Below are 45,071 nucleotides of genomic sequence, written 5' to 3'. Positions count from 1 at the left end.
GTATGCAACCAGGCCATCTCCGCTCGGCAGCCAATCGGTAAGGGGCATCGTCGGAAACGAAAGAAATAGACTGCGAGGTTGAGCTCTCATGCAGTTCTTTCTTCCAGGTTGAGAGATATTGGCGAGCTATCGCGCACGCGTGCTCCTATCTTTGTGAGGAAGGCGCGCATGCGCATCTGAAATACGTCTACGCCAAAACCTTTGGCATGGCTGCGGATAATTTGTTCGGACCATTTGATTGTTTCGCAGCGCTCGATTGCAGCGGCTAGATCTTCCGGCTCCTGCCTATCAAAGAACACGCCGGTGACATCCTCAATGATTGTTTCCATCGCGCCACCGGCGCGGTATGCAATCGTGGGTCGACCGGCGGCGGCGATCTCGAGGGGAGCCATGCCGAAGTCCTCTTCGCCAGGGAAAAGAAGCGCCCGGCAACGCGCGGCATGATACTGAACATCGCGATCCGAGAGCCGGCCGAGAATGCTGACCGTGGGTCCGGCCAGCGCAGTGAGACGGGCGCGGTCGGGGCCGTCGCCAATCACCAGGAGTCGCCGTCGAAGCAGATTGCACGCCTGGATGGCCAGATCAATACGCTTGTAAGAAACGAGTCGTGCGAGGACCAGATAATAGTCTGATTGTTCGTCGGAAATGGCGAAGCGGTTGAGGTCGATCGGCGGATGTATTACCTCAGCATGCCGACCGTAGGCGCGAGAGATTCTGGCGGCGACGGCGCGCGAATTAGCAATAAAATGGTCAGGCTGCCTGGACGCTCCCATGTCCCAGGCGCGTAATCCGTGGATCAGACTGCGCAGTAACAGCCGCTGTCCGGAACTAAAGGATTCGCGCTCCGAATAGCTATCGAAACTCCAGACCCAACGCATCGGTGTGTGGCAATAACAGACATGCAGCGCATCGCGGCTGGTGCATACTCCCTTAACGTAGCCGGAGGAACTCGAGATCACCAGGTCATACTGAGACAGGTCGAGCGAACGAACAGCCAAGGGATAAAGAAGAAAATAGAACCGGTAGAACTGCTGAATGCCGGGAAGATGCTGCATCCAGGATGTAATTACCGGGACATCCGCGAGACCGTGTGGCATACAGTTGGGTAGAGCTACCGTCGAGTGAAGCACGGCTTGCGGCAGCATACGAACGATTTCCTCAGCAACCTTCTCCGCGCCGCCCAACTGGGTAAAGTAATCATGTACTACTGCAATACGCATCATGCCTCCTGCAATATCACGCCGCACCAGAACGCTTTAATACCGCGGGTACGGTCCGGGCAAGGATCTTAAAATCAAGGGAAAGAGACCATTCATCCAGGTAAGTAAAATCAAGCGCCATCCATTGCTCAAAGCTCAGAGCACTTCGTCCCGAAACCTGCCATATTCCCGTGATTCCAGGCCGTACACTGAAGCGGCGCATCAATTGTGTTTCTGTGAAGAGCGATACATCTCGTACGCTCATGGGGCGAGGTCCGACCAGCGACATATCGCCGCTTAAAACGTTCCACAGTTGTGGCAGTTCATCCAGCGATGTACGCCGAATAAATCGGCCTATCGACGTAATTCGAGGATCATTTGTGATCTTGAAAATAGGACCGCCCGCCTCATTCTGGCTCTCTAACGAAGCCATTAGTTCCGGTGCGTTAGACACCATACTGCGGAATTTGCACATCGGAAACAGGCGCCTTCGGTATCCGTACCGGTCTTGAACAAACAAAATCGGTCCCGGACTCGTAAGTTTGATAGCGACAGCGATAACAGCACAAATAGGTAAAGTGAATGCGATGCAGATGATTGCAATCACAACATCGAGTGAGCGCTTCAAGGCTTCAGCGGCAATAAGCTTTTCGTCTTTAGGCACTAGCTCAACGAAGAGGGGCGTGCGTGCGCGTAATCCACGACTAAAGTTGAGACCATAGGTGTCATTCAGGGTCACAACTCGCACTCCGGCGGCTTCCGCTATAGCGACGGCCCGCTGCGCCAAGTCATAACAGGAGCGCATGGGAACGGCGATGATTAGCTCGTCAATCACATTGCGCAATAAGTAGTCTGAAAGTCGATCTACGTCACAGACATAACGCGTCGCAATCTCAGATGAAAACGAGCGAGGATCGCGATTATCTACAAATCCGACCAACTGTTTCGTTCGGTGATACTGCACACGCAATTCTTTCCAGGCTTTTATCGCGCGACGGCCACTGCCTAAGATCAGAATCTTTTCCGGTTCGCGTCTTTTCGAGCGCAATCCAGGATTAGAGATCAGCAACCGTACTAGCTGGTAGATAAAGGCAGACACAAAGAAAGCGGGAAGCATCGTAGCTACCGGATCTGCAGATCGACGAAACAGAAGATAAAGAGCCAGCAGCAACGTCATCACACCACTGCACGCTGCGGCACGAAGCGCGGGGCGGATCCATTCAGTAAAGGTGTTCTGAAATAAGCCAAAAGCTTCCGAACATTCCGCCCAACAGACGGCAAAAACAATTGCGAAGAGAGCGTTGAGAAGAGTAATACGCATTGCGAGGAATTCTGCGAAGGTTCCAGGAGGCATGTACAGCTGATTAGCCCACACGACCGCAGAAACGGCTAATGTCAACGCGGCGAGGCTGTCGAGAACAGTAATTAGCGTACGTGGCTTTTGTCGGCTCAAAAGTGTCTCTCCTGCATCCATCCGAGCGTTGCTCACAGAAGCTGCACGCACGAATGAACTTACCTGTTCAATTGTTGTCTCATGTCCTGTTCGTCATCAGGACGTTGGTCGATCGAGGTATAACGGCGACTCGGTAGTTTATGCGTGAGAGTAAGTGACCGGATATGTCTTCAACATTGTTTGCTCGACATCCGTTCGACCTTGCGCATTAGCTCTGGCGAACTGCAAGTTCGCACTAGTAGATTGTGCTCGTCCATTGCTTCCTCGTTGCAGCCGGATCTATAGCGTGCCTCATGACCCTAGCTGTAAAAGTAACCTTGGTGTATGCAATCTGCTTTATAGCGTTATCAGAATAGCGTCGCCGAGCATTGTGAAGAGCAGTTGTATTAGAGACAACGCATTGTGCAGATCATCGTGACCGTACACATTACGTTTTTATGGTTGTCTCGAGTCTGCGGTGCGAACGCATCGTTACCGGACATTTGGTAATTGACTATGACCATAGCACAGGTTTTCTTGTGCGCAACAATAAAAATAGACAAAGCAACCCCACAGAATCATCTACTCACTAATGCTGCGTAACCACGACGCAGATTTGTAAGACGCGTTGTTTTCACCCAGGTCGTTAGCCTCGAACGGGTTAGCCGGCATCGATACTTCATTATTCGACTAGCTATTGCGACGAATAAAAATATCTTATGAGGCTGTTAGCGAGGCAACATCCGATGTTCAGCATCCAGATATGCCTGGCTTTTCACAAGAATGCAACTTAATAGAACGCGGAGTGTGATACCTAAAAGCGAAAGTAAAGCACGTTACCGTGTTGATTACAGTATTCAAAGAGTGAATCGATATGTGCTGAATTAAGAACTATTAATTTATATCGCGGCTAAAAGTGATCAATAAATCTTGACGCGTAATATTTGTATGCTACTCTAACCCTGAATACAGCACCTGACCTTTGGTGCATGAGCGGACCTCACCCCAGAGTTACTGCCCACTGAGGACGCGTTCAAGTATTACTGACCCAAGCTTATGTGCCGTGTTATGTCGGCCTAGCGATCGTATCCTCTAGTGTTCGTGGCTCGCATACCGCGACCGAGGATCAATTTATTCCGGGAAGCGTTTCATAGCCTGGAAGATGGGAACAATACATAGGTATCTCTTGAAGGGGCACCCTAGATGAGTATTTCCAACGGACTTAATCACCCGAACGCTGTGGTGCTATATCGAATAAAGAAACACCGAAAGCTATTCTTCGTCGCTTTCACGATTACGTTTGTGTTAATCGCCGCAGTAGTGATGTTGCTTCCTCCGAAATATGAATCGGAGATGAAGCTGCTCGTGAACACTGGCCGGCAGGACCTGATTATCAGCCCGAGCGAGGATAAGAATGGGACGCAATATCAGGAGCTTGCTGAAATTCGAATCAATTCGGAGATCGAATTATTAAAGAGTCGAGATGTGTTGCAACAGGTCGTGCTTAGATCTGGCTTACTGAAGACGTCTGGCAAATCTGCTGGACAAAATCAGGAACTAGATGTTGATAGAGCTGTTCACGGTCTTGCGCATCGTCTCGATATCGAAGCGGTGAAGAAGTCGGAGATCATCTCTGTCTCGTACCGGGCAAAAAGTCCTGCGCAAGCAAATACGATTCTGAAGAATCTTGCTGAAGTGTACCTGGGGGAACACTTGAAAGCACATGCAACGCCCGGATCATTGAAATTTTTTGATGAGCAGGCGAATGTATACGCAAATCGGTTGGCGCAATCTGAAGAGCAACTGCGCATCTTCCGTCAAAATCATTCTGCACTCGCGGATCCGGACGAAAAAGATCCCCTCGCGCAGAGGACGATAGAGGCTCAAGCGTCGCTAGATGATACCGAGGCGCAAGAGTCCGAGTACAAGAAGCGCGTTCAAGCAGCCGAATCTGTATTAACGGGAATGAATCAGCGGGTGACCTCGGAGATAAGAACGAGTCCGCAATCAGGGCTTATCGCTCAGCTCAGCGCCATGCTCGCCGAACTAGAGAATCGTCGTACCGAGATGATTACAAAATTTCGGCCGGACGACCGATTTGTGGTTGAGTTGGATAAAGAGATAGCAGATACAAAGAATACGCTCAATAGCGTCACCGAGCACTCTAGCATCGAACAGGTTAGCGACCTCAACCAGATACATGAAGACGCAGAAAAAAATCTGGTCGTTTCCAAGGTTACACTGGCCGGGCTTGAGGCCAGGCGGTCACAAATGATGACATTTGTGCAGGGGTACAAGGACCAGATGTCCAAACTCGCTGCATCCGCAACTGAAAATGAGCAACTGGTTCGTACCGTGAAAGAGGACGAGGACAACTATCTTCTTTATTCCAAGAGACGTGAAGAGGCTCGTATTGCTGAGTCGTTAGATCAAAAGCGGATCACAGATGTTTCTCTTATAGAAACACCTACCTTCCAGTTGGAGCCTGTGTCCCCGGTGGTGCCCCTCGATTTGACTATCGGATTATTGTTTTCCCTTATGGTGGCCTACCTCTGCGTTCGCGTTCGAGAGCATCTCAACTCGCCGCGGCCCGTCGACCATAACGTTAATTCGACTTCCGCAATGGCGGCGTAGACGGGGAGGTCGTGAATGGAGACAAAGATGATCAAGAAATTGTGTTTGTTTATGTTGATTGCTAGCCAGCTTTATGTTGCGCGGACGCAGCTACTGACAAGGGATCAGCCTTATCGGATTCAGCCAAGTGATCAACTGCAACTGAGCTATCGCTATACACCGGAGTATGACGAATCGTTAACCATACAACCGGATGGGGTGACAACCGTTAAACTGGTTGGCTCGGTCAAAATTGGCGGCCTGACGCTTGAGGAGGCTCGCACCAGTATCTTGGCGCAGCTAAATACGCGGCTGAATCAACCGGAGATTTCACTTACACTCAGCAACTTTGTGAAGCCCAGCTATACAGTTGTTGGGCAGGTAAGTTCGCCCGGAAAATTTGAGATGCACGGGACGATTAGTGCCATTGACGCAATCGCGATGGCAGGAGGATTCAAAGATAGCGCAAAACATTCTCAGGTGATCCTCTTTCGCAGAGCTGACGGAGATACTGCCAGCACACGCATTTTGAATATCAAGAAGCTGATGAATCCGAAGCATCCGGAACTCGACGAAGACGTAATGCTCAAGCCCGGCGATCTTTTGGTGGTTCCAAAAAATACAGTTAGCAAGATTTCTGATTACGTTCACTGGGTCAGTGTTGGCACGTATTTTCCACTCTATTAATGGGTGTTTTACGACAGATGGCTCAGACGGCGCTTTGAATCGAGGAGATGGTCTTGCACCCGTTACCTGATTCGGAGAAAGCACTGCCTCCAGGTGCCGCTCTGTGTCTTGCAGAAGGCAGCTGAAGCAACATAGCCAGCGCCGCAGTCAATCTATAAACAACGTTGTCGAGGCGGGACTAAGCATAATGCGAACCTTGTTTTACAACCACACGGGAATTGTCAGCGGAGCAGAGAAGATGCTTCTTTTGTCTCTAGCCAATTTGCCACGTGGGTCTTTTGAGTTGATATTGGTTTGCCCAGCGGAAGGTACGCTGCGGAATGACGCCGCGGATTTAGGAGTTCCAGTAATCACATGTAATCAGATCCGGGCACGGTTTACTTACAATCCTTTATTGTTCTTGAATTACTTGCTTTCCATCGCCGGCGTGTTGTACGCCTTCAGGAAAAAAGTTAAGGCGCTATCCCCCGACATTGTTCAGGCAAATACTGTTCGCGCAGGCATCGTCGCCACAGTTGCGACAATTGGTACACGTGTACCAGTGATCTGGCATTCTCACGATATTCTCCCGTCGCATCCTCTGACGACGCTTATTCGCTTGCTTGCACATTCGTCACGACGGGTTCATATAGTAGCCTGCAGCAAAGCGGCTGCATATACTTTGCGACCTTTTACTTCACGAGGTCGCCACGTTGTCGTTATCCACAACGGCATCGATATGACCAGATTCCATCGCAGTCCAGAACTACGCGACGAAAAGCGAAAAGAATTAGTGATCGTACCCAAATCTTTTGTAATTGGCATGGTGGGCCAGGTCTCTCCTCGAAAAGGACAACTTGGGTTGATCCGCGCTTTTGCAGACGTGCGTTCAACTGTCCCCGAAGCCGTTCTACTAATCATTGGCGCATCTCTTTTCAACAAGGATCATGAATATTTGCAAAGGTTAGAGCAGGAGGTTGCAAAGTTACAGTTAGGTAAGTCCGTACGGTTCCTGGGACAGAGGTCAGATGTTCCGGCACTCATACAAACGATGGATTTGTTTGTTCTCAATTCAGAGGTGGAACCATTTGCACTCGTACTCATTGAGGCAATGATGCTGGGCAAAGCCGTCATAGCAACAGATTGCGGCGGTCCTGCAGAAATAGTCCATCATCGCGTGGACGGGGAGATCCTGCCGGTGGGTGATCATAAAGCTCTCGTGAACACGATGATCCGGTTGGCGATGGACCCTTCGCTGCGCGAGCGATATGGAGAGGTTGCCATCCGCAACGTGAAACATATCTTTTCGAAGGAGCGCTATATCGCGCAATGGTGCAGTCAGTATAGAAAGGTTACATCTGCCCACCTGTCGAAGCCATTAGAAATTGTCAATGACGACATTGAAATGGGGGCAAGAGTAAGCGAATGAGTATAAGCGACAGTACGCTCGACAACGTGCCGCTCCCTCACGATGAACTCGATACTGCTGCGTTTCAGCCCCGCTTTCTTATTGGTGGTTTCACAGTGTTGACGTTGGTGCTGGTGCTGCTGGGTGGAACGCTGGGCCGTTATCTGATTCCTGTATTGGCCACAGGAATCGCATACATGCTCTATCGCAGAGCGCCGGTTACATATGTCAGTTTTATCTGGTGGCTCTGGTTTTTGGCCTGTTTTCTTCGCCGCCTTGTCGACTATCGGAGCGGCTTCGCGGAAGGTAATCCGATTGTAGCCGCGCCGTTTCTTGCATCTCTTGTATGTTTACCCGTCATATTTCAACGGCGCGACATTTGGAAGCTGCCTTCCAGTTTTCCATTTGTTCTCGCATTTGCGAGTGTGCTCTATGGGTTAGGTGTCGGGTTTCTTTGCATTCCGAAGAAGATTCTCCTGATGTCTTCTCTTGGATGGTTCACACCAATCGTGTTCGGTTTTTTCGTCTTTTCTGAATTCAGAGATGCGGATCGTCGGGAAGCACTCTTGCAATCGCTACGATCCACATTTTGCTGGGGTGTTCTCATGATGGGGGTCTACGGAGTTATCCAATACTTTCTAGCTCCTCGTTGGGACGTCCTCTGGATGGTTGAGTCGAAGATGAGTTCAATCGGCAACCCCGAGCCTTTCGGCATACGGGTGTTCAGTACCATGAATGGACCGGGCGCGCTTGCGTTCACTTTGGTTGCTGGCCTTATGTTGTTATTGAGCCAGCGAGGCGTGCTGGTCATGCTTGCGGGAGCCGCCGGGTGTGCGACGCTCCTGCTTTCTTCTGTTCGGTCAGCATGGGCGGCAATCATACTCGCGCTTATCCTGCTGGCCTTTCGCGAGAAGAAATATATAACTCGGCTGAGCGTGGCTGCTGCGCTTATGTTGGTGTGTATTAGCTGTGCCATGGTAATCGAGCCAATCCGGGAAAACGTGCAGAACCGTTTTTCATCCTTTACCGATATGAAGGACGACACTAGCTATCAGGACCGCCAGAGCGGCCACGAGCAGATGATTACTTATGCTAGCCAAGAACCCTTTGGTACTGGACTGGGAACGATGGAGGCTAATTTTGCAGGAAAGACCGCGCTAGGCACCCGAGATAGCGGGTTTTGGGAGATAGCCTTGTCGTTGGGGTGGGTTGGCGGAGCTGTTTATCTCGCTGCGCTTGGTTTATTGGCCTGGAATGGGTGGCGCTCCGGGGCTGAACGCGCGACAACAGAAGTGATCGCGGCTTGCATCAGCATCGGATTGATCTCACAGCTGCTTCTTGGCAGCGTCATGTTAGGGGTGACAGGAAGCATCATTTGGATGTTCGGAGCGATCGCGATGACGCCGCTTGAGAACGCAGGTGTGCTTCCGAAAGCAGGCAGCGATGGCAACTAAGCCATCGAGCGGCTTGGCCGCTGTGATGCAATCCGCGGGCGGCCGAATCCTCTTTGTTCTCATCAACGCGGGAACAGGAATCATTACCGCTCGTGCGCTGCACCCTGCCGGTCGTGGCGAACTCGCCGCGCTCGGAGTGTGGCCAAATTTTCTGGGCAGCCTGATGACTTTTGGACTTCCAAGCTCTTTGATTTTTTGGAGTCGGGCTGAGCCACAAAACAAAACAAATCTTCTGTGGGCATCCTTGCCGCTGACCATTCTTCTGGGAGCGCTGGCCATGCTCACGGGCATGATTGGCATTCCGTTTTGGCTTTCCCAATACTCTCCTCATATCGTGCAAATCGCGCGGTTGTTCATGTTCAACGCTTTCATCGTTCTGTTGATCGCCAATGCGCGCGCAGCATGTGAAGCAGAGAATGATTTTTTTGCGTCGAGCCTCGCCCTTTGCATGTCGCCGTTGCTGGCTTTTGTTGGGCTGATCGCCTTACAGCTTACCCACATTCTGACTCCTGTCAGCGCTGCTTGTGCCTACATAGTTAGCGGCATTCCGTCCTGCATATTTCTTCTTTTCCGTTTGCGCCATAATTTTCGGAACCCGCCCGTCCATATCATTGACGCGGCTGGTAAGCTGCTCAACTACGGAGCCCGTTCGTATGGGGTGGATATTTGCGGAACACTATCTCTGTACGCTGACCAGGCAATCGTCGTCCATCTACTTAATCCGGACGCGATGGGTACATACGTTGTCGCTCTGAGTTTATCCAGAACATTGAACGTGATCCATCAGGCTGTCGCCTCGGTATTATTTCCAAAGGCAGTCTCACTACAGCCGAAAGAACTGATCGCAATGACCGGACGCGCGATACGTATCAGCACGCTTCTCACTGCGATTTGCGGCGTGGCTGTGGCCGCGCTCGGACCTATTCTGCTCTCATTGCTGTACGGTCGCGAATACCGTGGCGCGACAGCAATCCTGAATATTCTGATAGCAGAGGTTATTTTGACGGGTGCGACTCTCGTCTTGACCCGAGCTTACATGGCGCTTGGAAGGCCGGGACTCGTTACGATACTCCAGTCGAGCGGGCTTATTCTCTCTCTCCCGCTGCTCCTGCTCCTTGTTCCAAGATGGGGTGTTCTGGGTGCGAGCTTTGCTCTCCTCACCGCTGCTCTGGTTCGTTTGATACTTGCGCTCTGCAGTTTCCGATTTGTGCTTGGTTTGCCGGCGCCAGGGTTGACCCCACGGATGGATGAATTGCAGGCGTTCGGCGGTCGCTTAAGAAATAATCTACTAGCTGCCCTTCGTCGTCGCGCAGCCCAGACCGCCGGGGTATAAGTCGATCGTCGTAGCCTCTAAAGAAAGCCTGAACACCGAATCTCGTGCAGCATTGGACGGCGTGAAGGCGAACGAGGATAACGTCATCGGCGAAGATCCTACCGGGCAGGCCAATTCCATTTCGGTGTGTTGAATAGAGTCGAGCCCTCCAGCTTCGTTTCTCCAAAATCCTTCAGCAGATGGAGGCGAGTGCAAAGAGGCGCGGTCATCAGTTCCTCGATGAGCAGCGGCGCATGCGAAACCACAATGATCTGCGTGTTATTCGCTGCGGCGAGGATCAGCCTCGCGAGTGCCGGAAGAAGGTCCGGATGCAGGCTGGTTTCCGGCTCGTTCAGCACCATGAGTTCTGGCGGGCGCGGAGTCAGCAGGGCAGCAACCCATAGAAGGTACCTCAGCGTTCCATCCGACAACTCGGCTGCGGAAAGCGGCCGAAGCAATCCGTGTTGCCTCAACTGCAGTTCGAAACGTCCATTTTGCACTTCCACTGAAAGCTGGCTGCCTGGGAAGGCGTCTTCAAGAGTCGTAGCGAGTGCTTCGTCTGATCGAATCTCGAGAATCGTCTGAAGGGCTGCTGCGAGATTGCTGCCGTCATGGTGGAGTACAGGGGTAAAAGTGCCGATCTGAGCAGCACGCGCAGGCGAGTCAGAATCGGTACGGAAATGATCATAGAAGCGCCAGCCACGAACAGCTTCGCGAACTGCCACCATCTCCGGAGCCCGCTGCGGGTCGGCCACGCTGGCAAGCATACTGTCAGTGTCAGATAGGTGCTGCGTCAGCATCACCGGTTCCTCATCGCGCGTCGTGGCGAGCCAGACGAAGTTGTTTCTGCGATCTACGAGAGCCGAAGCTTTCCTGTAGACCGGCCCATGCCAGATGCACTCACGCTTCACATGTGGATCGAGCTCAAACATTGTCGCCGGTGGAGGCGGCGGAGGGTAGCCCAGGTCAATGCTGTACCCGTAGGTGTCGCCGCCAAAGCCGAGTTTAAGACTCGCAACCTTTCGGTTTGCGAGAGGTTCCACCGCATAAGTTCCCTGACGAACGCCCCGCGCGATAGTCTCCGGGCCAGCCCAGAAGGTCGACTGGAGGCCGCCTTCGCGGGCCAGCGAAGCCACGACCGAATTCAGCGCAGCGTCGGCCAGCAGCCGCAATGAGCGATAAACACTGGACTTTCCGCTTCCATTCGCACCGGTGATCACGCTCAGCTGTCCGAGCGGCAGCAATAAATCGCGCAGTGATCGGTAGCCTTGGACAGCGACAGTGCGGATCATGAGATACAGCATAACGTGGCTGCGCTGCTCGTGATTCCGACCGGGCGCCCGACTTATCTGATCAGCGCACAACCTTAAACGTACAGCGACTCATCCCAATGTCGAGCGTGAATGGAACCAGCATCAACCGATTATTAAAGGTCAAAAGATAATGGCAGAAAAACAGCAGCCGATTTATGTGGGCCCGCAGCAAGTGCGTCTTCAAACGGACCGGCAAGATAAGCCGAGCAAAACCGCAGAAGAAAATTTGGATCCAGTGCTTGCCTTGGCGAAGGCATGGGGCGTCGGCAAGGTCGCATAGACTCGCCAAATCCCCGAGAGCCACGAGCAGCAGCCCAGTGAAACCTGCGAAGCTTCTTTGGTACCCAAAGAATTGGTCAATCCTGCGGAGATTCGGATCAATCTGGCCACCGCTAGTCGGTGAGTGCAGGCATTTTCATACTGGTCGACCATCGTCAGGTTCAATCTGGCGAAGGGTAAATGCGGCAGTGATGCCAGCGGACACAGCCGCGGCGCTCGCAAGTAGCGCTATCAAACGAAATCCCCCAACAAAGGCTTCATCAACTGCGAACTTTGCCTTCGTATCTTCGGTCTGAATCGCTCCGAGGCGCCGCTTCTGTTGCTGAACCTGCTCGACAACTGCTGGCGCTACCGCAGCTATGCTGAGTTGTTGCGTAAGCTCCATAGAGAATCGTTGAAGAAACAGGGGCGCGCTGATGGCCAGAGCGAGCAGCGCTGCCGTTTGCGATACTGCATTGTTGACCCCTGATGCAGCGCCTGTTTTCCCTTGAGGAACAGCGCTCATGACTACTGTGGTTAGGGGCGCGACGCTAATGGTCATACCGAGGCCGAGCATGATCATGGCCGGAAAATACGTTATCCAATACGATCCACCAACGCCCGGCCTGGCCAATAAGGCGTATCCGGCAGCCGTGATAAGCGGGCCGACGATCAGCGGCCTTCGCGCTCCGTAGCGCCCGAGTAGCCCTCCCGCCCATCGCGACAGCAGGAACATGATTAGAACAAGCGGAAACATAGCGGCTCCCGCCTGCGTAGGTGTATAGCCCTGCACCTGAATCAGGTTCATTGGAAGATAGAACAGCGTTCCTGCAAGCGCGGCGTATAGAAAGAAGGTAAGGAGATTCGCACCACTGAAGGTGCGGCTGCGAAAAAGTTCCACTGGCATCATGGGCGAAATAGCTCTACGTTCGACAAAAACGAAAGCCACTAATAGCGCGATACCTAGAAGGCCCAGAAGACGTACGGTTATGTGCCCCGTAGACCACTCCATTAGGGAGAATGTCAATCCACTCAGGCCCGCAGTTGCTAATGCAGCGCCTTTTATATCTATTCCACTTTTCTGGGGCGGCGGCGATGGCAAACCTGGAATTTTGCTGAGTGTGATCCAGATCGTCGTCAAAGCAAGGGGAGCATTTAGAAAAAATACCCATCGCCACGAGCCATGCTGCACCATCCATCCGCCGACGATAGGTCCAAGAGCCGTCATCATTGATGCGAATCCCGACCATGCTCCTATCGCGCGCCCACGTTCTGCGCCAGTAAAGTTGGCGCTCAACAGTGCGAGGCTATTCGGCACAAGCAACGCACCGCCAACCCCCTGCAGGCAACGGGAAACCACGAGCTGAGAAACGCTCGGCGATACTCCGCACCATATCGAAGCAGCTGCAAAGATGGCGACACCTGTGAGGAAGGTTTTCCTCAGCCCGAAGCGGTCTCCGAGGGAACCACCAACCAATAGCAAGGAGGAGAGAAAGAGCGCATAGGCCTCCACAACCCACTGCACTTGTGTTCCGGTCGCGCCGAACGACCTCTGAAGGCTCGGGAGAGCCACATTCACGACTGTTCCATCAATGAACTCCATGCTCGATCCGAGAACGGTCGCAGCAAGCACCCACTTTGCGCGAGATGGTTCCACACTCGTCGTCCCCGTCGGGTGAAAAGAGACTTCTTTGCACGGCATGGGCGCGCAGCTCATACCAAGACTCTACTGTGTCTTCAAATACCCGGGGGATGAATTACGCGTCAACAAGCTCTTTCGTCAGCCGAAGCACTATTGTCAGACGCCTATATCGACGATATTTTCGAACATGCAATGACGCTTGCCGTGTCAGGATCTCGGAGGCAACACCCGTGAAGATATTCCACCTGCGTCGCCAGCCCACCAGCGATCACTCAGGAAAAACTGAAATGGAAAGTATGATACGAACCATGAAACATGTGCATAGATTTCTCGTTTTGGCGATGGTTCTCCTCTGCGGTTCATACCTGAAAGCGCAGCACACGAAAGAACCCGTGGATTTTGTCTCTCCGAATATAGGAGGCATTGGCCAACTGCTGACCGCTACTATCCCCTACGTTCAATATCCGCACGGCATGGCCAGACTCGCTCCGGTCACCACACCCGGCATCACCGACCGCTATCTCGCCGATAAAATCTATGGTTTTCCCGCGGGTGCGGCAATGCTGATGGCATCTGTTGGAGACAAGAGCGTTCATCCAGAAGATTATGCCTCTGATTTCGATCATGACTTTGAAACCTCGACTCCGTATTACTATGCCGCTGATCTTCAAAGTTGGAACATCACGGCCGAACTGACGGCCATCCGGCAGGCCGCCTTTTACCGCTTCACATTCCCTGCAACCGATCATGCTCACCTGGTTCTGAGCATGAAAGATCACGCCGAACTTAATGTCATCGGCAACAACGCAGTCGAGGGCAGCGAGAAGATCGTCGGCCCCGTCGGTGAACTCTCAGGGAATGCCGGTGAAACGAGGGAATATTTCTACGCAGAGTTCTCCCGGCCTTTTGCTTCTTATTCGACCTGGCAGGGAAGCGATCTTGCCAGCGTAGCAAAGCGCTCCGGAGACGATCTGGGATTTGTAACCGATACGAATACAAAATCAGGCGAAAAAATTGAAGTTCGCATCGGTATTTCCTACATCAGCATGGAGCAGGCCCATCGCAACCTCCAGCGCGAGATTCCAGGATGGAACTTCGATCAAGTCAAAGCCGACACCCGCTCAGTATGGAACAAGGCCCTCGGCGCCGTGGACGTACAGGGCGGAAGTGAAAAGCAGCGCACCATCTTCTACACCGCCCTTTACCGCTCTCTTGGGCGCATGACGGACATCACCGAAGACGGCAAATACTTCAGCGGATACGATCATGCCGTCCACAACGCCGAGGGTCACGATTTCTATATCGATGATGGTCTTTGGGACACGTACCGTTCTCTGCATCCTCTACAGATGCTTCTCGATGCAAACCAGCAGCAGGATATGATCCGCTCCTATCTGCGCATGTATGAGCAGAGCGGCTGGCTGCCTTCCTTTCCTTCCGTCGCCGGCGATCAGGAGGTCATGATCGGCCATCACGCCGCCTCGCTGATTGCCGACGCTTACGCAAAAGGATATCGCGACTTCGATCTCAACCTTGCTTACGCCGCAATGCGAAAGAACGCGACCGAGGCCACCATGCTGCCATGGCGACGCGGTCCGCTGACAAGCCTCGACAAGACATATTTCGAGAAGGGATTTTTCCCCGCCTTGGCAAAGGACGAAGCTGAAACCGAGCCGCAGGTGACGGGCGAGCGGCGGCAAGCCGTTTCTGTCACTCTCGAGAACGCCTATGACGATTGGTGCGTGGCCCAGCTCGCAAAGGCGCTCGGCAAACAGTCCGACGAGGCGTATTTCACCAGGCTGGCCCACAATTACCAAGTCGTCTTCAACCGCGACATTGGATTTATGGCCCCGAAGAGTGCGGACGGCCAGTGGGTCGCAGACTTCGACCCGAAGCTCGGCGGAGGACAAGGCGCTCGTGCCTATTTCACCGAGGTGGACTCATGGATTTACACCTTCAATGTGCAGCATGACGTTGCAGGCCTGATTCAATTGATGGGAGGCCGCGATTCGTTTAACAAGAAGCTTGATCAGCTTTTTGTAGAGCAATACGGAACTTCCAAGTTCCACTTCCTCGACCAGTTCCCGGATGCAACCGGACTTGTCGGCCTCTACGCGCAAGGCAACGAGCCAAGCTTCCACATTCCTTATCTATATGACTTCTCCGGTCAGCCGTGGAAGACGCAGCGACGCGTGCGGCAGCTGATGGACATCTGGTACGGTGACGGGCCGCTCGGCATTCCGGGTGATGATGACGGCGGCGCAACTTCATCCTGGTATGTTCTCAGCGCCCTCGGTTTCTATCCGGTTTGCCCTGGCAGCCCGGAATATGAGATTGGAAGCCCCATCTTTGCTAAAAGCGTCATTCGCTTGGGCAATGGAAAGACCTTTAATGTGATCGCAAATCACGTATCTGATCGCAATAAGTACATCCAATCGGCTCAATTAAACGGAAAAACGCTCAAAAAAGCATGGTTTGAGCATGCAGATATCTCGAATGGCGGCACTCTGATCCTCGAAATGACCGATAAACCAAACCTCGAATGGGGAAGTGCGCCCGAAGATGCTCCTCCATCCATGTCGAATCCATCGGAATAGTCGTCCAGAGCCCACAGGTTATTAATCGCTACAAGAAATCCACGTACTGGTCTTGTAATCCGACAATTTTGGTCGTAGATTGATATAGGACCGAAACAATCGCATATCGAGCTGTCACGCACGAGGCGATTTAGGTTGTTATATTTTGCGCCAGACCTCGCTTGTGACTCTTGGCGGAGTTGCGAGGCTGGCGCTTACTACAGGCCTAGTGGACTGCAGATGCCTATTACTATAGGTTTTCGCGGCTCCGCCTTCAACATTGTCAGCAGCTTCCGCAGCCCATGTCTGCGCGATGACAACAGCTGGCAGATGGAGATCTCGCGATGGACCATCCAAAGAGTCATTTTCAAACACGCGATGCCGGCTTGCGCCGTCGACGCCGCAGCCGTTCAGCCAGCCGTTGGCTCGCGTTGGGAACGGTCACTGCATATGCGGCTGTTGCCTTTGCCCGACCTGCTCCTCAACAGAACAGCCCCGCGCTGCCCGCGGACCCGAAACAGGCGACAGAAAAAAACCTCACAGTGCGCCGCTTCAATATCCCGGCGGGCTCTTTGGATGTAGCCGTTGCCGCATACGAGCGGGTCACAGGATTGTCGGTCACGCTTGCCATTCCACCGGAAACGGTTGCCGGCTTCCGGTCGCCGGGAGTAAGCGGCCTTTACAGCGATAGCCAGGCAATGACCCTGATTCTCACCGGAACAGGACTGTCCTCGATCGGTGGAGGAAATGGAAGCATCACGATAGCCTTAAGAAATAACGAAGATGTCGTAGTTACTGCACAGAATGCGCCCCCGCAGATTGAGCTGGATCGCTATCCCATGCCACTGCTCGATACGCCGCAATCCATCTCCGTTATCTCGAAACAGACAATGCAGGATCAGGGTGCGACAACGCTGCGCGACGCCTTGCGCAATGCGCCGGGCATAAGCCTGGCAGCAGGCGAAGGTGGCTCACAGGGAGACAATCTAACTCTGCGCGGATTCACGGCACGCAACGATATTTTCTTGGATGGCATGCGGGATTTTGGCTCTTATTACCGTGATCCATTTAATTATGAATCTGTAGAAGTGCTGGAGGGGCCATCTTCCGTGACCTTCGGCCGCGGTTCAACCGGCGGCGTGATCAATCAGGAGTCCAAATCACCGGAACTGCACCCGTTCATTGTTGCCGAGGGCGATCTCGGCACAGACATAACACGCCGCTTTACGGCCGATATCAATGAGCCTCTGCCGAAGCTGGGCAAGGGAGCCGCTCTGCGCCTGAACGTGATGGCACACGACTCTAACGTAGCCGAGCGCGATGTAACCGAGAATAAGCGTTTCGGAATTGCTCCTGAATTTGCGCTGGGTCTGGGAACATCGAATCGGCTGCGAGCCAGTTACTTCCATTTCAATGAGAACGATATTCCTGACTATGGTATCCCCTGGTATTTCAACCATCCGGCGCAGGTTCCGAGGCACAACTATTATGGCTTCCGCGATGGCAATTTTCTCGACACTGACGTCAACATGGGAACCATCAAGGCCGAGCACGATATCGATGGCTGGGCTACATTGCGAAACAGCATTCGCTATGCCAACAGCGAACGCCACGCCCGTATTACCGAACCACAGGTGAATAATGCGACCTCTGGATCGATTACACCAACGACGCCGCCGGACCAGGTAAGCGTGAACCGCAATCAAATTGCGGTCTACAGTAACGAGAGCTTTTTGTGGGATCAACTTGACGCTACCATCCACGCAACCACCTTCGGAATGAAGCATGTCGCTGTGATTGGGGCGGAAGGCGGCCGCGAAACCTCCGATCCGAGACGTCCAACCTTTAATTATGTGAACGCTGCCGGACAGACGATCAACACGGTTCCTACAGCTAACCTGTTGCGTCCGGATGAAGACCAATCCTTCGCCGGTACGGCAGCGCCATCCAGCGATGTGCATGCCACCTCCACAAGTTACGGAATTTATCTGTTGGAGACGATGCAGCTCGGGCAGCATTGGGAGCTGACCGGCGGCGCACGCTTTGACCGTTTCAATACAGATGAAAAGAGCATCTCGTATCCCACTCCCAAGCAGGCCGGAGCCGACGGCCCCGTCATACAGGGCGCTCCCACCATTACCTATCCCTCGCGGCTGGACCGCAAGCCGAGCTGGCGCGGAGCCGTTGTCTACAAGCCGCGCGAGAACGGCAGCATTTACTTCGACTACGGCACCTCGTGGAATCCTTCGGCGGAAACGCTTTCGCTCACCGTCGGCCCTGCCGGCACCGGAACCGCGAATCTGGCGCCCGAGTTCAACCGTTCCTACGAAGCCGGCACAAAGTGGGACTTCAATCAATCGCGCTTATCGCTGCGCGCAGATCTTTTCCGCACGACGAAGGACAACGCACGCGAGGCATCGCCAACGAACTCGCTCTTGTATGTCCTTGCTGGAACACAACGCGTAGATGGAGCCGAGCTCGCCGTAACTGGCCGCATCAACAGTCAGTGGCGCGTGCTCTCCAGCTATACCTACATGCACAGTGAGGTGGTGGACTCGCAGTATTATCCGCAATCGGTTGGCTATAAGCTCGCCAATGTTCCCGATAATCTGTTCAACCTGTGGACAACCTATCAGCCGACAAGCCGCTGGGTGATGGGGCTGGGCGGCAATTTTGTCGATAGCCGCACCGCGAGCTCGACCGCGCCCCTCGATCCCACCACTGGACTGATTAAGCAAGTACCCAGCTACTGGATATTCAACGCGATGGGCAGCTATTCGCTCGGTGAGCACGTATCGTTGCAGGCGAACGTTTTCAACCTAGCCAATCGCAACTACATCGACGAGATCCATCCGGCACATATCGTGCCGGGCGCCGGAACATCAGGACTCTTCGGGCTTAACTTCAAATTCTAGCTGGTTGTCGATGAGGGACGGCGCTGCATCGCGGCGGCTGTCCCTGTTGAAAGGTATACGAAACGATGTTGATTACAATTCCAAACGTTCTCGACGCGACACAGGTCGCACAGGCACGGCAGTTGCTCGCCGAAGCCGACTGGGTGGACGGACGCGTGACCGCGGGCCACCAATCGGCGCTCGCCAAAGACAACATGCAGCTGCCGGAAGATAGTCCGGTGGCTCAGCGTTTGGGCGACATGATTCTGCAGGCGCTGGGACAGAATCCTCTTTTTATTTCCGCCGCGCTACCTATGAAAGTCTTTCCACCGCTCTTTAACAGTTACAGTACCGGCCAGAGATTCGGCATTCATGTCGACAATGCAATCCGGCACGTAAAAGGAAGTTCGCACCGCGTGCGCAGCGATCTCTCGGCCACCCTCTTCCTTACGCCTCCCGAGGACTATGATGGCGGAGAGCTAGTCATTGAGGATACCTACGGCGTGCACACGGTCAAGCTGCCGCTGGGCCACATGGTGCTCTATCCCTCTTCCAGCCTGCACCGTGTCGAGTCAATCACTCGCGGTCGCCGCGTAAGTTCCTTCTTCTGGATTCAGAGCATGATTCGCAGCGACGCGCAGCGTACCCTACTCTTCGATCTCGATAATGCCACGCAGACTGTAAACCGCGATATGCCCACCAGCGCCGTCGCCGTGCAGCTGACAGGTATCTACCATAATCTTCTGCGCCAGTGGGCAGAGGTGTAGAAGGCGTGCGGCGAATACTCTTCTGGATGCACCTTTGCACTGGGGTTCTGATTGGCATCCTGGTCGTCTACTTTTCCATTACAGGCATATTGATCGCCTATGAACGGCCGATACTGAACGCAATCGACAAGCAAAATTACAAAGCCGCCCCGGCTTCCGCAGATGCCGTCCGCATGCCGCTCGCTAAGTTGATCTCAGAAACCGAATCGGCTGCTCATGCTCGCGTTGAAATGATCACCGTCCATCCCGATCCGGTGTCGCCAGTTGAACTGCAGACAGCAAATCGCGAAGTATTTTTCGCAGATGCATTTTCAGGCGCAGTGCAGGGGCCGATGTCTCCACGCGCCCGCGCTTTCTTTCTACAAGTAACTGCGCTGCATCGCTGGTTCGGATTAAGCGAGGCACATCACGCTGTCGCAACCGCCGTCAAAGGCGCCGTCACTCTCTTGTTTCTCTTTCTGCTCGTTTCTGGCGCGACTCTATGGATACCGTCGCGCTGGACCGGGACTACTTTCCGCACTGGCGCCGTGCCGCGATTCGACGTCCGCGGGCGTGCCCGCAATTACAACTGGCACAAGGTCACCGGTCTCTGGCTTGGATTGCCGCTCGCGGTGCTTGTGGTCACAGGCGTAATCATGGCCTATCCATGGGCGAATGCGCTGCTCTTCCGGCTCGCCGGCAGCCCAATGCCGGTGCGCAATGCGGTCAGAGAAAATTCACATCGCCACGGAAACGGAGCAAGCCCAATACCGGGGAATCTCGACGAAGCCTTTACGCAGGCAACGAGCCATGGGGAGAGCTGGCAAAGCGCCAGTTTAAGGCTACCCGCAAATGCAGGCGAGCTGAATATTACCGTAGACCGCAGCGAAGGTGGACATCCGGAGAAGCGTGAGCAGGTCTTCGTCGACGCCACCACTGGCCGTGTTCTCCGTCGAGTTTCATTTGACGGATTAAGCCGTGGTCAGCGCTGGCGTAGCTGGGTGCGCTTCATCCATACTGGGGAAGCTGGCGGCTGGTGGGGCGAAACCCTGGCGACGTCTACCGCCTCGGGAGCAATCTTGCTTTCAGTCACCGGCTTCCTGTTAGCCTTCCATCGCCTGCGTCGATTGCGCCCCTAATATAGTGCGTTCCCGCGTCTCATCGGAAGCGACGATCTCTCAGGACAGCAGCAACAGTTACAATGAATTTTTCCACCCAGCGAAACAAATCCAGCCAATTTCTGTCTACATGTATGCGCAGTCACAGCATGCTAGCGGTTTACCAGTCCGATATCCTCCTGCTTCACCCCCAGGAGCGCCCGCGGCACCGGGTCCCGGACCCATTTGACTTAGGCGCGGCACCCTGTCCGGATATACTGCTCGGGAATGTAATTCGCTGTATGCGGGAATATCATTGGCAAGCGTCAGGTATTCTGGACAATCAATCCAGACAAACAGTTCGAACCTTTATAGGATGGCCATGTTCGATACAAATCCAAAGCCTCGCACCGTCGTCTCCCGGCTGGCCGCACTAGCCGCCGCTGGGCTTTTTGCCTTCACTGCCTCGGCCCTTGCTCAGAACGACACGCAGGCTATCGTCCCCACCCGTATTACTCAGGTGATCAATCCTGACAACCGCGTTACACTGCAGCACAACGTACACCCGCTCGCGCAAGCCAGGTACGATCAGGGCGCGGCTCCGGCTTCCATGGCTACCGGACGCATCATGCTGGTGCTCAAGCGCAGCGACGCGCAGGAGAACGGCCTGAAGCAATACCTCGGCGACCTGCAAAACCCCCACTCGGCTAATTACCGTAAATGGCTCACCCCGGTCCAGTTTGGTCAGCAGTACGGTGTCAGCGACACCGACCTGAACACGGTCGCCGCCTGGCTGCAGTCCCAGGGCTTTACCGTAGATAAGGTGCCGCAGGCCCACAACGTCGTCATCTTCTCCGGAAACATCGCTCAGATTCAACAGGCCTTCCACACCTCCATCCATAAATATGTGATCAACGGCGAAACCCACTTCGCCAACGCGACCGACCCGCAGATTCCCGCCGCCCTCGCCCCGGTCATCGGCGGCATCGCACCGCTGAACGACTTCCGCCCCCGCCGTGGCGCCATCACCAAAACCAAGGCGCATTACGATCCGGAATCGAAGAACATCAGGCCTGACCTGACTTTGAGCGACAGTAACGGCAACAATTACCTCTTCGTTGACGCGGCAGACGCAGCTACCATCTATGACACGCCGAACTCAACCCTGAATGGTAATTATTCGTCGGCAAGCTCGTCCTTGGTCGGCGGCAAAACCTATGACGGAACCGGCATCACCATCGGCATCGCAGGCGATTCCAACATCACCCCCTCCGACATCACCAACTACCGCGCTGCCTTCCTGCCATCGTCTTACGGCGGAAACCAGCCCAGCATCATCGTCGATGGCAACGACCCCGGCATCACCGGCGACGCCATTGAGGCTCTCCTCGATCTCGAAGTCTCCGGCGGCATCGCTCCCGGCGCGAAGGTGAATTTCTATACCGCTGCCGATACAGACTTCCAGTCAGGCCTCTTTCTCGCCATCTACCGCGCTCTTGACGACAACAATGTCAGCATCCTGAACGTCAGCTTCGGCGCCTGCGAAGCTGCCCAGGGTACCAGCGGCAATCAGCAGATCCTCAATGCATGGGAGCAGGCCGCCGCCCAGGGCATCAGCGTCACCGCCTCCACGGGTGACAGCGGATCGGCAGGCTGTGACGACGAGAACAGCGTCACCACGGCGACGAACGGTTTGGCCATCAGCGGCCTTGCGTCTACACCCTATAACATCGCAGTCGGAGGAACCGACTTCGACGTTCTCGGCACCGCTACCGGCTTCGCTCAGTACGTCGATACTACAAACAGTGCCTCCAATTTCTATCTCACCGCGAAGGGTTACATTCCAGAAACACCTTGGAACGATTCGACGGTAACGAATGCCCTCCTCAGCGCCAACACGGCTAGCAAAGACAGCAATGGAAACACCAACATCGTCGGTGCAGGCGGAGGCGTCAGCAGTTGCACCGATTCCACGACAGATGCGAATGGAAACATCTTTTGCACGACAGGCTCCGGCTATCCACAGCCGCCATTCCAGGCTGGAGGAGTGGTGCCCAGTTCGATCTTTGGCGGTGCAGCAGCCACCCGTGCCGTTCCCGACGTCTCCCTCTTCGCCTCCGACGAGACTTACGGAGCCACCTGGGTCGTCTGCGCTGACAGTGTCTCTTTCCCCGCCTCCGATGGATCGACCTACACCGACTGCCAATTAACGAATGGTCAGTTGGGAAGCAGCAGCACGTTTACGGGTGTAGGAGGCACATCGGCCGCAGCGCCTGCCTTCGCAGCAATGCTGGCTCTTGTATCGCAGTCGCAGGGTGGCATCCGTCTCGGGCAGGCCAACAATGTTCTTTACAACCTGGCGAACCAGCCGGCACTTTACTCAAAGATCTTCCACGACACCACCACCGGCAATAATTCGGTAGTCTGCACATCCGGAAGTACAGATTGCGGAACGAATGGCTTCCTGACCGGCTACAACACCGGAACCGGTTATGACGCGGCCAGCGGTCTCGGCAGCGTGGATGTATCGCAACTGGTCGCGAACTGGACCAAAGCCAGCATCTATCCCACCACGACAACCTTGCAGATTACCGGCTTTACCAGCGGCAATTCAGTCGTGCATGGAACCAACCTGACCTTCTCTTCCACTGTTACCAGCACCAACGGTACGCCGGACGGTGATGTAAGCATCATCAATGACAGCGGTCTGACAAACAACGGCGCGCTTCCCGGCGAATTTTTGACACTGTCCAACGGTACCGCCAGCGGACAGACGGGTGATCTTCCCGGCGGCACGTATAACGTCTACGCCTACTATGGCGGCGACGTGAACCATGCCGGCAGCAAATCCACGACGCCGATTGCGGTCAACATCACGCCCGAACAGAGTTCGATTTCATTAGGTGCTTATGTCTATGACCCCAAGAGCTTCAACACGATTTGCAATGACTATGATCAGTCTGCACCAGCTTGCGCTGGCGCCACGATCCCGTATGGATCTGCGACATCCATCAACGCCCAGCCGATAGGAGCGTCGAATTCAAATACCTCTGCTACCGGAAGCATTAGCTTCTCCGATTCGGCAGGCAATCTTACATACAACAATCAGCCCGGCAATCCCATCAGCGTACCAATTGCCAACGGCGGAGCAGCAGTCTACGACAACTGGTACTACCAGAATCAGTCGTTTTCAGTCGCATCGCATAGCATCTCCGCTGCCTATTCCGGCGACCCGAGCTATCAGTCAAGCTCGGCCAGCGGATTGGCGATCAAATTCACGCAGGGTGCGACAACCACAGTCGCCCAGGCCACCCAGACTTCGACCTCTTCAACCGTCACGCTGCAGGCCCAGGTCAATACCGATAGCATCGGCCTTGCCCCCACGGGAACGGTAACCTTCAAGAACGGCACCACCGTTCTGGGAACCGTGCAGACCGCGTCCGCGACTGGTTTTGTCTCCAATACATCGGGTCAGGGCAGTACGGTCGCAGCCTTGTACAGCCTGCAAATCCCGGCAAGCCAGATCACCAGCTCTGTGAAAGTAGCCAAGGTAGATCACAGCGCCTTTTCATGGAAGCTCTCGGGCGGCCTCGCTGTAGCCTGCCTCTTCCTCTTCACCGTCCCGGCGCGTCGCCGCAGCTGGCGCGCGATCCTCGGCCTGGCAATCTTCGCCTTACTGATGTCGAACGTCATCGCCTGCGGCAGCAGCCCTAGCTCCAGTAGTGGTGGTGGCGGCAGCGGCGGTGGTGGTGGAACCGGAAGTACCAGCATCACGGCCGTCTACGCCGGAGATACCAACTACACGGGTTCGACATCTGCAGCTGTCACCGTCACAGTAACCCAATAAGCACGAGAAAGCGGGTAAGAAACTCCAGGTTTCTTACCCGGCCCAAGTACCAGTAATACTGAATGAATTAGGAGTACCGGGTGCCCCAGGTTCGCGAAGCTAACCTGGGTTTTCATGGAAATCATACGCAGCATCGCGTGAGCTCGAAGGCAGTTACATCGTGGCCTTCTTCTATCGGTTTTTAATCACAGCGGGTGCCCCGGGTTCGCGAAGTTAACCTGGGTTTTCATAGAAAGCGTATAAGACAGGGCGTGGGCCCGAAGGGCTAGAACCGTCGGCGGTGAATTAACAAAAAAAAGACGAAGGGCCTTCAAGGCCCGGCTATAAAATTCACCGGCGAACCGATAACCCTGTCAAGCCCCCCCCCGACTTTAAGAATCCGTTATAAACCAAACAAAACAAGCGATTTATTTCCTGCGAAGTTTGGCAGAGAATTACCGCCTAAATTGCTACTCTGGATATAGAGCAATTTTCCTTGCGCCACAAAACGGCCAAAGCCGCTCTCTTAAATTATTGAAAACATTAGAGAAACATAAATTCCCTGGAATCAAGAATTTAGCGGGATCGTGCTCCGCTAAATTCTTGAAAATAAGGAATTTACAAAGTTAAGGGATGGCTTACTGCGGTGGACGCTGCTGCAATTCCGGACTGCTGCTGTTGCTGTTGTCATCGAACGAGCGAACGGCTCCCACCTTATGCGAGGTCGTCACCGTAATCGGTGACTGCAGCTTGAAGTTGATCAGCGTTTCCGGCTGAATCTCCACCTGCTGTCCACGAGTAACGGCGTTCACGCCAGCTCCAGCGCCGCCTCCAGCAACTGCGCCGATAGCGGCACCCTTGCCGCCGCCCGCCAGCGCACCGATGATCGCTCCAAGCGCTGCACCACCGCCGGTCTTCACGGCAGTATTCTTGCCGCGCGCATTGCCCTCGCGGGAATAGGGTTCAGTCACGACTGGAATCTGGCGGCTCTGAGTATCGATCTGAGTGAGCTCAATCGAGAGCAGGGAACTGCCCTTGAAGTGAGCCGCATCTTTCGCGTCCACTATACGGCCAACGATATTGGCTCCGTGCGAAACGGCAACCATGCCATCGGCAACCAGATCGCCTGCCAGTGACGCATGGAAGGTCTGGTTCGCCTGTGCATCCTTGCTGCTAAGCGCATCCGTAATGCGCACCGGAATGATCGTGCCCGCAGGAATTGTGACCGTCTTCGCTACTGGTTGCGGCGGCGGCGGAGGTGGCGGCGGTGGAACCGGAGCCGCCTGCTGTACCGGGGCGGGAGCTGGCGCTGGTGCGGGAGGCGGAGGAGGCGTCGCTTCAGCTACCTGCTTCTCCTTATGCCGCTCAGGTTCACGCTTCTTCTCCGGAACGGGAGCCGGAGCAGCCGCCACTGAAGCCGCAGCCTGCTGTGGAGGCTGAACCGTCAAATTATTTACGACAGTTTTCACCCCATCCACGCTGCCGGCATCATTTCCGGCCAGCGCGCGCGAGGCATCATCATTGGCCGCGCCGGAAAGAGTGGCGATGCCGTTCTGTACAGCGACCTGAATATTCTGTCCATTCAGAGCGCTTTCGCCCGATATTTTTGCCTGAACATCGCCGGTGATTTGTTGATCTGTCCGCGCCGGTTGTTGCGCTGTTTCTTTCTTGCAGCCTGCTCCGAATAGCAGCGCAGCAGAGAGTACTGCCGCTTGCACGAGTCGTGTGCTGGTAGGAATCGTTCTCATAACCTCTTCATTATCTCCGAATCTTTCTTCCTGTTGCCGCTTCATTCCTAACGCAGTGGCAGCGCGAAGGATAAACGCGGCATCTCACTGTCTGATATGACGAAATAGAACCATAAAGGTTCTAATATCTGGTAGTATCCGTTTGCCAGCGAAGGAGAAAAAGATATGTCGGATGAGAAACAGTCAGGTGGTTTCAGTTGGTTTCTGGCGGGTCTCGGACTCGGTGCGCTATTAGGCGTACTGTACGCCCCTAAAGCAGGCCGGGAAACACGTGAGGAACTGGCCAGCAGCGCGCGCGAAGGCACAGAGTTTATCAAGCAACGCGGACGTGAAGCTGCCGATCAGGTGAACGTTTACGTCGATCGCGGCCGTACCCAGGTGAGCGAATATGTGGATCGCGGCAAGGAATACGTAGAGCGTGGGAAGTCCCAGATAAACGACCTGGTGAGCCAAGGCAAACAGTTCGTCAACGAGCAGGGTGAGCGTGTATCTGCTGCGGTGGATGCCGGTCGCACCGCGTACAAGACGACTACAGAATCGATTCCCCCTCAGGACCCGACGCAGCTGTAATCCAATCGAAAGGAACGCCAACCGGACGGCGAGGCAAGAGCATGCAGAATCCGCAAATCGTATTAATCATCTTTACTGCTTTCACCTCGGTTGGCGTCCTGATCCAGGCCTTCGTTCTGCTCGGCATGTTCATTGCCTTGAGGAAGGCCACCAACAAGGTTCATGACCTGTCAGACCAGCTGAAACAGCATTTAATACCTGCACTATCCCACTCGCGAAATCTGCTTGAGGACATATCCCCCAAGATTAAGGTGGCTACGTCCAACCTGGTTGTCGCTAGCGAGGTGATTCGCACGCAAGCCGAGCATCTTAACAAGACGATGTCTCATGTTACTGACGTTGCCGAAACTCAGGTAACGCGGGTCGACGAGATGGCAACCGCCGTCCTCGATGGACTCACTCAGGCTACCGCTGCTGTGCAGCACGGAATATCCACTCCTCTCAAGCAGGTATCGGGTGTGCTCAATGGCCTGCGCGCCGGCTTGGAAGTCCTGCGTAAGAAGGAAACGCCGGCGCACGTTGGAAACGACGGAATCAACGTTCTTTAGTTCTGCTTCTGCTCCAGAAATCGCTCCACCACCGGGTTCATCCTGGCGGTTTCACAACCGGGCGACATGTGCCCACAGTCTGATTCGAGCAGCAATGTCTGCGCGTGGATCAGCTTGGCGAAGCCCAGCGGCGGAAGGGAATTCACCATATGATCCTGCGTCGCCGTCACGATAAGCACCTTCGCCTTCACCTTATTCGCGGCTTCGAAGATCGGTCCTCCATGTGCAATGTCATGCCCGATCAGCGCCTGTAGTTGGCGCAGGTAATCATTGGCATCGAAGAAGCGGTCGCCATCGGTTACGATCTGCTCGAAATATTGTTGGAAGCCCTCACGCGTGGTGTGATTGGCGCGAAAGTTCGGCGTGGACAGGTTCATATTGTGAATAAGCGCAACCAGCGACAGCGCCGGCCTCTGCGTATACTTGCCGTGGTTGTAAGCAGGATCGCTTTCGAGCGCCTTCAGTTCCGTGTTCCAGAGCAGCAGGTCATAAGAGCTCATCTGTGGTGTTCCAACGATAGGAACCGCCACATCCATGAAATCGGGATGACTCACCATCCACTGAAAGGTCTGCAGTCCGCCCATCGATATGCCCATGACGGCATGCAGGTGTTCGAGGTGCAGCGTCTCGGTCACGAACCGATACTCGGATTCGACCATATCGCGGATGGAGAACTGCGGGAAGTCGGTACCGTGCTGGGTCGCACTGTTAGAGGGAGAGCTGGAAATCCCGTTGCCGAGAGGATCGACGGCGATGACGAAGTACTTCGAGGTGTCTATATAAGACCCCGGCCCCAGGCCCATAGTCACATCACCGCTGCCACCCGTAAACCACGCTGGAACGAGGACTGCATTGGACTTTGCCGCGTTCAGAATGCCAAGCGTGCGATAACCGATCCTGCAATCGTGGATAACGGCGCCATTCTCCAGCCTCAGGTCACCAAGGCTGGCGTATTGAAGCGCTGGGATCGCCTGCGCGTAAAGAAACGTTGAAAAGAAAAATAAAACGAAAGAAATAAGCACACGCTGCATTTCGATTGCTATTCTAATGCCTCGGAACATAATCCATCTTTGGAGACTACGCAATTGCGGTCTGCATTTTGTTCAGCCTTGGCTTGTAGTGTAGTTCTGTTTTCTGCAATCGGTATGAGTGCGCAAACCACGCAGCCGACGTTTACCAACACCCTTATGCCTGAACCGGCAAAGTTTACCGCAGGGCAGGGCAGCTTTGCGCTGACTTCCTCGTTCACGGTGGCTGCTCCGCAATTCCGCGATGAACGATTGGATGCCGGCATTGGACGAATGCTGCATCGGCTGGAATATCAGACCGGCGTGCCCATCTCAAAAGCCATTCAGAAGGACTCTGCAGGAGCTTCGCTAGTTATTGAAGTAAAGGGCGCGGGCGAAATGGTCCAGTCTGTCGATGAAGACGAATCGTATTCGTTGAATGTGGCTGCCAACGGCGTAAAGCTACAGGCGAATACTGTCGTTGGCGCATTGCGTGGAATGGAGACGCTGCTGCAACTCGTTCAGGTTTCCGGTTCCGGATACATTCTGCCCGCGGTGAGCATTGAAGATACTCCGCGTTTTCGCTGGCGCGGTCTGTTGATTGATTGCGGACGCCACTTCGAGCCCGTGAGCGTAATCGAGCGCACCCTTGACGGCATGGCAGCCGTGAAGCTGAATGTCCTGCATTGGCACCTGACCGAAGATCAGGGTTTCCGCATTGAGAGCAAGATTTATCCCAAGCTGACGGGTATGGGCTCAGACGGTCTGTACTACACGCAGGATCAGGCGAAGGAAGTGGTGGCCTACGCGCGGGCGCGCGGTATCCGCGTGGTGCCTGAATTCGATATGCCGGGACACAGTGTGAGCTGGTTCGTCGGCTATCCGGAAATCTCCAGCGGGTCCGGTCCATATCAGGTTCGGCGTGAATTCGGCATCAGCGACGAAGCCATGGATCCGACGCGCGACAGCGTTTACAAATTCCTCGACAACTTCATCGGTGAGATGACGACTATCTTTCCCGATCCATATCTGCATATTGGCGGCGATGAAACCAAAGGCGTGCAATGGAAGCAGAATCCAAAAATCGTAGAGTTCATGCAGAAGCACGATCTAAAAGATCCTGCCGCACTGCAGGCTTACTTTAATCAGCATTTGCTGAAGATTCTCGAGAAGCATCATCGGCACATGATTGGGTGGGATGAAGTCTTGAACCCGGCCTTGCCGAAGGATGTCATGATTCAGTCATGGCGCGGCGAGGAATCACTCGGAGCAAGCGCGAAGCAGGGATACCAAGGGATTTTATCTGCTCCGTATTATCTGGATGCGATGAAGTCGGCGGAAGAGCATTACCTGGCAGATCCGCTGCCGTCGACTTCTGATCTGACGCCGGAGCAACGCACACTCATCCTCGGGGGGGAAGTGTGCATGTGGGGCGAGCAGATCAACGAAGGTACGATCGACTCGCGTATCTGGCCTCGCACGGCCGTAATTGCTGAGCGCTTCTGGTCTCCGGAGAATGTGCGCGACGTGGATGATATGTATCGCCGGCTCGCTGTCGTATCGGTGCGGCTGGAGGCATTTGGTTTGACGCACATTACCCATGAAGATGTAGGCCTCCGCGCTTTGACAGGCACGAAAGATATCGATGCCTTGCGTGTCTTTGCTTCTGTTCTGCAACCGGTGAGCTTTGGCAATCGCTACCAGGGACAGCATACTTCGCAGCTTACCCCGCTCAATCATCTTGTGGATGCGGTTCGTCCCGATCCCCCCTCACGCCATGATTTAGAGGTGCTGGTGAACGCGTTCCTTCAGAATCCTTCGCAGCACGAGGCGGAGCGGCACCAGCTTGAGAACATTTTCTCTTCCTGGACAGCCGCAGCGCCGAAAGTGCAACAGCAGGTTGCTGCATCGCCTTTGCTCGCGGAGGATGCCACCACCGGCAGGGCTCAGCAGTTTGCCCAACTCGCCCAGATTGGCTCGGAGGCAGTAGCTCGTCTGGCTGGCGGAAATGGGTCTCAAGCGGATTGGAAGCAGAATAGCCTTGCGGTATTGGATGCTGCACAGAAGCCGCAGGGGCTTGTTCGGTTTACCGTCCTTGATCCCCTGCGGAAGCTGGTCGAGGCGGGCCAATAGACGGACTAACTCTGAATTATGTGTAAAGAAGATGGCATCCGTCGGATGCCATCTTCTTGATTGAAACTTCCATCATTACATTTATGCGAGGCTGTTCTGAGGAACGGCCTCTTTCATTTGCTGCTTGTACCAATCCACAGTACGGCGAAGTCCTTCTTCGAAGCCGATGAGCGGTTTATAGCCGAATGCGTCCTGCGCAGCCGTGATATCGGCAAGCGAATTCTGAATATCGCCAGTTCGTTCAGGTCCGTAAAGCGCTGGTTGAGTGAAACCGGCCAGCTCGGCGAGAATTTTGTAGGTCTCGTTCAGCGTGTGGCGCTCACCGCAGGCAATGTTGAAGACTCTACCTGCGACTTTCTCCGCCGGTGCTTCCATAGCCAATAGATTGGCAGAGACAGCATTTGCGACGTAGGTGAAATCGCGTCCCTGTTCGCCATCCCCGAAAATGGTTGGCTGCTCCCCGCTGAGCATGAGCAGAGCGAATTTTGCCATCACGCCGCTATAAGGAGAGTCGGGAACCTGTCGCGGACCGAAGATGTTGAAGTAGCGCAGGCAAACCGTCTCAAGTCCGTAAACCTGCCAGTAGCTGCGCATGTAAAGTTCTCCCGCAAGCTTCTGCACCGGATACGGCGCAATCGGCATGGGAACCATTGTTTCTTTACGAGGAAATCCCGGCTGATTGCCGTAAGCGGAAGAGGAAGCAGCATAGACGATGCGCTTGACTCCGGCCGCGCGTGCGCCTTCGAGCAGGTTAAAGGTCCCGTCAACATTTGCCGTGTGGCTGGTGCGGGGATCTTTCACCGAACGTGGTACAGACGGCAACGCAGCCTGATGCAGAACATAATCAACGCCTTCACAAGCGCGTGCGATGGCATCGGCGTCGCGAAGATCTCCTTCTACGAAGTCCAATCTGCCGTTGATTTCCGCAAGATTCTTCTTGAGGCCTGTTTCGAAGTTGTCAAAGCCGCGGACAATTTCTCCGCGTTCCAGAAGCGCCTGGCTAATCCAGGAGCCGAGAAATCCGGCGCAGCCGGTTACGAGATAACGAGCCATGTCTCTTCTATCGTAGCCTCTCTACGCAACACTGTGTAAGTGGCGCAAAATCAGGCATACTGGAGATACATGCAGGCCTTAAGACCATTCAGACTTGCTCCATATTTCCGGACCCGCATCTGGGGGTTCCACGATCTTTCACCCTGGTTTGATTACAAGACAGAAGGCGAGCCGATCGGCGAAGTCTGGCTCACCGGCGAAATGTGCGCCGCAGAGACCGGACCCCTGACGGGTCAGCCACTTAACAAAATCACAGCTGAACAGGGCGAGGCACTCCTCGGTAAGAGCCATGGCGGGGAAGAGTTTCCGCTGCTGATCAAGATTCTTTTCCCCAAAGAGAAGTTGAGCGTGCAGGTGCATCCGGATGATGTGATGGCACAGAAATACGGGGAACCGCGCGGCAAAACAGAGTGCTGGTATGCCCTCGACGCTCAGCCCGGAGCTGAGGTTGCGCTTGGCATCACGCCCGGAACAACGCCAGACCAGGTCAGGGCGGCGATTCAAGATGAAACCCTCGAAGAACTGCTGAATCATGTTCCAGTGAATAAAGGCGACATGATCTTCGTCGATGCCGGCACGGTGCATGCCATCGGGCCCGGCGCGGTCCTGCTGGAGACACAGCAGACCAGCGATTTGACATATCGAATGTATGATTACGGGCGTCCGCGTGAGCTGCATATCGATAAATCCATCGAAGCAACGCGGCTCTCGACCGACGCGGGCAAGAAGGCTGCCAAGACTGTGAATGGCTACGCTGTCCTCATCGATCAGAAATATTTCCGCATTGAGCGCTGGAAGGATGCTCTACCAGACGCAGACAATGCATCGGCAGACGTAGTGCAGATGTTCTTTATCGCGAACGGGAATGCGACGATAACGGGGGAAGGCTTTGAGCCTATTTCTCTCGATCGCTGCCAACTGGCCGTTATTCCTGCTGAAGCAGGGAACTGGAGCATCGAAGCACAAGCAGGTGCCGAAATCATTCGCATTCTGCCGCAATTCGCCTAAAGATCCTGGAGGATCATGCCCCAATCAGCCGATTTTCGACCGATCATTCTGGCCGGAGGCAGTGGGACGCGTTTCTGGCCACGCAGTCGCCGAGCCCGTGCGAAGCAAGTGCTCGCGCTCGACGGCGAGCGCACGATGATTCAGCGTACTGTGGACCGTCTCGCGCCGCTGGCAAAACGCGACGATGTTTGGATCATCACCAACGACCTGCTTTCACCAACGATCTGCGATCAGCTTGACCTGGTTCCCAAAGATCATGTGGTCTGCGAGCCGGCCGCGCGCAATACTGCGCCCGCCGCCGGGTTGGCTGCGTTTCTTATCGAGAGGATCAATCCGGACGCGGTGTTGGGCATTTTTCCCTCAGATCATGTGATCGGCGATGAAGCGGCATTTCTAGCTGTCCTCGAAGATGCAATCAAAATTGCAGCTGCCGGCGAGAATATGGTTGTGCTCGGCGTGACGCCGACTCGTGCTGAAACTGGCTATGGCTATATCGAGACGGGCGATACGCTCGATGATGGTTCGATGCGTGTCCGCCGCTTTACCGAGAAACCGAATCAGGAGCGCGCTGAAGAGTTTGTAACGGCAGGAAATTATCACTGGAACAGTGGCATTTTTGTGTGGAGCGCGCGCACTCTTGCGGATGCCATCCGCGAACACCTCTCGGAGACAGCGCCGATTCTGGAAGAAATTGCGGCTGCGTATGGAACGCCTGAGTTTCGCAGCGTATTCGAGAGGCTTTATCCGCAGTGCGAAAACATCAGCGTTGACTATGCGGTGCTTGAGCCTCGCTCGGCCAAAGGTGAGCACCGCTCGAATCTCTATTGCCTGCCGGCAAATTTCGGCTGGAACGACCTTGGCTCGTGGGCTGCACTCTACGAGCACCAGATGGAGCAGGCGCAGCACGTCGACCAGCATGAGAACGTCGCAGAGTGTGCCGGAAGCATGGCAATCGATGCAGAGGGTAATTACATATTCAGCCCAGGTAAATTCGTTGCACTGGTCGGCGTGAAAGATCTCGTAGTCGTTGAGACAGATGATGCGATTCTGGTTACCACCCGCCACCATTCCCAGGATGTCGGAAAAATTGTGAAACAGCTCGCCGCGAATGGGCGCGAAGAACTCATCTAAGTTTTCCGGAGAAGAAGAAGCAAACACATGGGAAATGCAACTGCGATTAAGTTTGGCACGGACGGCTGGCGCGGCATTATTGCCGACGATTTTACCTTTGATAATGTACGAGCCGCCGCGACAGCCATTGGCAATTATGTACTTTCGAAGAAGGACCCGGGCGAAGGTGTCTGCATAGGCTACGACACTCGTTTCGGTTCGCACGCTTTCGCGAACGCTGTGGCAGAAGTTCTCGCGGCGGCAGGCATCCGCGTGAAAATTGCCGACCGCATTACGCCGACGCCGGCGCTTTCCTACGGAGTGCGCGCGCATGGCGCCGCTGGTGGGGTGATGATTACTTCAAGCCATAACCCGTATCAGTGGAATGGAGTGAAGTACAAGGCTTACTACGGCGGATCTGGAAAGCCGTCCATCATCACCGAAATTGAAGGCTATCTCGGAAAGCCGTTGCCCGAAGCTGCGACCCCAGCGAAGATCGAGACTGTCGATTTTCAGACTCCTTACATCGAAGCGATTTCACGCTTTGCCGACCTCGATCTCATCAGCAAATCCGGCCTGAAGTTCGGAATCGACTGTATGTATGGCGCCGGTCGAGGAGTGTTAGCGGGTATCTTTACAAAAATTGGCGTCGATTTCGTCGAAATTCGCGCCAATGTCGATCCGCTTTTTCCCGGCATCAATCCTGAGCCCATCGAACCTCACATACGGGCCATGCAGGAAACAGTGGTGGCGGAAAAGTGCCAGGCTGGACTCGTGACAGATGGCGATGCAGACCGCATTGGCGCCGTAGATGAGCACGGCAACTTTGTCGATCCGCACAAGATTTTTGCTGTTCTCCTGCAATGGTTGCTGGAGCGCAAGAAGTGGCCGGGCGATGTCACACGCGCCTTCAACACCACCAAAATGCTTGACCGCATCTGCAAACGCTATGGACGCAAACTGTACGAGCACGGAATCGGCTTTAAATATGTGTGCGATCTGATGCTGGAAAAAGACATCCTGATAGGCGGCGAGGAATCTGGTGGCATCGGCATTAAGCGACATCTGCCTGAGCGCGATGGCCTGCTGAATGCACTCCTGATTGCCAACGTGATGGCGGAGGAGGGCAAGACGTTGGGCCAGCTGGTGGCACGCCTTCAGGAAGAGTATGGCGAACATCAGTACGGGCGCATCGATTTACATATCAACGATGATTTGAAGAACGCCACCATCGCCAAGGCTCGCTCCGGCGTGAAAGAATTTGCAGGCATGCCGGTAGATCGTGTCGAAACCCTCGACGGCATCAAGTTTTTCTTGAATAACCCTGAAGCACAAACCAAACCGAATGCTGCGGAAACATGGCTGCTGCTTCGTGCCTCCGGGACGGAGCCGCTGCTGCGCATCTACTCGGAATCGTGCTCAAAGGAATCGGTGTCAAAGTTGTTGGAAGCGGCGCGTCAATTTGCAATGAATAGCCTGAGTTAAGGCTGGTTATGCGCTACCCGCTGCCTGCTGCGGTGTGGCAGAATCTAAGTCGCTGAGGAAGAAGGAGCGTCATGGCTACTACGGAAAAGGCAGTTCCGCTTACACAGCTTTCTGCGTGGAAGGCTCTCACATCGCACTACGGACAGATCAAGGATGTCCAGCTGCGCACTTTGTTTGCCGACGACTCCGGTCGCGGCGAGCGCCTTGCTGTCGATGCCCTCGGTATCTATCTGGATTACTCAAAGAATCGCATCACAGACGAGACTCTGAAGCTTTTGTTCAAACTGGCAGACGAGAGCGATCTGCGCGGTCGCATCGACGCGATGTTTCGCGGAGAAAAGATCAACATCACCGAGAACCGCGCCGTGCTGCACGTAGCACTGCGCGCTCCAAAAGATGCGACGATTCTCGTAGACGGTAAGAACGTAGTTCCTGAGGTGCATGAAGTTCTGGATCGCATGTCGGCCTTTGCCGATCGCGTTCGAAGTGGTGCGTGGCTTGGCCACACCAGCAAGCGAATTAAGAACGTCGTCAATATCGGCATCGGCGGCTCAGATCTGGGTCCGGTCATGGCCTATGAAGCCCTGCGCCATTACAGCCAGCGTGATATGGTCTTCCGCTTCGTCTCGAATGTAGACGGAACTGACTTTGCCGAAGCGACGATTGATCTTGATCCCGAAGAGACGCTCTTCATTATCTCGTCGAAGACCTTTACCACTCTTGAAACGATGACCAACGCGCATACTGCCCGTGAGTGGAGCCTGAAAAAGCTGGGTGACGAGAAGGCAATCGCGAAGCATTTCGTAGCTGTTTCCACCAACGCGGCAGAGGTTTCAAAGTTCGGCATCGATACAGCAAATATGTTCGGCTTCTGGGATTGGGTCGGCGGCCGTTACTCGATGGATTCGGCCATTGGTCTCTCCACCATGATTGCTGTCGGACCAGAAAATTTCAGGAAGCTGCTGGCAGGCTTCCATGAAATGGACGAGCATTTCCGCACTGCTCCGTTCGAGAAGAATCTTCCTGTCCTGATGGGCTTATTGTCCGTCTGGTACAACGACTTTTTCGACGCTCAGACTGTTGCCGTCCTGCCGTATGACCAGTATCTGAAGCGGTTTCCCGCTTACCTGCAGCAGCTCACCATGGAGAGCAATGGCAAACACGTCACTCTCAGCGGCGATCATGTTGATTACGAAACCGGTCCCATCTTCTGGGGTGAGCCGGGAACAAATGGTCAACACTCTTTCTACCAGCTTATTCATCAAGGAACGAAGCTTATCCCCTGTGATTTCATAGGTTTTGGGAAGACATTGAATCCGTTAGGTGATCATCACGATCTGCTGATGGCGAATGTTTTCGCGCAGGGTGAGGCGCTCGCCTTCGGTAAAACCGCAGAACAGGTTAAGGCTGAGGGAACTCCAAACTGGCTGGTTCCGCACCGCGTTTTTGAAGGAAACCGGCCGTCGAATACCATCCTGATTGAGATACTCACGCCCGAAGTTCTGGGCAAGCTTGTCGCCCTGTATGAGCACAGCGTCTTTACACAGGGTGCCATCTGGCAGATCGATTCCTTTGACCAGTGGGGCGTGGAACTTGGCAAGGTTCTGGCCAAGAACATCATTACCGAGTTGGAGGGCAAAATTGTCGGCAAGCACGACAGCTCGACCAGCACACTCATCGACGAATATAAGAAGCTTAGAGGGTAAAACTTTTATATTTTCAAGCCAGGGCTGGCTGCGGCCAGCCCGTAACTTTTTCGGCGAGACTGTGTCTATAAAAACAATACGCATCTGCGCCTTTACCTCACTTTGAGGCCGCATATGCGCGATTAGGGTGCGGTTATGATGAATTCCTTTGCCAGAAATAGAAGCCCACGGTTACTTACCGGCGCGGCTGTTTTTTGCCTGACTTTCCTTGGTTCGTCGTTGTGTGAATTTCCTGCCTTTGCTGCTCCGCAAGCTTCACAGGCAGTAGTGCGGACCGACGCCGATATCCAGACCGATGTCGCAGTCGCACTGGCGCAATCGCCACAGTTGCAGAGCCAGCAGATTACGGCGGCCACTATCATGGGCGAAGTGACGCTCTCAGGGACGGTGCAGGATAACTCCACCAAGCATCTTGCCCAGCAGATTGCAGCGGGGGTGAGTGGAGTGCGTTCCGTCGAAAATAACCTAACTGTCGGCGCTACACCGGCGCAGCAGCCAACATCTGGTGGAGACCAGCAGGCCGACGAGCAAACGCCTCCGCCTCCGCCGTACGACCAAGGTGTCTCGAATCCTGATACGGCTGAAAACCAGCCGAGCTATCCACCTGCGCAACAGCCTCAGACGAATAATTCACAGCTCGGCTACTCTCAGCAGCCGGCAGAACCAGTTACGCTCGCCGCAGGAACTCTGCTGAATGTCCGCACCAGCGAACCACTCGATGCACACAAGCTGCAGGCAGGCACATTCTTCCAGGCCACGGTTGCCAATAATGTTTATCAGGGCAGTACATTAGCCATTCCGCGGGGAGCAGTTCTAACTGGACAGGTCACAGGGGTGAAGAAGCCTGGCGATCTGGCTGGAAAGTCGGGATTGCAGCTACAGATCACTTCTCTCAACCTGGGTGGACAGACCTATTCGCTAACGACCGACGCATGGACCAGCGAAACTCCCGGCAAGGGTGGATATTCGACCGCAAATACCGCTGGGGGAGCAGCAGTGGGCGCTATGATCGGGGCGATCTTCGGCGGTGGCCCCGGCGCGGCGGTTGGCGCAGTAGCAGGCGGCGCAACCGGGCTTGCTGCTTCTGCGGCAACGAAAGGTCCTCAGGTAATTGTTCCCCCAGAAGCTCTCCTGAGCTTCCACCTCGCGGCTCCAGTGACCGTGACTCCTGTCTCGTATCAGGAAGCACAACGGCTACAGGCTTCGGCTCCGCAGCAGCCGACACTGCAGCGCAGACCGGTCTACATGGCTCCACGGCCTTATTATTATGGCTATCCGTACGGCTATCCTTATCCCTACTACGGACCTGTCTACTATCGTCCTTAGTACCTCTCAGGCCGGGAAATCCGGCCTGCCGCACATCAGCTGTATCTCTTAGATAATTTTCAGCTTTGAGCCGCTGCGTAGGCGCCGCCATCCGTGCCAGTTTTGCGACGGACGACAGTGCCTGTTGTGCCATTTTCCCGTTAACATACCTCAGTGTGAAAATCTCCGAAGAGCATCGGCTGCCGTCGTTCTGGCAGCTTCAGGTTGGCGGTTGGGCAGTCTATTTTTGTGTCGTTCTGCTTAGCTATCTGCCGTCAAAAGAGCTTCGCGGCGATATGCTGTACCGGCTGGTTTTCTGCGGTGTATGCTTTCTGGCCAGTTTTCCGTTGCATATTGTCTGCCGCCGTCTTTGGCGAAGGCAGACGCCGTGGGTCAGTGTATTACGCGTTATAGCCTTAACCTGCTATCTGTTGGGACTGATTTGCGGAACGATTCTTTTGTGGATCGAAGCCAAATATCTGATGCCGCAATGGGAAAAATTTCAATGGCCTTATATTTTCGCCAATGCGCTCAGTCCAACATTCATGCTCGCGCTTTGGAGCGCCCTGTATTTCGGCATCAAGCACTATGGAGCGCAGTCGGAAGAGCGCGCCCGCCTGCTGCGGCTTGAGTCATTGGTACACCAGGCGGAATTGAAGGCACTCCAATATCAAATCCACCCGCATTTCCTTTTTAATACCCTCAATTCCATTTCTACCCTGGTGTACGAGCGCGATACTGCCACTGCCAACCGCATGATCGCCAGGCTTGCAGACTTCTTCCGCGCCACGCTGGACAATGAGGGCAGCTATGAAAGCCCTTTACGCGATGAACTCGACATCACCCGTCTGTATCTGGAGATTGAGAAAACAAGGCTCGGCGAGAGGCTTACCGTAATCGAAGAGACCGATTCCGCGCTGCTTGAATCGGGTGTTCCACGGTTGCTACTTCAGCCGCTTGTAGAAAACGCTGTGCGTCACGGTATTGCGAAGCGACGCGAGGGTGGCGAGCTATTCATCGCCGCATTTCGTGAAAACGAGAACCTTGTGATCCAGGTAAGAAACCAGTTAGTGCCGCTCAATGGAAAGCCATGCACCTATGGCATTGGGCTGACCAACATTCGCACTCGTCTGCAACAACTGTATGGCGATGCCCACCAGTTCAGCATCGACTTTTCCGCAGAAGATGTCTGCAAAGTAATGATCAGAATTCCATTTCACACATATGTCGCGCCAATGGAAACTGTCGGTGCAAAAAATATAGAGAATGGAGCGCCATGACTTACAAAACTATAGTGATTGACGACGAACCTCTCGCTCGCAGAGGAATTGTTTCCCGCTTACGGCCTTATCCGCAGTTTGATGTAGTTGCCGAATGCGGAAACGGGGAAGATGCCTTGATTGCCATCGCCGAGCATCATCCGCAACTCATATTTCTCGATGTGCAGATGCCGGAGATGGATGGCTTCGAGATGTTGGAGAACCTTCCGATTGAAGAGCGTCCCGCCGTGATCTTTCTTACCGCATTTGATCAGTACGCACTACGCGCGTTCGACGTACATGCGAGCGATTATCTGCTGAAGCCGATCGATGACGAGCGCTTTAACGAGGCATTGGAGCGTGTGCAACGCGTATTGCAAATGGAGCAGGACAACACTCTGGGCGACCGGCTGGAGTCTTTACTTTCCGATCTGCATTCGCGCCGTGGGACGACAGGTCCACAGCGGTTCGCCATACGCAACGGTCGGCGTATCTTCTTCGTTACCGCAAACGAAGTGGAATGGATCGAGGCGCAAGGCGACTACGCCGCATTGCATGTGAACGGCAAAACTCATCTGCTGCGTGAGCCCTTGCACATCCTCGAGCGGAGACTCGATGCATCGACGTTCGTTCGCATCCATCGATCCACCATTGTCCGTCTTGATCGCATTGCGGAAATGCAGGCTCTGGCAAATCGCGATTGTCTGCTTCGTCTCAAAGACGGGACATCCCTTCGCGTCAGCCGGAGCTACAGCGACCGCTTGCAGGAGGCACTCAACGGATAGCGATCTCTGCGGGAAAATTCTCTGCGCATCTTCTATAGTGGGAGACAGCGATCAAGAAGTGCAGAGGACTGAACCGCGTGGAAGAATTTTCAAGACTTAAAAGGCTGCCCGCCTATGTATTCAACATAACCACAGAGCTGAAAACGGCGGCGCGGCATCGCGGCGAAGACATCATCGACTTTGGCATGGGCAATCCTGATGGTGCGACGCCCCAGCACATCGTGGACAAGATGATCGAAGCCGCGCGTAAGCCGGACACGCACAGGTATTCACTGTCACGCGGCATTCCCCGCCTGAGAAAGGCGATCTGCAACTGGTACCAGCGCCGCTATGACATTGCGCTCGATCCGGAGACGGAAGCGATTGCCACGATCGGCTCAAAAGAGGGGATCGCACACCTGTGCCTTGCTACCCTCGATCAGGGCGATGTGGTAGTTGTGCCCAACCCAAGCTATCCCATCCATATCTACGGGCCTGTGATCGCCGGCGCGAACATTCAGAGCGTAGCTATTCACGATACGGAAGCATTCTTGTCGGAGTTAGAGCGCACGATTCCGCTCATGTATCCGCGGCCCAAGATGCTGATTCTGAATTTTCCCGCGAACCCAACCACCCAGTGCGCAGATCTCACCTTTTTCGAACGTGTCGTTGCTCTTTGCAAAGAGCACAGCATCTATTTGGTACACGATCTCGCCTACGCCGACATCTGCTTTGACGGATATAAGGCTCCATCGATTCTCCAGATTCCCGGTGCCAAGGATATCGCGGTCGAGTTCTTCACTCTTTCCAAGAGCTATAACATGCCTGGCTGGCGTGTAGGCTTCATGGTCGGTAACAAGAAACTGGTTGGAGCTCTTGCCCGCATCAAAAGCTACTTCGATTACGGGACATTTACGCCGGTACAGGTTGCTTCTATTCTTGCTCTCGAAGGACCACAGGAATGCGTTCAGGAAATTTGTGAGAACTATCGGAGACGGCGTGACGTTCTTGTAAACGGACTGAATAAACTAGGCTGGCATGTGCCGCTGCCAAAGGCCACGATGTTCGTATGGGCACCTATTCCCGAACAATACCGATCGTTGGGCTCACTCGAGTTTTCGACCAGGCTGCTTAGGGATGCGAAGGTTGCCGTCAGCCCCGGTATCGGCTTCGGTGAGTTTGGAGACGGTCATGTAAGATTCTCTCTCATTGAAAACGAAGAACGCACCCGACAGGCTTTGCGAGGAATCAGGCAGATGTTTGTAAAAGATGGAGTGCTGCCTCAACCTATCGCTCAATGAGAAAGGTCCCCAGAGTAAATCTGGGGACCGAAAAGTCGTTGCAGAATTCGGAATTAAGCGCCGGTCCCGCGAACCACGACATTGGCAGTGCGCAAAAGAATTTTTACATCAAGCCAGAAACTCCAGTTTTCAACGTAAGCAGTATCAAGCTCAATGTACTTCGCAAAGGAAGAGTCCTGGCGCGCATGAACCTGCCAGAGGCCGGTCAGGCCCGGTGTCACTTCCAGACGGCGGAAGTGTTCCAGTTCGTACTTTTCAACTTCGCTGGCAATCGGAGGACGCGGACCTACTACGCTCATCTCGCCAAGGAGGACATTAAAGAATTGTGGTAGCTCATCCAGACTGTACTTCCGGAGAATGCGTCCAACGCGGGTCACGCGCGGATCATTGGATACCTTGAAGAGGATGCCGTCGCGCTCGTTCAGTGCCGCCAGCTCACGTTTTCTCGTTTCCGCATCTTTGACCATGGTACGGAATTTGAAGCAGAAGAACGAGTGACCGCGTCTGCCGACTCGCTCGGAGACGTAAAAAATCGGCCCCGGGCTATCAAGCCGTACTGCAAGCGCGATGATGAGCATCAAGGGCGTAATGGCGACCAGCATCGACAGTGAAAAGACAATATCGAAAACGCGCTTGAAAAAAACTGAGAAAGTTCTGGACTGACTGCGATGCAGTGCGGTGATCGGATACAAGCCGAGATATTCAATTGTTCCATTTGCGGAAAGATCTCCATACAAACCGGAAACCGCACGGATATCAATACCCAATTCCCGCGCCTCCTCGATCAGACGAATGGTCTTCTCGCTAGGAAGAGCGTGAGTGATCACGACTTCATCAATAAAATGAAGCCGTGTTAGCTGCCGTAACTGCGACAAAGTGCCCAGCCTGTCAGACACCTGCACATCCTGCTCGTTGGCAGATTCCCACGGAGAGACATACCCCAGAAACTTATAGCCAAGACGGTAATTGTTGGAGATATGCTGTCCGAGAGCCTGTCCCAGGTAATTTGTGCCAAGGATGACAACATTACGGGTATGCACGCCCTTTTCGAAATTGCGATGACGAGTGAAACGGATAACTGTTCGCCAGATGCAAAGACTGATGGCGGTAGTGCTGATGAGCAGCAAAACGACGGCGCGGGAAGCCATCTCCCAGTGCGCAAGATAAAGGCCGCCGCAGAGAAGAAGTCCCGCCGTCAACGAAGCCTGAACGGTTAACCGAAGATCACGCCCACCATTTGCCGAAGGAATGGGGCCATAAAGCCCGTGGTGTTCCGAAAGGATGATCAGGGAAAAAAGGAACCATCCAAAGAAACCTAGATAAATCGGAGCAATCGCCGCCGAATGAATCGGCACCTTATCGACCCCGTCAGAAAAGAAGAAGATCTTGAGCCCGATCGCAATAAGAAATGCCAGGGAAATAATTACCACGTCACCGGCCATCTGCAGGAGTTTCGATGCAAAGGCTGGACCGGTCACTCGGCGATTCTTGGTAGCCGAATGGGCGGGCTGTCCGGATGGAACATTTCTGCGAATAAATTCTGATGTGGCCATGGTCTGGGAACCCGGTTAAAAGAAGGTTTGTCTCGATACCGATCCGTTATCAGTTAAGCTGCCGATATAACCCTGCCATCGGATACAGCAAACTCACTTCCGCTCAGTACGCCTGGATGAATGCTTTCTTGTGGCGCTGCATATTCCGGTTGCGAGTACCCCCGGACAGTCTCTCCGCGGGGTAAAGCAGAAAGGACTAGCAGCCGTTCGATAAGTCGATAAAATTGAACTGTTATCAGCGCAAGTATACACCGAATGTTCTACTGAAAGTTAGTACAAAATGAAAACAACTGGTATCAGTGTATGGATTTAGATCCGTCGCGGCGGCGGAGAAATTGACGGATTCAGTAGTTACTTAAGTACCCTATATTCGGTGGAAATGCAACCATCACGGTGACAAAATGACTGTTGGCTGTGATGTGAAGCGCCCTATGTGAGTTGCCTGATAAATCCCCGCCGCCGCGCCATTATTTCTCTGCAAATCTGTTCACTTCCAGTGCCAGTTTATGAATCGCAGTCTTGCGCGGCAGCGTCGGAATCCTTAGGATAGGTGGCCGCGTCTTGAATCGCCGGATTCGAACTTCGGCCCCATGCACAATACGGCGAAAGGATATCGAAGATTCAGCCTCGGAGAGCAAAGCTTCATAGGCACGTAAAACGAGCTCCGGGTCTTTGCATATTTCGATGAGGTCCATGCCCGATGCGACGGATTCGATTGCGGCTTCTTCAATGGAGCACTGCGTGAGAATCCCTCCCATTTCCATATCGTCGGAGATAATAAGCCCACGAAAACGTAACTTTTCCCGCAATATCTTCTTCATCCAGAAAGAAGATATGGAAGCGGGCGTTTTTTCTTTAGCTGCCTGAGGATAGGAAGCATGCGAAACCATGACCATCGGTAACTGGGCCGCCAATAAACGAAAGGGAACGAGATCCTCTCGCCACATCACTTCGAATGAACGATTAATGACCGGCATGGCATGATGCGAATCCAGATTACCGCCGCCGAGCCCAGGGAAATGCTTCCCGCAGCCGACAATATTCTGGGCAGCAAGCCCCTCCAGAAAAGCTGATCCATAAGCTGCCACTTCCGTAGGGTCAGGAGATACGGCTCGCGTCCTCATCACGTCGCTTGACGCTGGAAGGGCCAAATCAAGCACAGGAGCGAAAACGGTATTGAAGCCCAGCATACGCGCTTCCTGCCCGATCAGGCTGCCTTGTTTCTTGAATAGAGATGGTTTACCGGTAGCGAAGACGGCAGCGGGTGGCGGCATGGGAGCGATCACATCCCGCAAGCGATCGACAAGGCCGCCCTCAAGATCGACGCAGCGAAACATTGGTTCGACGGTAATCTCGGTTACGTCACGTAGCAGTTGCGCCGTCTGATTAGCCTCCTCTACATTGCGGCGAAAAAGAATGACGCCGCTGGGGCGTATAAGTTTCAGCCATGTGCGCTCCATTGCCGTCAGCCGGGGGCCTTCCAGACCGGCAATGATGAGTTGTCCAACCTGTCGCCGAAGGGTGATGCTCATGCTTTGCCGCCTTGAGATGACGCGATTTCGCTCTGTAGCTCTTCAAGCAGATTCAAGGCTTGCAAGGGAGTAAGCGAATTGATATCCGTCTCCTGCAGGCGGTCCAGGATGCGTTGGGAAAGCGGCGTAAACATGGTGAGCTGCAGCGGAGCTTCGGTTTCAGCGGCTACGTTGTGACGCTCAGATCGCTCATGCTGCTTCAACACTTGCCGAGCCCGCTGAATGACCTGCGGCGGCAGCCCTGCAAGTCGGGCAACATCGATGCCATAACTTTTGCTGGCGGGTCCCGGCTCAATGGAATGCAGAAAAAAGATGCCCTTCGGGGTATCCTTCACCGCTACGCTCAAATTTTTAAGGTGATCGAGCTGTTCTGCCAACATCGTGAGCTCGTGATAGTGCGTGGCGAAGAGGGTGCGCGCACCAATATGCGCGTGCAGATACTCAAGCGTAGCCCATGCCAGCGACAAGCCATCAAAAGTAGCTGTGCCGCGTCCCATCTCATCCAGCAGAATCAGCGAACGCGCCGTAGCCGTGTTCAGGATCGTCGCTGTCT

The 45,071-nt window shown here is 54.2% G+C and carries 32 protein-coding genes (1 of these 32 running past the window's edge); 22 read left to right on the top strand and 10 right to left on the bottom strand.

Annotation, left to right across the window (positions count from 1 at the left end; all coding sequences use genetic code 11):
* Positions 1-86: 86 nt before the first annotated feature.
* A complete protein-coding gene (locus tag GSQ86_RS05520; RefSeq protein WP_254062158.1) occupies positions 87-1,223 on the bottom strand; it encodes a glycosyltransferase in 1,137 nt (378 codons plus the stop codon).
* Positions 1,224-1,236: 13 nt separating this feature from the next.
* Entirely contained in the window at positions 1,237-2,652 is a 1,416-nt protein-coding gene (locus GSQ86_RS05515; RefSeq protein WP_158748948.1) for a sugar transferase, read from the bottom strand.
* A gap of 1,182 nt (positions 2,653-3,834) precedes the next feature.
* On the opposite strand from GSQ86_RS05515, the gene GSQ86_RS05510 reads away from it, so the two are divergent.
* From GSQ86_RS05510 to GSQ86_RS05490, 5 genes are all read left to right on the top strand, one after another.
* Positions 3,835-5,265 carry a Wzz/FepE/Etk N-terminal domain-containing protein gene (locus GSQ86_RS05510; RefSeq protein ID WP_158748947.1) on the top strand — a complete coding sequence of 477 codons (1,431 nt, stop codon included), beginning with the start codon at positions 3,835-3,837 and terminating at the stop codon, positions 5,263-5,265.
* Between the two features lie 27 nt (positions 5,266-5,292).
* Complete coding sequence (locus GSQ86_RS05505) at positions 5,293-5,931, top strand: polysaccharide biosynthesis/export family protein (protein WP_158748946.1); 639 nt, start codon at positions 5,293-5,295, stop codon at positions 5,929-5,931.
* Positions 5,932-6,118: 187 nt separating this feature from the next.
* Entirely contained in the window at positions 6,119-7,339 is a 1,221-nt protein-coding gene (locus tag GSQ86_RS05500; RefSeq protein WP_158748945.1) for a glycosyltransferase, read from the top strand.
* A complete protein-coding gene (locus GSQ86_RS05495; protein ID WP_158748944.1) occupies positions 7,336-8,772 on the top strand; it encodes an O-antigen ligase in 1,437 nt (478 codons plus the stop codon). The genes GSQ86_RS05500 and GSQ86_RS05495 overlap by 4 nt, the downstream gene beginning before the upstream one ends.
* Positions 8,762-10,105, top strand: coding sequence for a lipopolysaccharide biosynthesis protein (locus GSQ86_RS05490; RefSeq protein ID WP_158748943.1), 1,344 nt, complete (start codon positions 8,762-8,764; stop codon positions 10,103-10,105). The genes GSQ86_RS05495 and GSQ86_RS05490 overlap by 11 nt, the downstream gene beginning before the upstream one ends.
* A gap of 98 nt (positions 10,106-10,203) precedes the next feature.
* Here GSQ86_RS05490 and GSQ86_RS05485 read toward each other — a convergent pair whose 3' ends face one another.
* Positions 10,204-11,388: an AAA family ATPase gene (locus GSQ86_RS05485; RefSeq protein ID WP_254062157.1), complete on the bottom strand. Its 1,185-nt coding sequence runs from the start codon at positions 11,386-11,388 to the stop codon at positions 10,204-10,206.
* 139 nt (positions 11,389-11,527) lie between these two features.
* Here GSQ86_RS05485 and GSQ86_RS05480 point away from each other — a divergent pair, with 139 nt between their 5' ends.
* Positions 11,528-11,677, top strand: coding sequence for a hypothetical protein (locus GSQ86_RS05480; RefSeq protein WP_158748941.1), 150 nt, complete (start codon positions 11,528-11,530; stop codon positions 11,675-11,677).
* 135 nt (positions 11,678-11,812) lie between these two features.
* Here GSQ86_RS05480 and GSQ86_RS05475 read toward each other — a convergent pair whose 3' ends face one another.
* Positions 11,813-13,357 carry an MFS transporter gene (locus GSQ86_RS05475; RefSeq protein ID WP_216841019.1) on the bottom strand — a complete coding sequence of 515 codons (1,545 nt, stop codon included), beginning with the start codon at positions 13,355-13,357 and terminating at the stop codon, positions 11,813-11,815.
* On the opposite strand from GSQ86_RS05475, the gene GSQ86_RS05470 reads away from it, so the two are divergent.
* The 5 genes from GSQ86_RS05470 (at position 13,303) to GSQ86_RS05450 (ending at position 24,457) form a co-directional block, all read left to right on the top strand.
* Complete coding sequence (locus GSQ86_RS05470; protein WP_371720233.1) at positions 13,303-15,894, top strand: GH92 family glycosyl hydrolase; 2,592 nt, start codon at positions 13,303-13,305, stop codon at positions 15,892-15,894. The two genes, GSQ86_RS05475 and GSQ86_RS05470, sit on opposite strands and share 55 nt — an antisense overlap.
* Before the next feature lie 323 nt (positions 15,895-16,217).
* Entirely contained in the window at positions 16,218-18,788 is a 2,571-nt protein-coding gene (locus GSQ86_RS05465; RefSeq protein WP_158748938.1) for a TonB-dependent siderophore receptor, read from the top strand.
* Between the two features lie 65 nt (positions 18,789-18,853).
* Positions 18,854-19,534 (top strand): Fe2+-dependent dioxygenase, encoded by a 681-nt coding sequence (locus tag GSQ86_RS05460; protein WP_158748937.1) that lies wholly within the window; start codon positions 18,854-18,856, stop codon positions 19,532-19,534.
* Between the two features lie 5 nt (positions 19,535-19,539).
* Complete coding sequence (locus GSQ86_RS05455) at positions 19,540-20,652, top strand: PepSY domain-containing protein (protein WP_158748936.1); 1,113 nt, start codon at positions 19,540-19,542, stop codon at positions 20,650-20,652.
* A 340-nt stretch (positions 20,653-20,992) separates the two neighbouring features.
* Entirely contained in the window at positions 20,993-24,457 is a 3,465-nt protein-coding gene (locus tag GSQ86_RS05450; RefSeq protein ID WP_158748935.1) for a protease pro-enzyme activation domain-containing protein, read from the top strand.
* Positions 24,458-25,074: 617 nt separating this feature from the next.
* On the opposite strand, the gene GSQ86_RS05445 is transcribed toward GSQ86_RS05450, so the two are convergent.
* Positions 25,075-26,184: a BON domain-containing protein gene (locus GSQ86_RS05445; protein WP_158748934.1), complete on the bottom strand. Its 1,110-nt coding sequence runs from the start codon at positions 26,182-26,184 to the stop codon at positions 25,075-25,077.
* Positions 26,185-26,349: 165 nt separating this feature from the next.
* On the opposite strand from GSQ86_RS05445, the gene GSQ86_RS05440 reads away from it, so the two are divergent.
* Together GSQ86_RS05440 and GSQ86_RS05435 are read left to right on the top strand one after the other, a co-directional pair.
* A complete protein-coding gene (locus tag GSQ86_RS05440; protein WP_158748933.1) occupies positions 26,350-26,754 on the top strand; it encodes a YtxH domain-containing protein in 405 nt (134 codons plus the stop codon).
* 41 nt (positions 26,755-26,795) lie between these two features.
* Positions 26,796-27,302 (top strand): hypothetical protein, encoded by a 507-nt coding sequence (locus GSQ86_RS05435; protein WP_158748932.1) that lies wholly within the window; start codon positions 26,796-26,798, stop codon positions 27,300-27,302.
* Here the strand turns inward: GSQ86_RS05435 and GSQ86_RS05430 are convergent.
* The gene (locus tag GSQ86_RS05430; RefSeq protein WP_158748931.1) at positions 27,299-28,333 is read right to left on the bottom strand and encodes an alpha/beta fold hydrolase; all 1,035 of its coding nucleotides are present in this window, start codon (positions 28,331-28,333) and stop codon (positions 27,299-27,301) included. The genes GSQ86_RS05435 and GSQ86_RS05430 overlap by 4 nt on opposite strands.
* 114 nt (positions 28,334-28,447) lie before the next feature.
* On the opposite strand from GSQ86_RS05430, the gene GSQ86_RS05425 reads away from it, so the two are divergent.
* Positions 28,448-30,442: a beta-N-acetylhexosaminidase gene (locus GSQ86_RS05425; protein WP_158748930.1), complete on the top strand. Its 1,995-nt coding sequence runs from the start codon at positions 28,448-28,450 to the stop codon at positions 30,440-30,442.
* Positions 30,443-30,523: 81 nt separating this feature from the next.
* Here GSQ86_RS05425 and GSQ86_RS05420 read toward each other — a convergent pair whose 3' ends face one another.
* Complete coding sequence (locus GSQ86_RS05420; RefSeq protein WP_158748929.1) at positions 30,524-31,495, bottom strand: SDR family oxidoreductase; 972 nt, start codon at positions 31,493-31,495, stop codon at positions 30,524-30,526.
* Positions 31,496-31,564: 69 nt separating this feature from the next.
* On the opposite strand from GSQ86_RS05420, the gene GSQ86_RS05415 reads away from it, so the two are divergent.
* The 8 genes from GSQ86_RS05415 to alaC all read left to right on the top strand — a co-directional run bounded on the left by GSQ86_RS05415 (position 31,565) and on the right by alaC (position 41,433).
* Positions 31,565-32,503, top strand: coding sequence for a type I phosphomannose isomerase catalytic subunit (locus tag GSQ86_RS05415; protein ID WP_158748928.1), 939 nt, complete (start codon positions 31,565-31,567; stop codon positions 32,501-32,503).
* Positions 32,504-32,518: 15 nt separating this feature from the next.
* Complete coding sequence (locus GSQ86_RS05410; RefSeq protein ID WP_158748927.1) at positions 32,519-33,634, top strand: mannose-1-phosphate guanylyltransferase; 1,116 nt, start codon at positions 32,519-32,521, stop codon at positions 33,632-33,634.
* A 27-nt stretch (positions 33,635-33,661) separates the two neighbouring features.
* Positions 33,662-35,098, top strand: coding sequence for a phosphoglucomutase/phosphomannomutase family protein (locus GSQ86_RS05405; RefSeq protein ID WP_158748926.1), 1,437 nt, complete (start codon positions 33,662-33,664; stop codon positions 35,096-35,098).
* Positions 35,099-35,169: 71 nt separating this feature from the next.
* On the top strand, positions 35,170-36,804 hold the full coding sequence (gene pgi, locus GSQ86_RS05400; RefSeq protein WP_158748925.1) for a glucose-6-phosphate isomerase: 1,635 nt from the start codon (positions 35,170-35,172) through the stop codon (positions 36,802-36,804).
* 135 nt (positions 36,805-36,939) lie between these two features.
* A complete protein-coding gene (locus GSQ86_RS22935) occupies positions 36,940-38,130 on the top strand; it encodes a BON domain-containing protein (RefSeq protein ID WP_216841018.1) in 1,191 nt (396 codons plus the stop codon).
* Positions 38,131-38,285: 155 nt separating this feature from the next.
* Positions 38,286-39,389: a sensor histidine kinase gene (locus GSQ86_RS05390; RefSeq protein ID WP_158748924.1), complete on the top strand. Its 1,104-nt coding sequence runs from the start codon at positions 38,286-38,288 to the stop codon at positions 39,387-39,389.
* Positions 39,386-40,153, top strand: coding sequence for a LytTR family DNA-binding domain-containing protein (locus GSQ86_RS05385; RefSeq protein WP_158748923.1), 768 nt, complete (start codon positions 39,386-39,388; stop codon positions 40,151-40,153). The genes GSQ86_RS05390 and GSQ86_RS05385 overlap by 4 nt, the downstream gene beginning before the upstream one ends.
* A gap of 77 nt (positions 40,154-40,230) precedes the next feature.
* Entirely contained in the window at positions 40,231-41,433 is a 1,203-nt protein-coding gene (gene alaC / locus GSQ86_RS05380; RefSeq protein WP_158748922.1) for an alanine transaminase, read from the top strand.
* A 53-nt stretch (positions 41,434-41,486) separates the two neighbouring features.
* Here alaC and GSQ86_RS05375 read toward each other — a convergent pair whose 3' ends face one another.
* From GSQ86_RS05375 to mutS, 3 genes are all read right to left on the bottom strand, one after another.
* Entirely contained in the window at positions 41,487-42,986 is a 1,500-nt protein-coding gene (locus tag GSQ86_RS05375; RefSeq protein ID WP_158748921.1) for a sugar transferase, read from the bottom strand.
* A gap of 467 nt (positions 42,987-43,453) precedes the next feature.
* The gene (gene nagZ, locus GSQ86_RS05370; RefSeq protein ID WP_158748920.1) at positions 43,454-44,518 is read right to left on the bottom strand and encodes a beta-N-acetylhexosaminidase; all 1,065 of its coding nucleotides are present in this window, start codon (positions 44,516-44,518) and stop codon (positions 43,454-43,456) included.
* On the bottom strand, positions 44,515-45,071 hold the 3' portion of the coding sequence (gene mutS, locus GSQ86_RS05365; protein WP_158748919.1) for a DNA mismatch repair protein MutS. It continues 2,101 nt past the right edge of the window; 557 of the gene's 2,658 nt are visible here — the last part of the coding sequence; its start codon lies beyond the right edge, outside the window; it ends in the stop codon at positions 44,515-44,517. The genes nagZ and mutS overlap by 4 nt, the downstream gene beginning before the upstream one ends.

It is taken from the genome of Acidobacterium sp. S8 (genome assembly GCF_009765985.1).
Taxonomy (GTDB): Bacteria; Acidobacteriota; Terriglobia; order Terriglobales; family Acidobacteriaceae; genus Alloacidobacterium.
This window is presented reverse-complemented; position numbering and strand designations above follow the sequence as displayed.

What these genes read in the sequence shown, in the direction of transcription:
- GSQ86_RS05520 (WP_254062158.1), bottom strand. Translation starts at nt 1,223, where the DNA reads ATGATGCGTATTGCAGTAGTACATGATTACTTTACCCAGTTGGGCGGC.
- GSQ86_RS05510 (WP_158748947.1), top strand. Translation starts at nt 3,835, where the DNA reads ATGAGTATTTCCAACGGACTTAATCACCCGAACGCTGTGGTGCTATAT.
- GSQ86_RS05505 (WP_158748946.1), top strand. Translation starts at nt 5,293, where the DNA reads ATGATCAAGAAATTGTGTTTGTTTATGTTGATTGCTAGCCAGCTTTAT.
- GSQ86_RS05500 (WP_158748945.1), top strand. Translation starts at nt 6,119, where the DNA reads ATGCGAACCTTGTTTTACAACCACACGGGAATTGTCAGCGGAGCAGAG.
- GSQ86_RS05495 (WP_158748944.1), top strand. Translation starts at nt 7,336, where the DNA reads ATGAGTATAAGCGACAGTACGCTCGACAACGTGCCGCTCCCTCACGAT.
- GSQ86_RS05490 (WP_158748943.1), top strand. Translation starts at nt 8,762, where the DNA reads ATGGCAACTAAGCCATCGAGCGGCTTGGCCGCTGTGATGCAATCCGCG.
- GSQ86_RS05485 (WP_254062157.1), bottom strand. Translation starts at nt 11,388, where the DNA reads ATGCTGTATCTCATGATCCGCACTGTCGCTGTCCAAGGCTACCGATCA.
- GSQ86_RS05480 (WP_158748941.1), top strand. Translation starts at nt 11,528, where the DNA reads ATGGCAGAAAAACAGCAGCCGATTTATGTGGGCCCGCAGCAAGTGCGT.
- GSQ86_RS05470 (WP_371720233.1), top strand. Translation starts at nt 13,303, where the DNA reads ATGGTTCCACACTCGTCGTCCCCGTCGGGTGAAAAGAGACTTCTTTGC.
- GSQ86_RS05475 (WP_216841019.1), bottom strand. Translation starts at nt 13,357, where the DNA reads ATGCCGTGCAAAGAAGTCTCTTTTCACCCGACGGGGACGACGAGTGTG.
- GSQ86_RS05465 (WP_158748938.1), top strand. Translation starts at nt 16,218, where the DNA reads ATGGACCATCCAAAGAGTCATTTTCAAACACGCGATGCCGGCTTGCGC.
- GSQ86_RS05460 (WP_158748937.1), top strand. Translation starts at nt 18,854, where the DNA reads ATGTTGATTACAATTCCAAACGTTCTCGACGCGACACAGGTCGCACAG.
- GSQ86_RS05450 (WP_158748935.1), top strand. Translation starts at nt 20,993, where the DNA reads ATGTTCGATACAAATCCAAAGCCTCGCACCGTCGTCTCCCGGCTGGCC.
- GSQ86_RS05445 (WP_158748934.1), bottom strand. Translation starts at nt 26,184, where the DNA reads ATGAGAACGATTCCTACCAGCACACGACTCGTGCAAGCGGCAGTACTC.
- GSQ86_RS05440 (WP_158748933.1), top strand. Translation starts at nt 26,350, where the DNA reads ATGTCGGATGAGAAACAGTCAGGTGGTTTCAGTTGGTTTCTGGCGGGT.
- GSQ86_RS05435 (WP_158748932.1), top strand. Translation starts at nt 26,796, where the DNA reads ATGCAGAATCCGCAAATCGTATTAATCATCTTTACTGCTTTCACCTCG.
- GSQ86_RS05430 (WP_158748931.1), bottom strand. Translation starts at nt 28,333, where the DNA reads ATGCAGCGTGTGCTTATTTCTTTCGTTTTATTTTTCTTTTCAACGTTT.
- GSQ86_RS05425 (WP_158748930.1), top strand. Translation starts at nt 28,448, where the DNA reads ATGAGTGCGCAAACCACGCAGCCGACGTTTACCAACACCCTTATGCCT.
- GSQ86_RS05420 (WP_158748929.1), bottom strand. Translation starts at nt 31,495, where the DNA reads ATGGCTCGTTATCTCGTAACCGGCTGCGCCGGATTTCTCGGCTCCTGG.
- GSQ86_RS05415 (WP_158748928.1), top strand. Translation starts at nt 31,565, where the DNA reads ATGCAGGCCTTAAGACCATTCAGACTTGCTCCATATTTCCGGACCCGC.
- GSQ86_RS05410 (WP_158748927.1), top strand. Translation starts at nt 32,519, where the DNA reads ATGCCCCAATCAGCCGATTTTCGACCGATCATTCTGGCCGGAGGCAGT.
- GSQ86_RS05405 (WP_158748926.1), top strand. Translation starts at nt 33,662, where the DNA reads ATGGGAAATGCAACTGCGATTAAGTTTGGCACGGACGGCTGGCGCGGC.
- pgi (WP_158748925.1), top strand. Translation starts at nt 35,170, where the DNA reads ATGGCTACTACGGAAAAGGCAGTTCCGCTTACACAGCTTTCTGCGTGG.
- GSQ86_RS22935 (WP_216841018.1), top strand. Translation starts at nt 36,940, where the DNA reads ATGATGAATTCCTTTGCCAGAAATAGAAGCCCACGGTTACTTACCGGC.
- GSQ86_RS05385 (WP_158748923.1), top strand. Translation starts at nt 39,386, where the DNA reads ATGACTTACAAAACTATAGTGATTGACGACGAACCTCTCGCTCGCAGA.
- GSQ86_RS05375 (WP_158748921.1), bottom strand. Translation starts at nt 42,986, where the DNA reads ATGGCCACATCAGAATTTATTCGCAGAAATGTTCCATCCGGACAGCCC.
- nagZ (WP_158748920.1), bottom strand. Translation starts at nt 44,518, where the DNA reads ATGAGCATCACCCTTCGGCGACAGGTTGGACAACTCATCATTGCCGGT.